Origin of the sequence: Neorhizobium tomejilense (genome assembly GCF_964254135.1) — a bacterium.
Lineage (GTDB): Bacteria > Pseudomonadota > Alphaproteobacteria > Rhizobiales > Rhizobiaceae > Neorhizobium > Neorhizobium tomejilense.
In genome coordinates this window covers 3607398-3662249 of record NZ_CAXUSO020000001.1, presented here as the reverse complement: position 1 = coordinate 3662249, position 54852 = coordinate 3607398, and the positions used below count along the sequence as shown (strand labels likewise).

Annotated in this window: 60 protein-coding genes (2 of these 60 running past the window's edge); 31 read left to right on the top strand and 29 right to left on the bottom strand. The window is 62.5% G+C overall.

Features of this window, described 5'->3' with window-relative positions; genetic code table 11:
* Together ACSQ3G_RS18260 and ACSQ3G_RS18255 are read left to right on the top strand one after the other, a co-directional pair.
* Positions 1-1230, top strand: partial view of an MFS transporter gene (locus ACSQ3G_RS18260; RefSeq protein WP_436111029.1) — the 3' portion only. It extends 51 nt beyond the left edge of the window; 1230 of the gene's 1281 nt are visible here — the last part of the coding sequence; its start codon lies beyond the left edge, outside the window; the stop codon is at positions 1228-1230.
* A gap of 124 nt (positions 1231-1354) precedes the next feature.
* Positions 1355-1867, top strand: a complete 513-nt coding sequence (locus ACSQ3G_RS18255) for a nuclear transport factor 2 family protein (RefSeq protein ID WP_436111028.1) — start codon at positions 1355-1357, stop codon at positions 1865-1867.
* Positions 1868-1932: 65 nt separating this feature from the next.
* Here ACSQ3G_RS18255 and rplS read toward each other — a convergent pair whose 3' ends face one another.
* Complete coding sequence (gene rplS / locus ACSQ3G_RS18250; protein ID WP_046605196.1) at positions 1933-2487, bottom strand: 50S ribosomal protein L19; 555 nt, start codon at positions 2485-2487, stop codon at positions 1933-1935.
* A gap of 263 nt (positions 2488-2750) precedes the next feature.
* Here rplS and ACSQ3G_RS18245 point away from each other — a divergent pair, with 263 nt between their 5' ends.
* Positions 2751-3497 (top strand): sulfite exporter TauE/SafE family protein, encoded by a 747-nt coding sequence (locus tag ACSQ3G_RS18245; RefSeq protein WP_046665137.1) that lies wholly within the window; start codon positions 2751-2753, stop codon positions 3495-3497.
* Here ACSQ3G_RS18245 and trmD read toward each other — a convergent pair.
* The 5 genes from trmD to ffh form a co-directional block, all read right to left on the bottom strand.
* On the bottom strand, positions 3479-4192 hold the full coding sequence (gene trmD, locus ACSQ3G_RS18240; protein WP_436111027.1) for a tRNA (guanosine(37)-N1)-methyltransferase TrmD: 714 nt from the start codon (positions 4190-4192) through the stop codon (positions 3479-3481). The two genes, ACSQ3G_RS18245 and trmD, sit on opposite strands and share 19 nt — an antisense overlap.
* Positions 4193-4197: 5 nt before the next feature.
* Positions 4198-4764, bottom strand: coding sequence for a ribosome maturation factor RimM (rimM, locus tag ACSQ3G_RS18235; RefSeq protein ID WP_105403859.1), 567 nt, complete (start codon positions 4762-4764; stop codon positions 4198-4200).
* 119 nt (positions 4765-4883) lie between these two features.
* Positions 4884-5249 carry a 30S ribosomal protein S16 gene (gene rpsP, locus ACSQ3G_RS18230; RefSeq protein WP_105403860.1) on the bottom strand — a complete coding sequence of 122 codons (366 nt, stop codon included), beginning with the start codon at positions 5247-5249 and terminating at the stop codon, positions 4884-4886.
* 78 nt (positions 5250-5327) lie between these two features.
* Positions 5328-5642, bottom strand: a complete 315-nt coding sequence (locus ACSQ3G_RS18225) for a chorismate mutase (RefSeq protein ID WP_046665132.1) — start codon at positions 5640-5642, stop codon at positions 5328-5330.
* 14 nt (positions 5643-5656) lie between these two features.
* Positions 5657-7237: a signal recognition particle protein gene (ffh, locus tag ACSQ3G_RS18220; protein ID WP_105403861.1), complete on the bottom strand. Its 1581-nt coding sequence runs from the start codon at positions 7235-7237 to the stop codon at positions 5657-5659.
* 295 nt (positions 7238-7532) lie between these two features.
* On the opposite strand from ffh, the gene ACSQ3G_RS18215 reads away from it, so the two are divergent.
* The 9 genes from ACSQ3G_RS18215 to ACSQ3G_RS18175 all read left to right on the top strand — a co-directional run bounded on the left by ACSQ3G_RS18215 (position 7533) and on the right by ACSQ3G_RS18175 (position 15303).
* A complete protein-coding gene (locus tag ACSQ3G_RS18215; protein WP_436111026.1) occupies positions 7533-7775 on the top strand; it encodes a type II toxin-antitoxin system VapB family antitoxin in 243 nt (80 codons plus the stop codon).
* Entirely contained in the window at positions 7775-8212 is a 438-nt protein-coding gene (locus ACSQ3G_RS18210) for a type II toxin-antitoxin system VapC family toxin (RefSeq protein ID WP_436111025.1), read from the top strand. Before ACSQ3G_RS18215 ends, ACSQ3G_RS18210 begins: the two co-directional genes overlap by 1 nt.
* 63 nt (positions 8213-8275) lie before the next feature.
* The gene (locus ACSQ3G_RS18205; RefSeq protein ID WP_436111024.1) at positions 8276-9370 is read left to right on the top strand and encodes an MBL fold metallo-hydrolase; all 1095 of its coding nucleotides are present in this window, start codon (positions 8276-8278) and stop codon (positions 9368-9370) included.
* Between the two features lie 71 nt (positions 9371-9441).
* The gene (locus ACSQ3G_RS18200) at positions 9442-10032 is read left to right on the top strand and encodes a biliverdin-producing heme oxygenase (protein WP_436111023.1); all 591 of its coding nucleotides are present in this window, start codon (positions 9442-9444) and stop codon (positions 10030-10032) included.
* Between the two features lie 106 nt (positions 10033-10138).
* Positions 10139-11089: a diaminopimelate epimerase gene (gene dapF / locus ACSQ3G_RS18195; protein ID WP_436111022.1), complete on the top strand. Its 951-nt coding sequence runs from the start codon at positions 10139-10141 to the stop codon at positions 11087-11089.
* On the top strand, positions 11086-12372 hold the full coding sequence (mtaB, locus tag ACSQ3G_RS18190) for a tRNA (N(6)-L-threonylcarbamoyladenosine(37)-C(2))-methylthiotransferase MtaB (protein WP_436111021.1): 1287 nt from the start codon (positions 11086-11088) through the stop codon (positions 12370-12372). The genes dapF and mtaB overlap by 4 nt, the downstream gene beginning before the upstream one ends.
* Positions 12373-12387: 15 nt before the next feature.
* Positions 12388-13971: a signal recognition particle-docking protein FtsY gene (gene ftsY, locus ACSQ3G_RS18185; protein ID WP_436111020.1), complete on the top strand. Its 1584-nt coding sequence runs from the start codon at positions 12388-12390 to the stop codon at positions 13969-13971.
* A 64-nt stretch (positions 13972-14035) separates the two neighbouring features.
* Positions 14036-14719, top strand: coding sequence for a septation protein A (locus ACSQ3G_RS18180; protein WP_105441371.1), 684 nt, complete (start codon positions 14036-14038; stop codon positions 14717-14719).
* Positions 14716-15303 (top strand): DUF2585 domain-containing protein, encoded by a 588-nt coding sequence (locus ACSQ3G_RS18175; RefSeq protein ID WP_105441370.1) that lies wholly within the window; start codon positions 14716-14718, stop codon positions 15301-15303. The genes ACSQ3G_RS18180 and ACSQ3G_RS18175 overlap by 4 nt, the downstream gene beginning before the upstream one ends.
* A 399-nt stretch (positions 15304-15702) precedes the next feature.
* Here the strand turns inward: ACSQ3G_RS18175 and ACSQ3G_RS18170 are convergent, their stop codons facing one another.
* The 5 genes from ACSQ3G_RS18170 to ccmA all read right to left on the bottom strand — a co-directional run bounded on the left by ACSQ3G_RS18170 (position 15703) and on the right by ccmA (position 18891).
* Positions 15703-16305, bottom strand: coding sequence for a DsbE family thiol:disulfide interchange protein (locus ACSQ3G_RS18170; protein WP_105404541.1), 603 nt, complete (start codon positions 16303-16305; stop codon positions 15703-15705).
* Positions 16302-16472 (bottom strand): heme exporter protein CcmD, encoded by a 171-nt coding sequence (gene ccmD, locus ACSQ3G_RS18165; RefSeq protein ID WP_105404542.1) that lies wholly within the window; start codon positions 16470-16472, stop codon positions 16302-16304. The genes ACSQ3G_RS18170 and ccmD overlap by 4 nt, the downstream gene beginning before the upstream one ends.
* A gap of 4 nt (positions 16473-16476) precedes the next feature.
* Positions 16477-17247, bottom strand: coding sequence for a heme ABC transporter permease (locus ACSQ3G_RS18160; protein WP_436111019.1), 771 nt, complete (start codon positions 17245-17247; stop codon positions 16477-16479).
* A gap of 89 nt (positions 17248-17336) precedes the next feature.
* A complete protein-coding gene (gene ccmB / locus ACSQ3G_RS18155; protein ID WP_037081467.1) occupies positions 17337-17996 on the bottom strand; it encodes a heme exporter protein CcmB in 660 nt (219 codons plus the stop codon).
* A gap of 250 nt (positions 17997-18246) precedes the next feature.
* Positions 18247-18891 (bottom strand): heme ABC exporter ATP-binding protein CcmA, encoded by a 645-nt coding sequence (gene ccmA / locus ACSQ3G_RS18150; RefSeq protein ID WP_436111018.1) that lies wholly within the window; start codon positions 18889-18891, stop codon positions 18247-18249.
* A 270-nt stretch (positions 18892-19161) separates the two neighbouring features.
* Between ccmA and acnA the strand changes: the two genes are divergently transcribed.
* The 4 genes from acnA (at position 19162) to ACSQ3G_RS18130 (ending at position 24441) form a co-directional block, all read left to right on the top strand.
* Positions 19162-21855: an aconitate hydratase AcnA gene (gene acnA / locus ACSQ3G_RS18145; protein ID WP_046665113.1), complete on the top strand. Its 2694-nt coding sequence runs from the start codon at positions 19162-19164 to the stop codon at positions 21853-21855.
* Positions 21856-22074: 219 nt separating this feature from the next.
* On the top strand, positions 22075-22812 hold the full coding sequence (locus tag ACSQ3G_RS18140) for a sulfite exporter TauE/SafE family protein (RefSeq protein ID WP_205837242.1): 738 nt from the start codon (positions 22075-22077) through the stop codon (positions 22810-22812).
* Positions 22813-23007: 195 nt separating this feature from the next.
* Positions 23008-23757, top strand: coding sequence for a DUF1223 domain-containing protein (locus tag ACSQ3G_RS18135; RefSeq protein ID WP_105423381.1), 750 nt, complete (start codon positions 23008-23010; stop codon positions 23755-23757).
* A gap of 294 nt (positions 23758-24051) precedes the next feature.
* Positions 24052-24441, top strand: coding sequence for a DUF2794 domain-containing protein (locus ACSQ3G_RS18130; RefSeq protein ID WP_046631850.1), 390 nt, complete (start codon positions 24052-24054; stop codon positions 24439-24441).
* A 9-nt stretch (positions 24442-24450) separates the two neighbouring features.
* Here ACSQ3G_RS18130 and ACSQ3G_RS18125 read toward each other — a convergent pair whose 3' ends face one another.
* The 4 genes from ACSQ3G_RS18125 to ACSQ3G_RS18110 form a co-directional block, all read right to left on the bottom strand.
* Positions 24451-25008 (bottom strand): GNAT family N-acetyltransferase, encoded by a 558-nt coding sequence (locus ACSQ3G_RS18125; RefSeq protein ID WP_436111017.1) that lies wholly within the window; start codon positions 25006-25008, stop codon positions 24451-24453.
* A 109-nt stretch (positions 25009-25117) separates the two neighbouring features.
* Entirely contained in the window at positions 25118-25900 is a 783-nt protein-coding gene (locus ACSQ3G_RS18120; protein WP_037081483.1) for a Bax inhibitor-1/YccA family protein, read from the bottom strand.
* Positions 25901-26134: 234 nt separating this feature from the next.
* Positions 26135-28678 (bottom strand): ABC transporter permease, encoded by a 2544-nt coding sequence (locus tag ACSQ3G_RS18115; RefSeq protein ID WP_436111016.1) that lies wholly within the window; start codon positions 28676-28678, stop codon positions 26135-26137.
* On the bottom strand, positions 28675-29388 hold the full coding sequence (locus tag ACSQ3G_RS18110) for an ABC transporter ATP-binding protein (protein ID WP_436111015.1): 714 nt from the start codon (positions 29386-29388) through the stop codon (positions 28675-28677). Before ACSQ3G_RS18110 ends, ACSQ3G_RS18115 begins: the two co-directional genes overlap by 4 nt.
* 77 nt (positions 29389-29465) lie before the next feature.
* Here ACSQ3G_RS18110 and ACSQ3G_RS18105 point away from each other — a divergent pair, with 77 nt between their 5' ends.
* The 4 genes from ACSQ3G_RS18105 (at position 29466) to ACSQ3G_RS18090 (ending at position 31569) form a co-directional block, all read left to right on the top strand.
* Positions 29466-30116: an arylesterase gene (locus tag ACSQ3G_RS18105; protein ID WP_436111014.1), complete on the top strand. Its 651-nt coding sequence runs from the start codon at positions 29466-29468 to the stop codon at positions 30114-30116.
* 66 nt (positions 30117-30182) lie between these two features.
* Positions 30183-30773: an RNA 2',3'-cyclic phosphodiesterase gene (gene thpR / locus ACSQ3G_RS18100; protein WP_105404554.1), complete on the top strand. Its 591-nt coding sequence runs from the start codon at positions 30183-30185 to the stop codon at positions 30771-30773.
* A 37-nt stretch (positions 30774-30810) separates the two neighbouring features.
* Positions 30811-31113, top strand: a complete 303-nt coding sequence (locus tag ACSQ3G_RS18095; protein ID WP_046631864.1) for a 4a-hydroxytetrahydrobiopterin dehydratase — start codon at positions 30811-30813, stop codon at positions 31111-31113.
* Positions 31114-31170: 57 nt separating this feature from the next.
* Positions 31171-31569 (top strand): YkvA family protein, encoded by a 399-nt coding sequence (locus ACSQ3G_RS18090; RefSeq protein ID WP_046665105.1) that lies wholly within the window; start codon positions 31171-31173, stop codon positions 31567-31569.
* A gap of 12 nt (positions 31570-31581) precedes the next feature.
* Here ACSQ3G_RS18090 and ACSQ3G_RS18085 read toward each other — a convergent pair whose 3' ends face one another.
* Positions 31582-32145, bottom strand: a complete 564-nt coding sequence (locus ACSQ3G_RS18085) for a sigma-70 family RNA polymerase sigma factor (protein ID WP_436111013.1) — start codon at positions 32143-32145, stop codon at positions 31582-31584.
* A gap of 328 nt (positions 32146-32473) precedes the next feature.
* Here ACSQ3G_RS18085 and ACSQ3G_RS18080 point away from each other — a divergent pair, with 328 nt between their 5' ends.
* From ACSQ3G_RS18080 to ACSQ3G_RS18065, 4 genes are all read left to right on the top strand, one after another.
* Positions 32474-33040 carry an invasion associated locus B family protein gene (locus ACSQ3G_RS18080; RefSeq protein ID WP_080955221.1) on the top strand — a complete coding sequence of 189 codons (567 nt, stop codon included), beginning with the start codon at positions 32474-32476 and terminating at the stop codon, positions 33038-33040.
* Between the two features lie 221 nt (positions 33041-33261).
* Positions 33262-34500: a dual-specificity RNA methyltransferase RlmN gene (gene rlmN, locus ACSQ3G_RS18075; protein ID WP_105404556.1), complete on the top strand. Its 1239-nt coding sequence runs from the start codon at positions 33262-33264 to the stop codon at positions 34498-34500.
* 102 nt (positions 34501-34602) lie between these two features.
* A complete protein-coding gene (locus tag ACSQ3G_RS18070) occupies positions 34603-34956 on the top strand; it encodes a YciI family protein (RefSeq protein WP_436111012.1) in 354 nt (117 codons plus the stop codon).
* Positions 34956-36215 carry an RNA polymerase sigma factor gene (locus ACSQ3G_RS18065; RefSeq protein ID WP_436111011.1) on the top strand — a complete coding sequence of 420 codons (1260 nt, stop codon included), beginning with the start codon at positions 34956-34958 and terminating at the stop codon, positions 36213-36215. The genes ACSQ3G_RS18070 and ACSQ3G_RS18065 overlap by 1 nt, the downstream gene beginning before the upstream one ends.
* On the opposite strand, the gene ACSQ3G_RS18060 is transcribed toward ACSQ3G_RS18065, so the two are convergent.
* From ACSQ3G_RS18060 to ACSQ3G_RS18050, 3 genes are all read right to left on the bottom strand, one after another.
* Positions 36199-36840 (bottom strand): LysE family translocator, encoded by a 642-nt coding sequence (locus tag ACSQ3G_RS18060; protein WP_046637422.1) that lies wholly within the window; start codon positions 36838-36840, stop codon positions 36199-36201. The two genes, ACSQ3G_RS18065 and ACSQ3G_RS18060, sit on opposite strands and share 17 nt — an antisense overlap.
* Before the next feature lie 70 nt (positions 36841-36910).
* Complete coding sequence (locus ACSQ3G_RS18055; RefSeq protein WP_436111010.1) at positions 36911-37771, bottom strand: SDR family NAD(P)-dependent oxidoreductase; 861 nt, start codon at positions 37769-37771, stop codon at positions 36911-36913.
* Positions 37768-38034 carry a hypothetical protein gene (locus ACSQ3G_RS18050; protein WP_436111009.1) on the bottom strand — a complete coding sequence of 89 codons (267 nt, stop codon included), beginning with the start codon at positions 38032-38034 and terminating at the stop codon, positions 37768-37770. Before ACSQ3G_RS18050 ends, ACSQ3G_RS18055 begins: the two co-directional genes overlap by 4 nt.
* On the opposite strand from ACSQ3G_RS18050, the gene ACSQ3G_RS18045 reads away from it, so the two are divergent.
* On the top strand, positions 38033-39256 hold the full coding sequence (locus ACSQ3G_RS18045) for an argininosuccinate synthase (RefSeq protein ID WP_038546590.1): 1224 nt from the start codon (positions 38033-38035) through the stop codon (positions 39254-39256). The genes ACSQ3G_RS18050 and ACSQ3G_RS18045 overlap by 2 nt on opposite strands.
* A 55-nt stretch (positions 39257-39311) precedes the next feature.
* Here the strand turns inward: ACSQ3G_RS18045 and ACSQ3G_RS18040 are convergent, their stop codons facing one another.
* On the bottom strand, positions 39312-40508 hold the full coding sequence (locus tag ACSQ3G_RS18040; protein WP_436111008.1) for a multidrug effflux MFS transporter: 1197 nt from the start codon (positions 40506-40508) through the stop codon (positions 39312-39314).
* A 1-nt stretch (position 40509) separates the two neighbouring features.
* A complete protein-coding gene (locus ACSQ3G_RS18035) occupies positions 40510-41013 on the bottom strand; it encodes a MarR family winged helix-turn-helix transcriptional regulator (RefSeq protein WP_436111007.1) in 504 nt (167 codons plus the stop codon).
* 114 nt (positions 41014-41127) lie between these two features.
* Here ACSQ3G_RS18035 and ACSQ3G_RS18030 point away from each other — a divergent pair, with 114 nt between their 5' ends.
* Positions 41128-41769, top strand: coding sequence for a LysE family translocator (locus ACSQ3G_RS18030; RefSeq protein WP_436111006.1), 642 nt, complete (start codon positions 41128-41130; stop codon positions 41767-41769).
* Positions 41770-41797: 28 nt separating this feature from the next.
* Here the strand turns inward: ACSQ3G_RS18030 and ACSQ3G_RS18025 are convergent, their stop codons facing one another.
* Positions 41798-42220 carry a hypothetical protein gene (locus ACSQ3G_RS18025; protein WP_105404564.1) on the bottom strand — a complete coding sequence of 141 codons (423 nt, stop codon included), beginning with the start codon at positions 42218-42220 and terminating at the stop codon, positions 41798-41800.
* Positions 42221-42409: 189 nt separating this feature from the next.
* On the opposite strand from ACSQ3G_RS18025, the gene ACSQ3G_RS18020 reads away from it, so the two are divergent.
* The 4 genes from ACSQ3G_RS18020 to ppa all read left to right on the top strand — a co-directional run bounded on the left by ACSQ3G_RS18020 (position 42410) and on the right by ppa (position 48069).
* Positions 42410-44500, top strand: a complete 2091-nt coding sequence (locus ACSQ3G_RS18020; RefSeq protein ID WP_436111005.1) for a M3 family metallopeptidase — start codon at positions 42410-42412, stop codon at positions 44498-44500.
* A 354-nt stretch (positions 44501-44854) separates the two neighbouring features.
* The gene (gene typA, locus ACSQ3G_RS18015; protein ID WP_436111004.1) at positions 44855-46678 is read left to right on the top strand and encodes a translational GTPase TypA; all 1824 of its coding nucleotides are present in this window, start codon (positions 44855-44857) and stop codon (positions 46676-46678) included.
* Positions 46679-46881: 203 nt separating this feature from the next.
* Positions 46882-47388 (top strand): GNAT family N-acetyltransferase, encoded by a 507-nt coding sequence (locus ACSQ3G_RS18010; RefSeq protein WP_037081530.1) that lies wholly within the window; start codon positions 46882-46884, stop codon positions 47386-47388.
* Positions 47389-47535: 147 nt separating this feature from the next.
* Positions 47536-48069: an inorganic diphosphatase gene (gene ppa, locus ACSQ3G_RS18005; protein WP_037081533.1), complete on the top strand. Its 534-nt coding sequence runs from the start codon at positions 47536-47538 to the stop codon at positions 48067-48069.
* A 4-nt stretch (positions 48070-48073) separates the two neighbouring features.
* On the opposite strand, the gene ACSQ3G_RS18000 is transcribed toward ppa, so the two are convergent.
* Positions 48074-48388: a DUF167 domain-containing protein gene (locus tag ACSQ3G_RS18000; RefSeq protein ID WP_105404566.1), complete on the bottom strand. Its 315-nt coding sequence runs from the start codon at positions 48386-48388 to the stop codon at positions 48074-48076.
* The gene (locus ACSQ3G_RS17995; protein WP_037081547.1) at positions 48385-48675 is read right to left on the bottom strand and encodes a YggT family protein; all 291 of its coding nucleotides are present in this window, start codon (positions 48673-48675) and stop codon (positions 48385-48387) included. Before ACSQ3G_RS17995 ends, ACSQ3G_RS18000 begins: the two co-directional genes overlap by 4 nt.
* Before the next feature lie 141 nt (positions 48676-48816).
* Here ACSQ3G_RS17995 and ACSQ3G_RS17990 point away from each other — a divergent pair, with 141 nt between their 5' ends.
* Positions 48817-50085 (top strand): MFS transporter, encoded by a 1269-nt coding sequence (locus ACSQ3G_RS17990; protein ID WP_436111003.1) that lies wholly within the window; start codon positions 48817-48819, stop codon positions 50083-50085.
* Here ACSQ3G_RS17990 and ACSQ3G_RS17985 read toward each other — a convergent pair.
* The 5 genes from ACSQ3G_RS17985 to ACSQ3G_RS17965 form a co-directional block, all read right to left on the bottom strand.
* Positions 50073-50855 (bottom strand): glutamine amidotransferase, encoded by a 783-nt coding sequence (locus ACSQ3G_RS17985; RefSeq protein WP_436111002.1) that lies wholly within the window; start codon positions 50853-50855, stop codon positions 50073-50075. The genes ACSQ3G_RS17990 and ACSQ3G_RS17985 overlap by 13 nt on opposite strands.
* A gap of 13 nt (positions 50856-50868) precedes the next feature.
* Complete coding sequence (locus ACSQ3G_RS17980; RefSeq protein ID WP_436111001.1) at positions 50869-51348, bottom strand: tellurite resistance TerB family protein; 480 nt, start codon at positions 51346-51348, stop codon at positions 50869-50871.
* 22 nt (positions 51349-51370) lie between these two features.
* Positions 51371-52996 carry a heme biosynthesis protein HemY gene (locus ACSQ3G_RS17975; RefSeq protein ID WP_436111000.1) on the bottom strand — a complete coding sequence of 542 codons (1626 nt, stop codon included), beginning with the start codon at positions 52994-52996 and terminating at the stop codon, positions 51371-51373.
* 15 nt (positions 52997-53011) lie between these two features.
* Positions 53012-54262, bottom strand: a complete 1251-nt coding sequence (locus ACSQ3G_RS17970; RefSeq protein WP_436110999.1) for a COG4223 family protein — start codon at positions 54260-54262, stop codon at positions 53012-53014.
* Positions 54263-54352: 90 nt separating this feature from the next.
* On the bottom strand, positions 54353-54852 hold the 3' portion of the coding sequence (locus ACSQ3G_RS17965; protein ID WP_436110998.1) for a uroporphyrinogen-III synthase. Its footprint extends 211 nt past the window's final position; the window shows 500 of its 711 coding nt (coding positions 212-711); the start codon falls outside the window, past its right edge; it ends in the stop codon at positions 54353-54355.

The following is a 54852-nucleotide window of genomic DNA, read 5'->3' as shown; positions in this document are numbered from 1 at the left end:
TTCCTCGGCGTCCTTTATCTGATTGCCTATATCGACCGTCAGAACGTCAGCTATGCCAAGCTGGAAATGGTCGGCGCGCTCGGCATGAGCGAATATGCCTATGGTCTCGGCGCCTCGCTTTTTTTCATCGGCTATTTTCTGTTCGAGGTCCCGAGCAACCTCTTCCTCAACCGGTTCGGCGCCAGCCGCTGGTTCGCCCGCATCATGATCACCTGGGGCATTGTGACCGTGGCGCTCGCCTATACGCAGAATGCGACGATGTTCTACATCCTCCGTTTCCTGCTCGGCGTTGCGGAAGCAGGCTTCTTCCCCGGCGTCCTCTACCTGCTGACGCTCTGGTTCCCGAAGGATTATCGCGGCCGCATGGTCGGCCTGTTCATGATCTTCAGCGCGCTCGCCAATGCGGTGGGCGCCCCGATTGGCGGCATGCTGCTCGATCTCAACGGGCTGCTTGGCCATGCCGGATGGCAGTGGGTCTTCCTGGCAACCGGCATTCCGGCGGTGCTCGCCGGGATCGTCACTTTCTTTTATCTCGACGACACGCCGGAAAAGGCGAAATTCCTGACGGAGGATGAAAAGCGTTGGCTGCACGATCGGCTGGCGCGTGAGAATTCCGGAATGGAGGAGCATGCAGACAACGGATTCAAGGCGCTCGTCAATCCGCGAGTGCTTCTGATGGCACTCTGCTATATCGGCTTTCCGCTCGCTGCCTACGGTCTCAGCTACTGGCTGCCGACCATCGTCAGGGGGTTCGGCGTCTCGAACACGACGAACGGCTTCATCAACATCATTCCGTGGGTGATCGTTGCGCTCGCGCTATGGGTGGTGCCGGCCGCCGCAGACCGGGCCGAGAGCAAAACTCCCTATATTGTCGGTCCCGCCTTCGTCGGCGCGATATGCCTGGCGCTTTCGGCGCTCGTCACCTCGCCGACCTTGCAGTTCACTTTCCTTTGCGTCGCCGCAGCCGGCATTTTCGCCGGCCAGCCGGTCTTCTGGAGCCTTCCCTCACGCTTCCTCAGGGGCGCGGGCGCTGCGGCCGGCATCGCGGCGATCAATTCGGTCGGCAATCTCGGCGGCTTTATCGCACAGAACGTTGTCCCATGGATCCGGGATTCGACCGGCAACGATATCCTGCCGATGGTCTTCCTGGCGGTCTGCCTTGCTGTAGCCGGTGTCCTCGTCATCATCGTCGGCCGAATGTTGGCGGCGAGACAGGCGATCTCCGTCTGACCGGACGTTACTGCCATTGGTTCCCTCTGCGGAACCAATGGCGGCAAAACTGCCTGCTTCCGCCTCATCGGCGTTTCTCCTATGTCTTTGGGCAAGCCAGATCAAAACGCTTGGGAGAACGTCGATGATACGAGTCTTGAAACCTGCCGCTCTGGGTTTGGTCCTGTTCGGGGCCGCGATGGGCACGCTTGCCACGCCGTCGCTGGCACAGGAGCCGGTGTTGGCCGCCGCGGACAAAGACGCGCTTTTCACCAGCACGGACCCCAAGCTGCATGCAAACAAGCAGGTTGCCTACGGTATCGTCCGCGACCTGCTGGAAGCCAATCAGTGGGACAAAGCCGATCAGTACCTCACTGACCGTTACATCCAGCACAACCCGAATGCCGCGTCAGGGCGCGAGGGGGTGGTGCGCTATTTCATCGACGTCCTGAAGCGGAAGCCGAGCCCCATTCCCAACAAGATAAAAACGCCGGTCGTCTTTGTCACAGCGGAGGGCGATCTGGTGACCGTGGGGACGGTGCGCGAAATGAAAGATCCTCGCGATCCTTCGAAGAGCTATACCAGCACCTGGTACGACACATGGCGTATCGTCAATGGCAAGGCGGACGAACACTGGGATTCGGCCGTCAGGAACTAAACCTGTATCGCGCAACAAAAAAGGCGGCTCGAAGGCCGCCTTTTTCCGTATTCGATATGAAAAGCTTATTCGGCAGAAGCTTCAGCGGCCTTGGCGGCTTCGGCTGCTTCAGCAGCTTCCGCTGCGGCCTTTGCTTCAGCGGCTTCCGCTGCTGCCTTTTCGGCGGCGAGAGCCTGGGCTGCTGCAACCTTCTCGGCTTCGATACGTGCCTTCTCTTCGGCAACTGCCTGACGCTCGGCGTCGTTCAGCTTGCGGGCGCGAACGCCGGTGTCTTCGACGATACGGGCCGACTTGCCGCGACGATCGCGCAGGTAATAGAGCTTGGCGCGACGGACCTTACCGCGGCGAACGATTTCGACGCTCTCGACCATCGGCGAGTAGACCGGGAATACGCGCTCGACGCCTTCGCCGTAGGAGATCTTCCGAACGGTGAAGCTTTCGTTGATGCCGCCGCCGGAACGGGCGATGCAGACGCCTTCATAAGCCTGTACCCGGGTACGGGTGCCTTCCGTGACCTTCACGTTGACGCGGACGGTGTCGCCAGCGGAAAATTCCGGAAGCGTGCGCTTGGCTGCAATCTTGGCTGCCTGTTCGGCTTCCAATTCCTGGATGATATTCATCGTCTCAAACCTTTGGTTCTTCTGAAACAGCCAGAGCGCTCGGATATATCCCTTTGGTCAAAGCCTCGGGATTTGCCTTTTCGGCAGAGCGAATTCACCATTCTTTGTTGCTGGTCGACGGGATATTTCCCATTTCCGGCTGGGCCAATACACCAAAGACATCGGTTTGTCATCCCGTTGATTGCGATTTTGTGACGAAAAAGCCCGCTATTGCCGCGTTTCGCCGAAGTCGCTATCTGATGACCAGGGATGAGGAAACATCAATGACAATCACAATGATAGCCCTGCTCGCCGCGGCGGGCTTCCTGTCCGGCGCGGTCAACGCGATCGCCGGCGGCGGGACTTTTCTGACCTTCGGGGCAATGACGCTTGCCGGCGTTCCGCCGATCCTGGCCAATGCGACGTCCTCGATCGTACAGTTTCCAGGCTATGTCACTTCGACGATCGCCTATTGGGACGAGATTTCCAGCCGCTGGCGCAGCGCGCTTGTCCTGGCGCTCGTTTCGGTCGTCGGTGCCTTCGCCGGCGCTTTCCTGCTGCTGTCGCTCGACAATCCGTCCTTTCGCGCGCTCGTGCCCTGGCTGCTGGCGGCCGCGACGGCGGTGTTTGCCGCAGGTCCCTGGCTGAAACCCAAGGCATCGGCGGAGCGCCCGGCCAATTCTCCCGGTTCCGTCATCGGGCAGTTCCTGACGGCGATCTATGGCGGGTTCTTCGGCGCAGGCATGGGGATCATGATGCTCGCCGTGCTGGGAGTTACCACCGGCGGGAGCTATCACCACCTCAATGCGCTGAAAAACATGCTGGCGATCCTGATCGCGGCCGTCGCCATCGTCGTCTTCGTCGGCGGCGGGGTGATTGCCTGGCCGGAAGCGCTGGTGATGATCCCGGCCGGTGCGCTTGGCGGTTATGCCGGCGTGTGGATGGCGCGGCGGGTGCCGCAGGCCGTGTTGCGCTGGTGCGTGGTGGCCGTCGGAGTGGGGCTGACGATCTATTATTTCGTGACTGGGTGAGTCTTGCCCGAGAGGAGATCCGGGCGCCGCTCCGCCGTCAGCTTCTTTGCTTCTTCCAGCCGCCATTTCTCGATCGCCGCATGATTGCCGGAGGTCAGCACGGCCGGGATCTCGCGGCCTTCGAACACCTGCGGCCTGGTATATTGCGGATGTTCGAGCAGCCCGTTCTCGAAGCTTTCATGGGTACCTGACAGCGCATTGCCCATGACGCCCGGCAGGATGCGCACGACCGCGTCGAGCAGCGTCAGCGCCGCCGGCTCGCCGCCGGACAGGACGTAGTCGCCGATCGATACTTCTTCGAGATTGCGGCCATCGATCACCCGCTGGTCGACGCCTTCGAACCGGCCGCAGATGATCACCACGCCGCCGCCGGCCGCCAGTTCGCGCACCTTTTCCTGGGTCAGCGGTTTTCCGCGTGGGCTCATCAGCAGGCGCGGGCGCCCCGGGGCCAAATCGTCATTTTCAGAGACGCTGTCGATCGCCTTGGCCAGGATATCCGGCTTCAGCACCATTCCGGCGCCGCCGCCGGCCGGCGTGTCGTCGACGGTGCGGTGCCGGTCCTGCGCAAAATCGCGGATCTGTACCGTATCGAGCGCCCATTGTCCGCGCTCCAGCGCCTTGCCGGCCAGGGACAAGGCCAGATGTCCCGGAAACATTTCCGGGTAGAGCGTCAGGATGGTGGCGCGGAAGGTCATCGTTGCTATTTGCCCTTTTTGGGCAGGCCCGGTGCTGGACCCTCGTCTTCCGGATTCTCGACAAGGCCGGCGGCCTGCGGATCGATGACGATCTTGCCGCCTTCGAGATCGATCTCCAGCACTGCCGCCTCGGAGAAGGGGATGAGGGCAGGGCGGCGGCCGGGGCCTTTCAGCTCCAGGAGATCGCCGGCGCCGAAATCATAGACGGCGCTCACCGTGCCGTAACTCTTGCCTTCCTCGTCGACTGCTTCGAGACCCTCGAGGTCGGCATAATAGAACTCGTCTTCCTCGAGTTCGTCGTCAGGCAGGTTGTCGCGCTCGATGAAAAGTTCGAGACCGGCCAGCGCTTCGGCCGCGTTGCGGTCGTTGATGCCGCGGAAACGGACGATTGCGATGTTCTTGGCTTCGCGGATTTCGAGAATCTCGAAGATCCGGCCGTCCTCGCTATGCAGGTGGCCGTAGTCGCCGAGCGCGGTCGGATCGGCCGTATACGTGCGCACCCGCACCTCGCCCCGGAGACCCTGGGCGGCGCCGATGGTCGCCATCAGAACGGGATTTTCGAGCTTGGTCATGAGGGTCGTGATCTCGGTTGTCGTGCGCTCATTTAAGCTTTGCGCGATCAAAAGCAAACAGCAAAACGGGCAGCGCGTTGCCGCGCCGCCCGTCGTTCAGGAAAGAATGGTCGCGAAGCTTATGCTTCGGCGGCAGCGGCTGCTGCTTCTTCGGCCTTCTGGGCGCGTTCCTTAATGCGTTCCTGGGCCTTCTTGCCCGGCTGGCCCTTGCCAGGGTTGTTCTTGGCTTCGCGCTGGGCAATGCCGGCCTCAGCGAGGAAGCGCAGAACGCGGTCGGTCGGCTGGGCGCCGTTGTCGATCCAATGCTGGATGCGTTCGGCGTTCAGTTCGACGCGCTTGGCATCGTCCTTGGCGAGCATCGGGTTCCAGGAACCGAGCTTTTCGAGGAAGCGACCATCGCGGGGCGAACGGGCGTCAGCAACGACGACGGTGTAGTACGGACGCTTCTTGGAGCCGCCGCGGGCGAGACGAATTTTCAGGGACATTGCAATTACTCCTAGGTTTTTCTTGGCCGCCTTCGGCGGACCAGGGGTCTTGTTGTACCCGCCGTCAGGCGGGCTGATTCATGCTGTCTTCGTGCCGACGTGTTCGGCGGCAATGGCTTCATGGTGCCGGATGACTTCCTTGATGACGAAGTTCAGGAACTTCTCGGCGAAATCCGGGTCCAGATGCGCTTCCTTCGCCAGGCGGCGAAGTCGCTCGATCTGGAATTCTTCGCGCGCCGGGTCGGCCGGCGGCAAATCGTACTGGGCTTTGAGGACGCCCACTTCCTTGGTGCAGCGGAAACGTTCCGCCAGCATGTGCACGAGCGCCGCGTCGATATTGTCGATCGACTGGCGGTAGCTTGAAAGCTTGGCCTTGACCTCAGGGTCAATCATCGGCGTGTCCTCCCTCACTTCTTCTTCGGCAGGCCCGGAAGGCCCGGGAAACCGCCGCCGAGACCGGGCAGCTTGGGCGCACCAAGTCCCGGCATGCCACCGCCCGGCATGCCCGGCATCGAGCCCGGCTTGAAGCCTGCGGCCTCCGCCTGCTTCTGCAACGCTTCGAGCTGTTTCGGATCGAGCTTGGAAAGATCGGGCATGCCGCCCATTCCACCCATACCGCCCCCCATACCACCAAGGCCCATCTTCGAGGCAAGGCCGCCCATCATTTGCTTCATCATGCCGCCCTTGCCCTTGCCGCCCATCATTTTCATCATGTCGGCCATCTGGCGGTGCATTTTCAGAAGCTTGTTGATCTCGGCCGCATCCGTGCCGGAGCCGGCTGCGATGCGCTTCTTGCGGCTGTGCTTCAGCATGTCAGGATTGGCGCGCTCGGCCCTGGTCATCGACTGGATGATGGCGATATGGCGGGCAAACGTCTTGTCGCTCATGCCGGCGGCCGAAAGCTTGTCCTTCATGCCGCTCATGCCGGGCATCAGCCCCATGATGCCGCCCATGCCGCCGAGCGACTGCATCTGCTTCAGTTGTTCGGCCAGATCGTTGAGGTCGAACTTGCCCTTGGCCATCTTTTCGGCCATGGCGCGCGCCTTGTCGGCGTCGATATTCTCCGCGGCCTTCTCGACCAGCGAAACGATGTCGCCCATGCCGAGAATGCGGTCGGCGATGCGGCGGGGATGGAATTCCTCCATCTCCGTCATCTTTTCGCCGGTACCGATCAGCTTGATCGGCTTGCCTGTGACCGCACGCATGGAGAGGGCGGCACCGCCGCGGCCGTCGCCGTCCATGCGTGTCAGCACGAGGCCGGTAATGCCGACGCGTTCGTCGAAATTGCGGGCGAGGTTGACGGCGTCCTGGCCGGTGAGACTATCGGCGACCAGCAGGATTTCATGCGGGTTGGAGCGCCGCTTGATCTCGGCCATCTCCGCCATCAGCGGCTCGTCGATATGGGTGCGGCCGGCGGTGTCGAGGATGACGACGTCATGGCCGCCGAGCTTGGCGGCCTGCACGGCGCGGGCGGCGATCTCGGTCGGCGACTGGCCGGCAATGATCGGCAGCGTATCGACGCCGGTCTGGACGCCGAGTTGGCGCAACTGTTCCTGGGCGGCCGGGCGGCGCGTGTCGAGCGATGCCATCAGCACCTTCTTGCGCTCGCGATCGGTCAGCCGCTTGGCGATCTTGCCGGTCGTGGTCGTCTTGCCGGAGCCCTGCAGGCCGACCATCATGATCACCACCGGAGCGACCGCATGCAGGTCGATGCCGACCCCTTCGGAGCCGAGCATCTCGATCAGCTCGTCATGGACGATCTTGACGACCATCTGGCCCGGCTTGATCGACTTCAGGACTTCGGCGCCGACGGCCTTTTCGCGCACCTTGTCGGTAAAGGAGCGCACGACTTCCAGCGCCACGTCCGCTTCGAGCAGGGCGCGGCGAACCTCGCGCAGAGCGGCGGACACATCCGCTTCGCTCAATGCGCCACGGCCGGTCAGTCCACTCAAGATGGAACCAAGACGGTCCTGGAGGCTTTCGAACATCGTTTCTTCCTTCTCGCGTTTCGGATGACCGAAACGTCGGGTTCTCATCCGCCAAAAACAAGAGACAAAGCCAAAAAGCACCCGAGGGCGCAACGCGCTGTCGGGTGTTGACCTCCGGGCTCGGTCTATCGGCCCCGGTCGGCGGCTCCAAGTCGTAACTTGTCAGCAGATGGGCGGGCTTAAACAGCAAGCGGGCGGGAAAGTCAAGTCTGCCGGCCGGTGGGCGGTCGGTGCCTCGCCTTGCGGGAATATTCAATTGCTCTATATTGAATATTCAAACCTGTGGATGGTAGCCATGTCCCTCTATATACGCGACGCCAAAGTGAATGCACTCGCTGATGAAGTCATGCGCCGGCTCGGTACGAAAACCAAGACGGAAGCCGTGCGGGTGGCGCTGGAGAACGAGCTGAAGCGGGCCGATAAAGATATTCCGCTCGCGGAGCGGGTCAAAAAATACCAGCGCCAGATTGCCGAACTTGGTCCGCGCGATCCGAACTTCGATGAAAAGGCCTTTATGGATGAGATGTGGGAGTATTGATGTTTCTTGATGCTTCCGCAATCGTTGCAATCCTGCAGGAAGAAGATGCGGGAGCGTCTTTGCTCGATCGTATAGAGGCTGCGGAAGGTCCGGTTTACTATTCCTCGTTTGCCGTCTTTGAGGCGGTCGTCGCTTTGTCGCGCCAAAGGAAGATAGCGATGCTGGGCGAGCATGCATCAACGCCGCCCGATCTCATTGCGAAGACGGAAATTTCTGTCGAGGGCTTTTTGAAGGAAATAGGCGCCATTGAAGTAGCTCTTCCTGCGGGGTTGCATGCTGTCGCCCTCGAAGCCGCGCGTACTTATGGCAGGTTCGTTGGCCATCCGGCCAAACTGAACTTCGGCGACTGCTTTTCCTACGCCACCGCGAAAACACTCCGGTCGCCGCTGCTCTTCGTGGGCAACGATTTCTCCAAAACGGATGTCGAAGTCGCGTAAATGTGTACTTCGCCCACGCAACGTCTCTTCCCAGGTGTAAGAGCACGCTGATAGACATTTCCCATGAACCGACGAAAATTCCTGAAATGGTCCGGCATCGGCGCGATCGCCGCCCTCGTGGGCGGGTTCGCGGCAAGGGGAGCCATGGCTGCCAATAAGTACTACTCCGGTCCGGCCTCCGATCATTTCGACGGAACCTATTTCTTCAATCCGGGTGGCGAGCAGCCGCGCGGCGGGCTTGACCTGCTGCGCTGGAAGCTCGGGGGCAACAACATTGCCTGGCCGGACAGCTTTCCGAGCCCGTTTCCTCAGGCCGTGCCGGAAACGCGGGTCTCGGGTGACCGGCTGACCGTCACCATGGTCGGGCATGCGGCGATGCTGATCCAGGTCGCCGGCCTCAACATCCTGACCGACCCGGTCTGGGACGATCGCGCCAGCCCCGTGCGTTTCGCCGGCCCGAAGCGGGTCAATCCGCCCGGCATCCGCATCGGCGACCTGCCGCCGATCGATGTCGTGCTCGTCACCCATAACCATTACGACCACATGGACCTCGAGACCCTCTGGGTGCTGCAGGGCCGCGACAAGCCGCATTTCGTCACGCCGCTCGGCAATGACGCGCTCATCCGCTCGCGTATCGCGGATGCGAAGATCACGGTGATGGATTGGGGCGGCCGCGAGGAGATCGCCGCAGATATCGGTCCTGGCATCGTCCTGCATTGCGAGCCCTGCCATCACTGGTCGGCGCGCGGCGTAGGCGACCGGCGCATGGCGCTCTGGGCCGCCTTCGTTTTCGAAACCCCGGCCGGCAAGATCTACCATATCGGCGATACGGGCTTCCACCAGGGCGTCAACTACCGCGCCGCGCGGGAAAAGCATGGGGCTTTCCGGCTCGCCAACCTGCCGTTCGGGGCCTACGAGCCGCGCTGGTTCATGCAGGCGCAGCACCAGAACCCGGAAGAGGCGGTGGAGGGCATGCTCCTTTGCGATGCGGCTTTCGTCGCCGGCCATCATTGGGGCACGTTCAAGCTGACCGATGAAGGGATCGAAGAGCCGCTGGCGGCGCTTCATGCCGCTCTCGATACACGTCGCGTTTCCCGGAACCGCTTCCGGCCCATGCGCCCCGGCGAAGTCTTCGAAGTGCCGACAATTTCCGTATGAGCACGCCCGGGTTGCTGCGGGATTCGACAATTCAGCTGGGCCGGGCTAGGAATACCCGGAACGGAAGACCTATGCAGATCGAACTTGAAACAACCGCCGCACCGACCCGGATCCAGCGTCTGAAGGCTCTCACCGATGCCACCCATGAGCGGCTCGACAAGCGCATCATGGCGGCCGATCCCTTCGGCAGCCGCGAGCGTTATGCGCTCTTCCTCGCCGTGCAGCATCATTTCCATGCGGATGTCGATCCGCTCTATCTCGATCCGCGGCTCAACCGCATTGTCCCCGATCTTCCGAGCCGGGTCCGGCTTGAAGCACTGCGCCAGGATATCGCCGATGTGACCGGAAATGCGCCGGCCGTCCTCACCGCTGGGACGGGCCGGCTCGGCATCCCGGCCGCACTCGGATGGCTGTACGTTGCCGAAGGCTCGAACCTCGGCGCCGCTTTCCTCCTGAAGCAGGCGGCAAGGCTCGGCCTGTCGGAAGAATTCGGCGCCCGCCACCTCGCCGGCCACCCCGCCGGCCGCGGCCTGCACTGGCGCACTTTCGTCGCGTCTTTCAACGGGTTCGAGATGTCCGAGGCGGAGGAAACGGAAATGGCTGAAGGCGCCAAGTCGGCATTTCGGCGGGTGCATGCGCTGGTGGACGAATTTTTCCTGTGATGCGTGACTACCGCCGCACACAGGGAAGCGCCCACTGGTAATTCCCTGCCTTTTCCGCCATATACAGCCCAATAGGCGGGCATTCGGCCCGGAATGGATTGGCGTCATGACGGAACTGGTGGAATTCGCGCGGATGAACGGGCTTGGCAACAAGATCCTGGTCGTCGACATGCGCGGACGCACCGACAAGGTAACGCCGCAGGCTGCGATCGCGCTCAATGCCGATGCGGCCACGCAGTTCGACCAGATCATGGCCATCCACGATCCGAAGGCTCAGGGCACCGATGCCTGGATCGACATCCTCAATTCCGACGGTACGATGGCGCAGGCCTGCGGCAACGGCACGCGTTGCGTGGTGCAGGCGCTGAGCGCCGAGACAGGCCGCAAGACCTTTACCTTCCAGACAGTCGCCGGCATCCTCAATGCCGTCGAGCATGAGGACGGTACCATTTCGGTCGACATGGGCAAGCCGGTCTTCGAGTGGGACCGCATTCCGCTTGCCGAGGAGTTTTTCGATACGAGCCGGATCGAGCTGCAGATCGGCCCGATCGACGCGCCGATCCTGCATTCGCCGTCTGCCATGTCGATGGGCAATCCGCATGCGATCTTCTGGGTCGATCGCGATCCGATAAGTTTTGACCTCGAACGGTTCGGTCCGCTGCTCGAAAACCATCCGATGTTTCCGGAAAAGGCCAATATCACGTTGGCGCAAGTCACGTCGAAGTCGTCGCTGCGCACCCGCACCTGGGAACGTGGCGCCGGCCTGACGCTCGCCTGCGGCTCGGCCGCCTGTGCTGCCGCCGTTTCCGCCGCCCGCACCGGGCGCACCGGACGCACGGTGACGATCGACGTTGCCTCCAGCCCGATCCGCCAGCCGCTCGTCATCGAATGGCGCGGGGACGACCACGTCGTCATGACAGGTCCGGCCGAATGGGAATGGTCCGGCAAGGTCGATCCGCAGAACGGCACCTTTACCCGGGACGCCGGTGCTGATCAAAGGGGCGAGCCGGAGGCCCAATCTTCTCATAGGAACGAGCCGGAGGCTCGGGTCAATTGAGCGGGGTCGAGGTCATCACCTTCGGCTGTCGGCTCAATACCTATGAATCGGAAGTGATGCGGGCGGAGGCCGAAAAGGCCGGGCTCAACAACGCGATCCTCGTCAATACCTGCGCTGTGACCGGCGAGGCCGTGCGCCAGGCCCGCCAGGCGATCCGCCGGGCTCGGCGGGAAAATCCGCATGCGCGCATCATCGTTACCGGCTGCGCCGCCCAGACCGAGAAAGAGACTTTTGCGGGCATGGCGGAAGTCGATGCCGTGCTCGGCAACGAGGAGAAGCTGACGAGCGCCTCCTACCGGGCGCTGCCGGATTTCGGCGTCTCTGCGGAAGAGAAGCTGCGCGTCAACGACATCATGAGCGTGCGCGCCACCGCGCCGCAGATGGTGAAGCATATCGACGGCCACGTGCGCGCCTTCATCCAGGTGCAGAACGGCTGCGACCATCGCTGCACGTTCTGCATCATTCCCTATGGCCGCGGCAATTCCCGCTCGGTGCCGATGGGTGCGGTGGTCGAGCAGGCCCGGCGGCTGACGGAAGGCGGTTATCGCGAAATCGTGCTGACCGGCGTCGATGCCACCAGCTATGGCGCCGATCTTCCCGGCCAGCCGTCGCTCGGATACCTCGCCAAGACGCTGCTCCGCCAAGTGCCGGAAATCCTGCGCCTGCGCCTGTCCTCGATCGACAGCATCGAGGCGGACAAACATCTCTGGGACCTGATCGCCGGCGAGCCGCGTTTCATGCCGCATCTGCACCTGTCGCTGCAGCACGGCGACGACATGATCCTGAAGCGGATGAAGCGCCGCCATTCGCGCGCCGAAGCGCTCGCCTTCACCGAGCAGGCGCGGCGCCTGCGCCCGGAGATCGCCTTCGGGGCTGATGTGATCGCCGGTTTCCCGACCGAAACGGAAGAAATGTTCGAGAACGCCGCGACGCTGGCGGAAGAGGCCGGCATCTCGTTCCTGCACGTCTTTCCCTACAGCCCGCGTCCTGGAACGCCGGCTGCGCGGATGCCGCAGGTGGACCGGGCGGTCGTCAAGGACCGGGCCGCACGGCTGCGGGCGCGGGGCGACGTGCTGCATCGTGCCCATCTCGACCGCATGGTCGGCACCGAGCAGGCCATCATCGTCGAGAACAACGGCATGGCGCATACGGAAAACTTTTCGCTGGTGGCGGCGCCTCGCCTTGTTCCCCGCGAACTCAAGCGCGTTATGATTACCGGCCATAACGGCAAACATCTGGAAATGCAGGTCGCGTCCGCCCTTGCCCCGTCTCGGGCGGCGTAACCGGAACAGGTTCTCATGGCATTGAGCTTCATCAAACGCGTCTTCACCTTCGGCAAGCCCGCCGAGGAACCGGCACCCGATGCGGTAAAGCCGGAGGACGTCGTCGCCATCCAGGCGGAACTGGAGCCGAAATCGCGCGACGAAGACCTGCCGATCTCCCCCGTCGACCCGGTCGCACCGGCCGAGATCGAGACGGCCGGCGGGCCTGTCGCGGATGTGGCGGCGGAGAATGTCGGGCCGGCCGAGCCGGAGACTGCCGAAGAGGATGAGCCGGCGCTGCTTTCGGGTGTCGAAGCCGCATCCGAGATCGGCATGGTGCCGTTGTCGTTATTGCAGGCGGAGGCAGAAGCAGAAGAAGAGGGCGTTGCAGCCGCGGAAGCACCCCCCTCTGTCCTGCCGGACATCTCCCCCTCAAGGGGGGAGATCACGGATGAGCCGCTGGCTCAGGCGTCTGATGACAGTACAACAGGCTCGGATGCTGTTTTGGGGCAAGGTGCGGGCCACGATTCGATCTCCCCCCTTGAGGGGGAGATGTCCGGCAGGACAGAGGGGGGTGCCTCCGTGGACGAAGTGGTCCCCGTCGCTCCCAGCGAAACGCTCCGCCCAGAACCCACTCTCCCCAAAGGCTTCTCCACCGCCCGCCCCGAACCCACGCTCGAACCTGTGGCGCCGGCTGCGAAGCTCACCTGGTTCCAGCGCCTGCGCGCCGGCCTTGCGCGCACGTCGTCGCAGCTCTCGGGCCAGATCAGCGCGCTCTTTACCAAGCGCAAGTTGGACGAGGAAACGCTGGAACAGCTCGAAGACCTGCTGATCCAGGCCGATCTCGGGGTCGAGACCGCCATGCGCGTCACCGGGGCGCTGTCCTCCGAGCGTTATGGCAAGGACGTGACTGGCGAGGACGTGTCGCGGATCATGGCCGAGGAGATCACCAGGGTTTTAGGCCCGGTTGCCAAACCGCTGGCGCTCGATCTCAATCACAAGCCGCATGTCATCCTCGTCGTCGGCGTCAACGGCACCGGCAAGACCACGACGATCGGCAAGCTCGCGGCAAAACTCTCCGGCTCCGGCCTCAAGGTCATGCTCGCTGCCGGCGACACGTTCCGCGCCGCCGCGATCGAGCAGCTGAAGATCTGGGCGGACCGCACCGGTTCGACCTTCATCGGCACCAAGCTCGGCGCCGATGCGGCCGGCCTTGCCTATGACGCCTACGAGCAGGCGCGCGCCAACAAATCGGACGTGCTGATCATCGATACCGCAGGCCGGCTGCAGAACCGCACCGAGCTGATGGCCGAACTCGAAAAGATCGTCCGCGTGCTCGGCAAGCTCGATCCCGACGCCCCGCACACCGTGCTGCAGACGCTCGACGCCACGACCGGCCAGAACGCCATGAACCAGGTCGAGATTTTCCGGAACGTTGCGGGGGTCAGCGGGCTTATCATGACGAAGCTCGACGGTACGGCGCGCGGCGGCATCCTGGTGGCGATCGCCGCCAAGCACAAGCTGCCGGTCTATTTCATCGGTGTCGGCGAGGGTGTCGACGATCTCGAACCCTTCGAGGCGCAGGATTTTGCCCGCGCCATTGCCGGGATTGCCCATTGATGCCACAAATCTGCCTTGGCGCTCGCGCAGGGCCAAGGCAGGATTAAGCAGGTTTGACCAATATATGAAATTCGAAAGCGACACGACGCCCACCGCCGCCGACCGGCACCATCCGATGCTGAAGCTCTCGCTCGAGCTGGGGCCGCTGCTCGTCTTCTTCTTCGCCAATCTGCGCGGGGAATGGCTTGCCGCGACCTTCCCATGGCTTTCGGTGCTCGGTGGTCCGCTGTTCATCGCCAGCGGCCTGTTCATGGTCGCGACGGTCATTTCGCTCGTCGTCTCGAAGGTCGTTCTCGGGCATCTGCCCATGATGCCCTTCATTTCCGGCATCGTTGTCCTCGTTTTCGGCGGGCTCGGCATCTGGCTGCAGGACGAGCTGTTCTTCAAGATGAAGCCGACCATCATCAACACGCTGTTCGGCGTCGTGCTGCTCGGCGGCCTGCTGTTCGGCAAATCGCTTCTCGGCTATGTGTTCAATGCGGCCTTCCAGCTCGATGATGCCGGCTGGCGCAAGCTGACCATCCGCTGGGGCGTGTTCTTCCTGTTCCTCGCCGTCCTCAACGAAATCGTCTGGCGCGGCGCGAACGCCTATTACCTGCCCGACGCCAAGGCGGCGGATAACTTCTGGGTAGCCTTCAAAGTCTGGGGTACAATGCCGATCACGCTGATCTTCACGATGACGCAGATGCCGCTGATCATGCGCCACACAGTCCAGGACACCGCAGGCAACGCCGAGGCCGAAAAGTGACGGCGGCGGAATTCTCTCCATCGAGTTCGTCCTCCAAGCGCTGGTTTCTCGCCGCGCTCATCCTCTTTCTGCTCCAGATCGCGATCCTCTACGCGATCGGCCGCATTCCGATCTGCGAATGCGGTTATGTGAAGTTTTGGGAAGGCGGGGTGAATACCAGCGGCAATTCTCAGCACCTCTCCGACTGGTACACGCCGTCGCATATCATCCACGGCTTCCTGTTCTATGGTCTCGGCTGGCTGATCCTGCGCCGCGCTCCGCTGGCGGCCCGGCTTTCGCTGGCGATCCTGATCGAGGCTGCCTGGGAGATTGCCGAAAATTCCCCGCTGATCATCGACCGCTACCGCACGGCGACCATGGCGCTCGGTTATACCGGCGACAGCATTCTCAATTCGGCGATGGATACGGTGTTCATGGCGCTCGGCTTCTTCGCCGCCTCGCGTCTGCCGGTTTGGCTGACGGTCGCCATCGCCATTTTCTTCGAGCTGGCGACCGGCTACATCATCCGCGACAACCTGACGCTCAACGTGCTGATGCTCGTCTGGCCGGTCGATGCGGTGCGGGTGTGGCAGGGTGGGCTGTAGCACGGGACGGGTTTTGACTGGGGAGGATTTCCTCGCCCCAAGAAAAACCCGCCCAACCTCATCAACGCTTTAGCCATATTCGCTTTCCCATTCATCCCCGCCTCTCGAGCCCATCCGATAATCGCCCCGTCATCGGATGGGAAATCGGGTTCGCGAACCGGCCTCCTCGTCCAAGGGTTCTCGGACCTCGGTTCCGGTGATGGCTGCAAAGGTAGTTGGCGAGGCCTTACAATCCTCGAAAGTCCATCGAAACAGTCGGGGCAGGCACAAATACCTACCTCCCACATACCCGATACCGCCTGCCCCATTCCCAAACCAGAACCGCGCCGGACAAGAGGTCCCGCGCGGCCAAAGGTGCTTCTTCCAAATTCGTAATCGGCCCACAAGGCTGCGGGATCGCTAACGTCCCGCGGACGCCTTTTCGATCGCCGGCATGAGGTCCTGCGTAAGGCTGCGCTCGTCGAAGGGGCCGACCTTTTTGTAGAGGATCGTGCCGTCAGGGGCGACCAGATAACTTTCCGGAATGCCGTAGACGCCCCAGTCGATCGCCGCCTTGCCGTTCGGATCGACGCCGATCGCCTTGTAAGGGTTGCCGAGTTCGCCGAGGAAACGCAGCGCGTTGTCGTTGCGGTCCTTGTAGTTGATCCCGACGATGGTGAGCCGGCTGTCGTTCGCCAGTTCCTTCAGGATTGGGTGTTCCTGCCGGCAGGGCACGCACCAGGAGGCGAAGACGTTGACCAGCGTCAGCTTGCCGGCGATCGCCGCGGTCGTCAGCGCCGCGGTGTTCGAGCCTTCCAGCGGCGGCAGCGCCAGCGATGGCGCCTTTTTGCCGATCAGGGCGGAGGGGATGGCCGAGACGTCGCGGCCGTTGACGTCCTGGTCGTAGAGCATCTTGCCGGCGACGGCTGCAAAGCCGAGAAAAATCGCCAGCGGGATCAGCGGCAGCGCATAACGCGCTAGGCTTTTGCGCGCGGCGGGCTGATTTTCGGTCTCGATGCTCATGCCGCGTCGTCCTTTGCCTGAGCGGAGCGGCGGCGGATGCCGGAAGCTTCGAGCTCGGCCAGTTCCTGTCTGCGGGCGCGGCCGTCGAGCCAGGTCCAGGCGATCAGACAGAGGATGACGGCAGCCGAGACGGCATAGGACATGGCGATGTAGAAGGTGTGGCTCATGGTCTCACGCTTCCGAGCCGGTTACATGGCCGGCCATCCGCGCGGCCATCCGCCGCTGGGCGGCGACGCGGCGGCGCCAGATCTCGTTGCGCATCGCCGCTGTGTGCAGGGTGAAGAACAGCATGGTGAAGGCGATCGCCATGACCAGCAGCGGCCAAAGGAATTCCTGGTCGATGGTCGGGCCGCCCATGCGGATGACACTGGCCGGCTGGTGCAGCGTGTTCCACCAGTCGACAGAGAACTTGATGATCGGGATGTTGACGAAGCCGACAAGGATCAGCACAGCGGAGACGCGGGCCGCGCGCGACGGATCGTCCATTGCGCGGTTGAGCGCGATCAGGCCGAGATACATGAGGAACAGCACGAAGACCGAGGTCAGCCGCGCATCCCACACCCACCATGTGCCCCACATCGGCCTGCCCCAGAGCGAGCCGGTGGCGAGCGCGATCAGCGTGAAGGCGGCGCCGAGCGGGGCTGCCGCCTTGTGGCTGACGTCGGCGAGCGGGTGGCGCCAGACCAGCGTGCCGATCGCCGAAACGGCCATCACCGTGTAGCACATCATCGACAGCCAGGCGGCCGGCACATGCACGTACATGATACGCACCGTCGCGCCCTGCTGGTAATCGCCTTCCGTCGTGAAGCTCAGATAGAGCCCGATGGCAAAGAGGATCATCGTCGCCGCCACCATCCACGGCAGGATGCGGGCCGCCAGCGCCAGAAACCGCGTCGGGTTGGCCAGCTCGGAAAATTTGCTGATGACAAGGCTGTCGGTCATGGGCACTTTCTAATATACGCGCGGAAAAATCAGCTTGATCCTGGTCAATTCGCCGGTCGTCGATCCGATCCCGTTCAATCCGATTCTAGTCAATCGCCGGCATTGCGCAACGCCAGTGCCGCGCCGAGCGGACCGAGGACGGCAAAAAACATCGTGATCGCCACCAATATCAGGAAAGGCGGCATAAACGGGGCAGGATCCTCGACCGCCGCATAGGAAGCGCTGACGCCGAAGATCAGCACGGGGATCGCAAGCGGCAGGACGAGGATCGACACCAGCAGCCCGCCGCGCGGCAGGGCCACCGCGACCGCCGCGCCGACCGCGCCGATGAAAGTCAGCGCCGGCGTGCCGACCAAGAGCGTCAGCATGGTGGCGCCGATCGCCACCTCGTCCATGTTCATGAACAGGCCGAGCAGCGGCGATGCGATCACCAGCGGCAGACCGTTGCCGAGCCAGTGGGCGAGGCATTTGACGAGCACGGTCAGCACCAGCGGGTGTTCCTGCATCAGCAGCAGGTCGAGCGAGCCGTCCTCGCGTTCGGTCTGGAACAGGCGGTCGAGGCCGAGCAGCGCCGACAGCAGCGCCCCGATCCAGACGATCGCCGGACCGATGCGGGAGAGAAGGTTGAGATCCGGGCCGACGCCGAAGGGAATGACGGCAACGACGGTCATGAAGAAGAGCACGCCGATCAGGGCGCCGCCGCCGGCGCGGACCGAAAGTTTGAGGTCGCGGAGGAGGAGGGCGGTCATGATCGGACGCTCCGTGTCCGGGGCGCACCCCCCTCTGCCCTGCCGGGCATCTCCCCCACAAGGGGGGAGATCGGCAAGACGCCGGGCCTCCGCCAAGCGTTGATCGTTCGGGGAGCGGAGAGAGCAGATTTCAGGTTGGTGACGGCGGATTGATGCCTGGATCTGAGGCAGGGCATTGGCCCCATCCAATCTCCCCCCTTGTGGGGGAGATGCCCGGCAGGGCAGAGGGGGGTAACGCGGGACAGGGCGTTCACCATCTCCCCTCCGCCACGCCTGCAAACCCTGCCATCTTCAGCTCCCTCGCGCGCTCCAGCCCCAGCGGCTGGTGAGTCGCCGCCAGCACAATGCCACCGGCCGCCAGATGCGCGTTGATCAATCCGGTAAATGCCCCCTCTGCATTCACATCCAGCGCCGCAGTCGGCTCGTCCAATATCCAGACCGGGCGGTAAGCGACGAGCAGTTTTGCAAACGCCATGCGGCGCTGCTGGCCGGCGGAGAGGTAACCGAAGGGCAGATGAATGATGCCGCCAAGGCCGACGGTTTCGGCGGCCTTGGCCGGAGAGATACCTTTGCCGCCATCCACGTCGCCAAAGAAGCTCTTCCAGAAGGCAAGGTTCTCGGCAACCGTCAACTCCGCCTTCATCGCATTGCGGTGGCCGAGATAGTGGCAGGCCTCGGCGGCGCGCATTCCCGATTCGGCACTCTCCGAAATCCAGATGACGCGACCGGTCTCCGGGCGCAGCAATCCGGCGACGACCCGCAGCAGCGTCGATTTCCCCGATCCGTTGCGGCCGGTCAGGACGAGGCTTTCACCGGCTCCGAGGTCAAAGGAGATATCCGTGAAAATCAGGTCTTCGCCGCGTCTTGCGCTCAGGTTTTCGGCCAAAAGCCGCATGCTGGAGACCTTCATTAAGATTTTAATCATCGCGATCCGAAAATTTATTCGGAATGAGCGCCAAGCGTCTGGAACCCTTCTTAGAAATTATCTATAAGCACTGCAACCACGCCAGCGGCCGGCGTGATTTCAATCTTCCGCCGGACCTGAAGATCCCAAAAAATCTTCTCGTGCGGACAGCGGAAATGGTCGTACCCGCATCCTGATGTGCATGAAGTGCATAGGCGTCCGCACGCGCGTGTTGGCTCTTTAATCAGCGGGGTTTATTCCGTGGCTAAGTCTCTCGACAGCTTCAATTGTCGCTCCATCCTTACCGTAGGCGGTAAGGATTACGTTTACTACAGCCTTCCCAAGGCCGAACAGAACGGCCTGGCCGGTGTTTCGAAGCTGCCCTTCTCCATGAAGGTGCTGCTCGAAAACCTGCTCCGCTTCGAAGACGGCCAGTCCGTCACCAAGGAACAGATCCTTACCGTTGCCGAATGGCTGAACAACAAGGGTCTCACGGAAGCGGAAATCGCTTACCGTCCGGCCCGTGTGCTGATGCAGGACTTCACCGGCGTTCCCGCCGTCGTCGACCTTGCGGCGATGCGCGACGCAATGGTGTCGCTCGGCGGCGATCCGGAAAAGATCAACCCGCTGGTTCCCGTCGACCTCGTCATCGACCATTCGGTCATCGTCGACGAATTCGGCACGCCGACCGCGTTCGCCAAGAACGTCGAGCTCGAATACGAGCGCAACGGCGAGCGTTACCGCTTCCTGAAGTGGGGCCAGCAGGCATTCAAGAATTTCCGCGTGGTTCCCCCGGGGACCGGCATCTGTCACCAGGTAAACCTGGAATATCTCGGCCAGACCGTCTGGACCAAGGAAGAGGATGGCGAGACGATCGCCTATCCGGATACCTGCGTCGGCACGGACAGCCACACCACGATGATCAACGGCCTCGGCGTTCTCGGCTGGGGCGTGGGTGGCATCGAAGCGGAAGCTTCCATGCTCGGCCAGCCGGTCTCGATGCTGCTGCCTGAAGTCATCGGCTTCAAGCTCACCGGCAAGCTCAAGGAAGGCGTCACCGCGACCGACCTGGTGCTGACCGTCGTGCAGATGCTGCGCAAGAAGGGCGTGGTTTCCAAGTTCGTCGAATTCTTCGGCCCGGGTATGGACAACATGCCGCTCGCCGACCGTGCGACGATCGGCAACATGGGCCCGGAATACGGCGCGACCTGCGGCTTCTTCCCCGTAGACGGCGAAACCATCAACTACCTGACGATGTCCGGCCGCACGCTCGAGCGGATCGCGCTGGTCGAGGCCTATTCCAAGGTCCAGGGCATGTGGCGCGAAGGCGACGGTTCCGACCTGGTCTTCACCGACACGCTGGAACTCGACCTCAACGACGTCGTGCCGTCGATGGCCGGCCCGAAGCGTCCGGAAGGCCGCATCTCGCTCGACAAGATCGCCTCCGGTTTCGCCGGTTCGCTCGATACCGAATACAAGAAGCCCGGCCAGCTCGACAATCGTTACCCTGTCGAAGGCACGGATTTCGATCTCGGCCATGGCGACGTGGCGATTGCCGCGATCACGTCGTGCACCAACACCTCCAACCCGTCGGTCCTGATCGCTGCCGGCCTTCTTGCCCGCAACGCGGTTGCCAAGGGCCTGAAGTCCAAGCCGTGGGTCAAGACCTCGCTTGCACCGGGATCCCAGGTCGTCGGCGAATACCTTGCCAAGTCCGGCCTGCAGGCCGATCTCGACAAGCTCGGCTTCAACCTGGTCGGTTTCGGCTGCACCACCTGCATCGGCAATTCCGGCCCGCTGCCGGCGCCGATCTCGAAGACGATCAACGACAAAGGTCTGATCGCCGCCGGCGTGCTCTCGGGCAACCGTAACTTTGAAGGCCGTATTTCTCCGGACGTCCAGGCGAACTACCTCGCCTCGCCGCCGCTCGTCGTTGCCTATGCGCTCGCCGGTTCGGTCCAGAAGGACCTGACCTCCGAACCGCTCGGCGAAGACCAGAACGGCAATCCGGTCTTCCTCAAGGACATCTGGCCGACCTCGAAGGAAGTCCAGGAATTCATCCTGAAATACGTCACCCGCGAACTCTACGAAACCAAGTATGCGGACGTGTTCAAGGGCGACGAGAACTGGCAGGCGGTCAAGATTCCTCCGGGCCAGACCTATGCCTGGGACGACGATTCGACCTATGTGCAGAACCCGCCTTACTTCGTCGGCATGGGCAAGACCGGATCGGGCCTCAAAAACATCAAGGGCGCCCGCGTCCTCGGTCTCTTCGGCGACAAGATCACCACCGACCACATCTCTCCGGCTGGTTCGATCAAGGCTGCTTCGCCGGCCGGTGCCTACCTGACGGGTCACGGCGTCGGCGTTGCGGACTTCAACCAGTACGGCACGCGCCGCGGCAATCATGAAGTGATGATGCGCGGCACGTTCGCCAACATCCGCATCCGCAACTACATGCTCGGCCCGAACGGCAAGGAAGGTGGCTACACCTTCCACTACCCATCCAAGGAAGAGATGTCGATCTACGACGCGGCCATGAAGTACAGGGAAGAGGGCGTACCGCTGGTCATCTTCGCCGGTGTCGAATACGGCAACGGTTCGTCGCGCGACTGGGCCGCGAAGGGCACCAATCTTCTCGGCGTCAAGGCGGTCATCGCCCAGTCCTTCGAGCGTATCCACCGCTCGAACCTGGTCGGCATGGGCGTCGTTCCCTTCGTCTTCGAAGAGGGCACGACCTGGGCCAGCCTCGACCTCAAGGGCGACGAGACCGTCGAGATCCTCGGTCTCGAAGGCGACATCAAGCCGCGCGAATGGAAGACCGCCAAGATCACCTACGGCGACGGCACGGTGAAGGAAATCAACATCCTCTGCCGCATCGATACGCTCGACGAGGTCATCTACATGAACAATGGCGGCATCCTGCAGACCGTTCTGCGCGACCTCGCCGCTTAAGCGATAAAGGCCACCCGCAGGCTTAGCCTGCGGGTGGTTTTTTGCACAATTCCATCGGTCCTCATTCCTGTGCTCGTCACAGGAATCCAGCCAGCCCAAGTCCTTGGGCTGAAAGAGTCTCCCGACCCGATAGACATCGGGTCACTGGATTCCTGTGACAAGCACAGGAATGAGGGAGGTGGAGGCCCTCGATCCCAGCTGTCCCAAGGTCCCGTGCCCTTGACCGTCGTCATCCTCATCGGAATGGCCGTCACCGTTTTCCTGACATCGCTGCTTTCGGGAATTTTCGGCATGGCGGGCGGGCTGATCCTGCTCTGGGTGCTGCTTTTCCTCTTTCCCGTCAGTACCGCGATCGCCATTCATGGCGTCATCCAGATGGTCTCGAACGGGTCGCGTGCCTGGTTCTCGCGCGCCTATATCGACTACCGCATTCTCGGCATCCTGGGCCTGGGTCTGGTCATCTCAAGCATCATCCTGCTGATCGTCGACTATCAGCCGGACCTGATCGTCGTGTCGATCGCCATCGGGCTGATGCCGATCCTGGTCTGGATGCCGGTATCGAAGCTGCGGCTCGACGCCTCGAAGCCGCTGCATGCACTGGCCTGCGGACTGATCGCCGGCGCGTTGACGGTCGGCGTCGGCGTATCGGGGCCGACGATCGATATCTTCTTCATCCGCACGACGATGGACCGTCGCAAGGTGATCGCCACCAAGGCGGCCGTACAGGTGGCCTCGCATGCCACGAAGGTGGTGTTCTACTGGAATGCGGCCTCGGAACTGCCGACCACCGAATGGATTGCGGTGCTGGTCGCGGCGCCGATCGCGATCCTCGGGGCGCGGGCCGGCAACGACATATTGCAGAAGATGACCGACCAGAATTTCCGCGCCTGGACGCGCTGGATCGTCACCGGCGTGGGTGCCGTTTATTTTACTCAAGGCCTGCTCAAACTGATTTGACCTCGGCGCGTTTTTCGCCAAGTTTGGCACCCGACGAAACGCATTCGGAAACCGATCAAATATCCGGTCTTCACCCCTTCGTGACTTTCTCTTGAGGGCGCCCGGTGGTTACTTTCCGCCATCCCGTGCGTTAGGCCCTTGATCGCCGCGAGCAATCGTGGATAACAGTTACCCTGATAAAAAGGTCTGCCACCCATGCCCTTTCGTTTTCGCTCCGTACTCCTTGTTGCGGGCCTGTTTTATGCGGGCACTGCATTTGCAGGAGAGGTCAGGGCGCCGAAGGGCGTGATCGAACTTTTTACCTCCCAAGGCTGCTCCTCCTGCCCGCCGGCCGACGCCGCTTTGGGTGAGTTGGTGGCGCAGGGAGACATGGTCGTACTTTCCTACCACGTCGATTACTGGAACTATCTCGGCTGGACCGATACGCTGAGCTCCAGGGAAAATACCGAGCGGCAATACGGCTATGCCAAGACGCTGGGGCGGAGCGGCGTCTACACGCCGCAGGCCGTCATCAACGGCCGCGATCACGTCAAGGGCACCGACCTCACGATCATCAACGACAAGGTGAAGGCACTCGGCCAAGCCGGCAAGGGGCTCGACGTCCCGGTCACCGCGGCGATGCGTGGCGACGAAATCGAGATCGAAATCGGCGATGGCAAGGGGCAGGCGGACGTCGTCGTCGCCTATTTCACGAAACGCCAGCTGGTGGATGTCACCAAGGGTGAAAACAGCGGCAAGACGATGGAATATTGGCACGCCGTCTACGACGTGCAGTCGGTCGGCACCTGGAACGGCCAGAGCATGAAGCTGACCCTGCCGGGCAAGCTGATGGGCAAGTCGAAGAAGGATGGTTGCGCGATCCTGCTGCAGACATCCGGCCAGGGCGGCGAGCCTGCGGCAATTCTCGGCGCGACCGTGCTGATGGCAGGCCGCAAAAAATACTGACCGCGGTCGCGGTTCCTGGCTTGCCGTATTGTGCGTGAAACTGTTGTTGGCGGCCCGATCCAATAACATTGGGGGGCTGGGGGTAAGGGTCAATGCACCAGACCGGGCCATATGGCGCTGAAAACGGCGCCAACCAACGATGCCAATCTCGCTTCGAAATCGGGCACTCTTTTGTTCGAAATGGGGCAAGAATAAAATCGTGACGGTTCGTTCCCGGCGAATTGCCGGGGTTGATTTTTACGGCCTCTCGGGCACACTGTCACATCTCTGACATTTGACGATTTGGGAGTCTTGATGACAGATCAGCCGGATTTGCCGGGGAGCCAGAGACCCCGGGACGCAGCCGTCGTCGTCGATCTCAGTGAATATCGGCAGAACCGCGATCCCGCACCGGTCACCTTCCACCGGCGTGAACTCGATGCGATCTTGAGGATCTACGGCCGAATGGTCGGCGAGGGAGAGTGGAAGGACTACGCGATCGACCACCTCAAGGACCGGGCCGTGTTCTCCGTCTTCAAACGCTCTGGCGAAAGCCCGCTCTTCCGAATCGAGAAGAACCCGAAGCTCGCCGGCAAGCAGGGCGCCTACTCCGTGATGAACACCCATGGCATGATCATGAAGCGCGGCCATGAGCTGCCGCAGGTGCTCAAGGTGTTCGACAAGGTGCTGAAACTGATCGACTGAGGCGGCGCCCTATTCGGTAAACAGCGAGCCGGGATAGACGCCTGGATCCGGATCGGTTTCATTGCCTTCGCCGAGCGAGACCTGCATCAGCACCGTATCCTGCCACTTTCCATGCTTGAAGCCGGTGCCCTTCAGAGTGCCCGTCAGTTCGAAGCCGAGGCCGCGATGGAGCGCCACGGAGGCGGGGCTTGCACCGCCGATGACGGCGACCATCTGGCGGAAACCCAGCGCCTCGCAACGCACCAGCAGTTCCTTGAGTAACGCCTTTCCGACGCCCTTGCCGCGCGCTTCCGGCGCCAGGTAGATCGAATCCTCGACCAGCCAGCGATAGGCCGGACGGGTCCGGAAGGCGGATGCATAGGCATAACCGAGCAGGGTGCCGTCTTCCTGTTCCGCTGCGATATAGGGATAACCCTTGACCCGGATCGCCTCGAAACGGGCAGTCATCTCCGCCTGGTCGGGGGCCAGGATCTCATAGCTCGCGGTGCCGTTCAGCACGCTGTCGCGATAGATCTCGGTGATGGCGGGAAGATCGGCGGGGGAGGCGTCGCGGAGATGGAATGTCATTGAGATTTCAGGCCGTTGAAAGGGACTGCCAAGCCTATGCCGTGGCGCGAGGCCGGGCAATAAAAAAGGCGGCCCGGAGGCCGCCTTTTCCTATTCGAATTCCTCGAGATCAGTTGTTCCGGTTGCCCAGGAACTGGAGGAGGAACGTGAAGAGGTTGATGAAGTCGAGGTAGAGGGTCAGAGCGCCCATGATGGCCTTGCGGCCAGCAACCGCGACGTCGTCGCCGTCAAAGTACATTTCCTTGATCTTCTGCGTATCGTAGGCGGTAAGGCCTGCGAAGATCAGCACGCCGATCGCGGAGATCGCGAAGCCGAGTGCGGAAGACGCCAGGAAGATGTTGACGATCGAGGCGATGATCAGGCCGAACAGGCCCATGATCAGGAACGAGCCCATGCCGGACAGGCTTCTCTTCGTCGTGTAGCCGTAAAGCGACAGGGCGCCGAAGGAGGCAGCCGTGATGAAGAACGTCTGCACGATGCTCTGCGAGGTGTAGATCAGGAAGATCGACGACAGCGAAAGACCCATCAGGGCCGCGTAGCCCCAGAAAGTGGCCTGTGCCGCGCCGACGCTCATCTTATGAACGCGGAAGCTCAGGAAGAACACCACCGCGAGCGGTGCGAGCATGACGACCCAGCGAAGCGGCGAACCGTAGATCGCAGCGCCGAGGCTGGTCAGCAGGATGCCGTTCGGAAGCCGGGCGACTGCTGCAGCTGCATCCGTCGTCGTTGCGAGGGCCGAGATACCATAGGCGGCGATACCGGTGATAGCCAAGCCGACAGCCATCAGGTTGTAGACCTTGAGCATGTAGGCGCGCAGGCCTTCATCGATCATCGCGCCGGACTGGGCGCGACCCTGCGCCGCCCGGGTCTGGTAGTTGTTAAAGTCAGCCATTGTTTCCTCTTTAAGCTCCGGAATTATTCACGGTGTCGGGCCCCCTTTTTTACGGACCCAGGCGCCGCTGCGGAGCTCCAGCAAGCCTGCGCATAAATATGATGCGAGATCGTTTCACATACAAGAGGTGTGACAAGCGAAAAACGCAAGCTATCGGGGCTCTTTAGCAACCTATGGGACGCTCTGACGGGAATTTGATCAGAGAGTTAACGGGAAATACTACCTGTGGTCGAATTAGAGCTCGCGCAGCACCGGCGCGGCCTTCTGCCCTAATATGCGCCATGTGCCGGCGAGGCCTATTCCGACGGTCAAAACCAGAGAAACGGCGAGCGTCAGCACTGCAATGTCGGGCAGGAAGACCGACTGGAGCCGCATGATCCGGCTGACCACGAACCATGCGGAGAGGCCGCCGGCGAGAAGCGCGAAGAGCGCCGTCGCCGTTCCGAGGATCATGTATTCGTAGCTGAAGGCGCGCATCAGCATGCTGCGCGTGCCGCCGAGCGTCTTCAGGATGACGGCGTCATGGGTGCGTGCGCGGTTGCCGGCCGCAAGCGCACCGGCAAGCACCAGCACGGAGGCGATCAGCGCAACGGCCGCTGCGGCCCTGATGGCGGCCGCGAGCTGCCCGACGAGCTGGTCGACGATATCGATCGCGTCCTTGACCCGGACGCTGGTGATGGTCGGATAGGCGTTGGTGACGGCGCGCAGGATCGAGGCTTCTTGCTGGGCGGTGGCCTTGGGATCGCTGAGCGTCGCGAGCCAGGCATGCGGCGCACCGCGGAAGGTATTGGGCGAAAAGACCATTACGAAGTTGATCGAGAGAGATTCCCACTGAACCTTGCGGAAATTGGCGATGCGGGCGGTGATATTGCGGCCGAGCACGTTGACGGTGACGGTGTCGCCGATCTTCAGGCCGAGTTCGCCGGCCTCTTCCGCCGAGAAGGAGACCAGCGGTTCGCCGGTATGGTCGGCGGCCCACCATTGTCCCGCCGTCAGCGCAGAGTTGGAAGGAAGTTTCTCCTCGTAGGTGATGCCGCGGTCGCCGCGCAACACCCAGCGGCCGGCGGGCGGCACGTTCATCTGCGTCACGTCCTGGCCGTTGAAGGCGAGAATTCTTCCGCGCAGCATCGGCACCTGGGTGATCGCGCCCTCCGGCGCCTGTTGTTTCAGGATGTTGACGAAACCGTCGCGCTCCGGTCCCTGGATGTCGACGAAGAAGAAATTCGGCGCCTGCTGGGCGATGCTGCCGGTCAGCTGGCGGCGCATGTTGCCGTCGATCAGGGCGAGCGTCACGAGGAGCGCAAGGCCGAGGCCGAGCGACAGCACGACGGACGGCGTCAGCGCGCCCGGACGGTGGATATTGCCGATCGCCAGCCGCAGCGCCGGCGAATTGACCCGCGGGCTTCTTTTGGCAAGCGCGGCAATCAGGGCCGCAACAAGGCGCAGCAGCACGAAGGCGCCGGCGACGGCGGCGAGGAAAACGGAGGCGATGAAACGCTCTTCCGCAGAGACGATCGCAAGCGCCGCCAGGGCCGCAAGCGCCAGACCGGCCGCCAGAAGATAGGGCCAGGAGGGAAGGCGGGTATTGTCGAAACTCTGTTCCCGGAAAAGCGCGGTCGCCGGCACTTCGCGGGCATGGCCGAGCGGCAGAACGGCGAACGCGAAGGTGATCAGGATGCCGAACAGGGCGGCCAGCGCCAGCGCGGAAGGGTAGAAGGTGACTTCCTTCGGAACCGGAAGCACGCCTTCGAGGAACTGCAGCGCCACGAAGGGCGAGACGGCGCCGATGACGAGACCGATCAGGATGCCGATCACTGCCAGCAGCATGATCTGGATGAGATAGATCATCGTCACGACGGAAGCCGGCGCGCCGAGGCACTTGAAGGTGGCGATCGTGGTGCGCTTGGCATCGAGGAAGGCGCGCACCGCATTGGCGACGCCGACGCCGCCGACGATCAGTGCCGTCAGGCCGACGAGCGTCAGGAATTGCGAGAAGCGATCGACGTTTTCGGTGAGCGAAGGGGCGGCACGGTCGCTGGTGCGGACCGACCAGCCGGCGCTCGGGAATTCGCGATTGGCGCGGGCGGCGAGCGTCGAGCGGATCGCCGGGTTGTCGAGCCGCACCTTGTAGGCATGTTCGACGAGGCTGCCGGTGGTGATCAGGCCGGAGGCGGCGAGTGCCTCACGACTGACGATCAGCCGCGGCGCAAAGCCGAAACCGTCGGAAAGCGCGTCGGGCTCGGCGGTGATCGTGCCGCGCAATGTCAGCCGGGCATTGCCGAGCAGAAGCTGGTCGCCGTCCTTGAGGCCGAGGCGTTCCAGCAGAAGCGGGGCTGCCAGTGCGCCAAACGTCTCTCCCTGCTTGCCAAGCAGGTCGGGCAGCGGCGCGGAAGGTTCAGCGCCGAAACTGCCGTAGAGCGGATAGGCGTCGTCCACCGCCTTGACCTCGACCAGCGCCTGCTCGGAACCGTCAGGCTTGCGGGCCATGGAGCGCAGGCTGGTGGACAGGGAGACCTTGCCGAGGCTGGTGAGGAACGCCCGTTCCTGGTCGGTGGCTTCGCGGTTGTTCAGTTCGAAGCGGATGTCGCCGGCAAGGATTTCCTGGCCCTGGGAGGCGATGGCGCCGGTGATCGCCCGCGATACCGAATTGACGGCTGCGATCGCCCCGGTGCCGAGCGCGATACAGGCGAGGAAGATGTAGAAGCCGGCCAGGCCGCCGCGCATTTCGCGCAGCGCCAGGCGGAAGGAAATCGAGAGGCGCGGAAAGGCCGGCCTCATGCGGAGACCGCCTGGACAGACACGTGGGCGCTGTCGCTGGCGCCGACGATCTCGCCGGAGCGGACGCGGATCTGGCGCGAGCAGCGGGCGGCAAGCGCATTGTCATGGGTGACGAGCAGCATGGTCATGCCGCGCTCCGCCTGTTTCGAAAATAAGAGGTCGGCGATCTGCCGACCGGTCTCGGTGTCGAGATTGCCGGTCGGTTCGTCGGCGATCAGCACGGAGGGCGAGGGGGCGAGGGCGCGGGCAATCGCCACGCGCTGCTGCTCGCCGCCGGAAAGCTGGCCCGGATAGTGGCTCAGCCGCTCGCCGAGGCCGACGGCGGTCAGTTCCCGCCCGGCGATCTCGAAGGCGTCCCTCACATTGGCGAGTTCGAGCGGGACGGCGACGTTTTCGAGCGCCGTCATGTTGGCGATCAGGTGGAAGGACTGGAAGACGATGCCGATATTGCGGCCGCGGAAATCAGCGAGCCTGTCTTCGGAAAGTGCATGAAGGGGAGCGCCGTTGATGACGATCTCGCCGCTGTCGAGGCGCTCGAGGCCTGCAAGCACCATCAGCAGCGTCGACTTGCCGGAGCCCGAAGGCCCGACGATGCCAACGGCCTCGCCCGCGCGGATTTCGAGGTCGATCTGCTTCAGCACATGCACCGATGCCGCCGCGCTGCCCAGGGTCAGATCGGCTTTCTTCAGTGTGATGATGGTTTTAGTCAAATCGAACCGTCCTATATTAGGCGTGAAGCGTAACCCGAGTACCGCATTGCGGTCGCGCTCAATCTAGGAGACGGATCGTGAGTTTTAAAGCAAGCCTGCTTCACTTCATCGTCATGTCCGTGCTGGGGCTGGCCGCATTGCCGGCCGTCGCGCAGGATAGAACGATCCAGATCGTCGGTTTCGGCGACAGCCTGATGGCAGGCTACCAGCTTGCGCCTTCCGAGTCCTATACGGCCCAGCTCGAGGCGGCGTTGAAAGCCGCGGGGCAGAATGTCGTGGTCGCCAATGCCGGCGTTTCCGGGGATACGACGGCCGGCGGGCTTTCGCGCATCGACTGGTCGGTGCCCGACGGCACGGACGGCGTGATCCTCGAACTCGGCGCCAACGACGCGCTGCGTGGCATCTCCCCGGACCAGTCGGAAAAAAATCTCGACGCGATCCTGGCGCGGCTGAAGGAACGGAAGATCCCGGTCTTCCTGATCGGCATCCTGGCGCCGCCCAACATGGGCGGCAATTACGCCGAGAAGTTCAACCCGATCTACAAGCGGCTGGCCGACAAATACGCGGTGCCGCTCTATCCGTTCTTCCTGGATGGGGTCACGACCATTTCCAGCCTGCAGCTCTCGGACGGCATGCATCCGAACGCCAAAGGGGTGGCCGTGATGGTCGAAAAGACCGTTGGACCTGTCAAAAGCTTCCTGGGGGCTATTAAGGATAAGGGAAAATAACACCTTGCGCGGAACTCCGTTGCATGATTCGCTGTTAGCATCTGCAAAAGATTCGAGGAGGTCCCTATGCCGAGACTTTTCACCGCCCTCGAAGTTCCGCGCAATGTAGCGATGAGCCTGTCTCTCCTGCGCGGCGGGATCCCCGGTGCCCGGTGGATCGACGTGGAGAACTACCACATCACGCTGCGCTTCATCGGCGATGTCGATGGCCGAACCGCCGACGAGATCGTCGACCGGCTGGACCGCATCGACCGGCCGGAATTCCAGGCGACGCTGACCGGGATCGGCTCCTTCGGTTCGAAAAAGCCGCATTCCATCTGGGCCGGCGTTTCGCCCTCCCCGGAAATATATGCGCTGCAGGCGGAGATCGAACGGATCTGCCAGCGCATCGGCCTGCCGCCGGATCCCCGCAAGTTCACCCCGCATGTGACGCTGGCGCGGCTCAAGAATTGCCGGCTGGACGATGTGGTCCACTACCTTTCCGGCCGCGGCAACTTCTATACGGCGCCCTTCACGGTGCCGCGTTTCGTGCTGCTGTCGTCGAAGGAATCGGTCGGCGGCGGGCCCTATCTGACGGAGGAAATCTTCCCGCTGCAGGAGACGAGCTACGGCACTGCCTATGCTGGCGACATGGAGCCGGCTAAAAGCCTCCTTTGACCCGAAGCAGCCCCTTTTTCCGAAGGAGCGTTGGACGATGAACTACGAAAAGCTGGATACGGCGGGCGTCGAGCGCGAGTTCGCGACGCTTGACGGCTGGGACCTGAAGCCGGAAGGCGATGCGATCTTCAAGAGCTTCAAGTTCAAGACCTTCATCGAGGCCTTCGGTTTCATGGCCGAGTGCGCGCTGTCCGCCGAGAAGCTCAACCACCACCCGGAATGGTCGAACGTCTATTCGCGGGTCGACGTGTTGCTGACCACCCACGCGACCAAAGGGCTGACCGACATCGACTTCAAGCTTGCCCGGGCAATGGACAAGGCATCCTCGCGCCGCAATTGAACTTCATGGTCGAGAGCCCAATATTGGATGGGCACACGTTGAGCGAACGGAGCGACCATGGACGACGTGAAGATCGGCGAAATTCTGCTGCCGGGTGACGAGGATACGCAGGGCCGCCGCGAGCGGCAGGTCCGGACCAAGTTCTGGCCGACCCTGAAGCGGGCCGTGCGGCAGGTGCCGTTCAGCCGCGACCTGATCGCCGCCTATTATTGCGCCATCGACCGCCGCACGCCGACCCGTGTGCGGGGCGTGCTGCTTGCGGCGCTTGCCTATTTCGTGATGCCGATCGATTTCCTGCCGGACATGTTCGTTCTTGTCGGCTTCACCGACGATGTCGCGGTGCTCGCGGCAGCCTTCCGGATGATCCAGGGCCACATTGCCGACCGCCATTACGAGGCTGCCGATCTGGCGCTCGCGGACAATCCGGACATCGCCGACGGCGTCCGCGGCAAATAGTCTCAAGGGACGCTATCCCTCCGAAGGATCGTCGAGAACTCGTCGCAAGCGCTCGAAAGCGAGCCGGATTCGCGACTTCACCGTACCGAGCGGAAGACCCGTGGACGAGGCGATTTCCGAATGGGACTGGCCGAGGAAGAAGGCCGCTCGCACCAGTTCCATCTGTTCGCCGGGAATATCGGCAAGTGCTGCGCGCACCTGGGCATCGCGTTCCTCACCTTCGAAGATCGTATCGGCGCCCGGCGCCTCGGTCACGAAGAACAGGGGTTCGTAGACGTCCAGCGGCCTGTGCCTCGTCCGGCGTTCCGCGTCGATGCGGCGGTTGCGGGCGATACGGAAAAGCCAGGTAGACAAGGAGGATCGGGTGGGATCGTAGAGGCCGGCGCGGTGCCAGAGAACGGCCATCACCTCCTGGACGAGTTCCTCCGCGTCGTCCGGTCGCATCGACCGTTTCACCAGCCAGGATTTCAAACGCGGCGCATAATAATCGAACAGCACGGTAAAGGCTGCCTGATCGCGCTCATCGGCCACTGCCCTTACCAAGCCGGCGAAGTGGTCTCTTTCGTCTACATTCATTTACGCTGCGCAAAGTTTCCGATGAGATTCGCATCATATTCGACCATTCTAATGTCATTGTGAGAGTTAGGAAAAGGACAAACTCTTGCCCCAATCCTTGTGTCACTGATTGACGAAACGCATGGAAATTCTGCTGGTTGGGTCTTTGGAGGCATGGCGGCGAGTGCTATTCCTACCATCCAAGGGCCAGGGCAGGAGATTCAGCAAATTCTAATGGTCTGGTTGACGGTTTGGTAACCAGGATCAAGTCAAAATGCGCCGAATCAGGATCATGCCTGGCAAGGCTTGCCCGCTCGGGCCGTTGAACGAACAAAACCGGCAGGAGACCATGTCTGTAAGAACAATCGCAACCGCATTGGCAATTTTGGCTGCAAGCGCCGGCCTGGCATCGGCTCAGGCGCCGAAGGCCACTGGTCCGGCCAAGCCGCAGCAGGCCCAGGCACCAGCAGCAGCGGCCGCAGGTCCGACCCGCATCCAGCAGTTCAAGGCATGGGGCGCCTATTCCTACAAGTCGGGCGCCAGCAATGTCTGCTACGTGCTTTCGGTGCCGACCACCAAGGAACCGGCCAGCGTCGATCACGGCGATATCTTCTTCATCGTCTCGCAGCGGCCCGGACAGAACATTTCCTACGAGCCGCAGGCGATGGTCGGATACGTGCTGCAGCCGAATTCCAAGGTGACCGTGACGATCGACAAGAAGAACTTCACGATGTTCACCAAGGACAAGGCGGCCTGGGTCGAGAACGCCGCCGAGGAGCCGGCGCTCGTCGCAGCGATGAAGACCGGTCAAAACATGAGCGTCAGCGCCGTTTCCGGCCGTGGCACCAAGACCTCCTATGCCTATTCGCTGCAGGGCATTGCGGCGGCGCTGAAGCAGATCGAAACCTGCAAGTAAGCGCCCGCGCGCAGCAAGAGCTCGAAGGCCGGTCCCGTGACCGGCCTTTTGCATTTCCTGAAGAATAGTGACGCGGCGGCTATTTGATGATAAAGCCCGCCTCAACGAAGGTCCGGCACATGTGCCCAATGGGCCGATACAGGTTTCACGCATTCAACATGCCCTGACTTTCCCGCTGATCGAATGTGGGAAAGCTGCATGTGTTCGAACGGGATAAAAGAATGTCAGTCTCAGAGGCTCTGGCGCCGGTCGCCATCAAGAAGCCGCTCGTCGCCAATCCGGATCTCTTCGGCACCAAGCCGTCGCTGATCGGGTTGACGCGCGAGGACATGGCGCAAGCGCTAAAGGAAAAAGGCGTTTCGGAAAAGCAGGTACGCATGCGCGTCAGCCAGCTCTGGCACTGGCTCTATATCCGCGGCGTCTCCGATTTCGACGCGATGACCAATGTCGCCAAGGACATGCGCGAGATGCTGAAGGCGCATTTCACCATCGCGCGTCCGGAGATCGTCGAGGAACAGGTTTCCAATGACGGTACCCGCAAATGGCTGTTGCGCTTTCCGCCGCGCGGCGCCGGCCGTCCGGTCGAAGTCGAGACCGTCTACATTCCCGAAGAGGGTCGCGGCACGCTCTGCATCTCGAGCCAGGTCGGCTGCACGCTGACCTGTTCCTTCTGTCACACCGGCACCCAGAAGCTGGTGCGCAACCTGACCGCCGAGGAAATCCTGTCGCAGTTGCTGCTGGCCCGTGACCGGTTGGGTGACTTTCCGGGCACCGACACGCCGCCCGGCGCCTATGTGCCGACCGGCGACCGTAAGGTCACCAACGTGGTGATGATGGGCATGGGCGAACCGCTCTACAATTTCGAAAGCGTCAAGACCGCGCTGTTGATCGCGACCGACGGCGACGGGCTGTCATTGTCGAAGCGCCGCGTCACGTTGTCGACCTCGGGCGTGGTGCCGGAAATCTACCGGACCGGCGACGAGATCGGCGTGATGCTGGCGATCTCGCTGCATGCGGTGCGCGACGAACTGCGCGACATGCTGGTGCCGATCAACAAGAAATATCCGCTGAAGGAGCTGATCGAGGCCTGCCGCAACTATCCGGGCCTTTCGAACGCCCGCCGCATCACCTTCGAATATGTGATGCTGAAGGACGTCAACGACAGCCTGGAAGACGCCAAGGCGCTCATCCAGCTCTTGAAGGGCGTTCCGGCGAAGATCAACCTCATCCCGTTCAATCCCTGGCCGGGCACGAACTACCAGTGTTCGGAATGGGCGCAGATCGAGAAGTTCGCCGACTTCATCAACCAGGCGGGTTACGCCTCGCCGATCCGCACCCCACGCGGCCGCGACATCCTCGCCGCCTGCGGCCAGCTGAAGTCGGAGTCGGAGCGGATGCGCAAGACCGACCGCCTCGCCTTCGAGGCGATGATGATCGCAGGCCACGGCGAGGACGACTGAGGCTGCCGGAAATATTTCACGGGGCGCATGTCGATCGGCTTGCATCCCGTTCGTTATCGGTCACCATCGCAATTGAGCGGTGGCTGAACCGAGGGTACGGACATGAAATATATGGCGCTGATCTACACGAGCCCGGCAACGATGACGCCTCCCGATTCTCCGAATTTCGGCCGAATGATGGAGGGCTACAAGCTCGCCAACGAGACCTACCAACGCGACGGCGTCTATGTTTCCGGCGATGCGCTGCAGCCCGCGACGACCGCCACGACCGTGCGCGTGCGGGACGGCAGGACCGAAACGATGGATGGTCCTTTCGCTGAAACCAAGGAGCAGCTTGCCGGCTTCTACATCCTTGATTGCTCTTCGCTCGACGATGCGATCCGCTATGCCGCGATGATCCCCGGTGCGGCTCACGGTGCGGTGGAAGTGCGGCCGATCATGGTTTTCGACCGCTGATGAACGGCCCTGCGGCGAGGGCTCCGATTGCCGAGGCGATCGACAGGATCGCCCGGCAGGACGGCGGCCGCCTTCTTTCCAGCCTCGTCGGATCGCTCCGGGATTTCCAGCTGGCTGAAGATGGCCTGCAGGATGCGCTCGAATCCGCATTGATCCACTGGAACCGGAACGGTTTGCCCGCCTCGCCGAATGCCTGGTTGATGCAGGTGGCTCGACGCAAGGCCATCGACCGGCTGCGGCGTTCGGCCAATTTCCACGCAAAATCGGCGGAGATCGCGCATCTCATCGAACTGGAGAACAGATCTGCCGCAGCAGACGAGCCCGATCCGATCGGCGACGAGCGGCTGAAGCTGATCTTCGCCTGCTGCCACCCGGCGCTCGACAAAAAGACCTGCGTGGCTTTGACCCTGCGTTCGGTCTGCGGGTTGAAGACCGAAGAGATCGCGAATGCCTATCTGGACGGACACGAGGCCATGGCCCAGCGGCTGGTGCGTGCCCGCCACAAGATTGCCAAGGCCGGCATTGCCTATGAGGTTCCGGGACCAGACGGCTGGGCCGCAAGGCTCGAAAGCGTGCTCGCGGTCGTCTATCTCATCTTCAACGAAGGTTATGCCTCTGGAAGCGGCCATCATATCCGCGCCGATCTCTGCGAGGAGGCGATCCGCCTCGGTCGGCTGCTGACCAGGCTCAAGCCCGACGAACCCGAGATCGAGGGACTGCTGGCGCTGATGCTGCTGCATCATGCCCGGCGGGCGGCGCGGATCGGCGCCAGCGGCGAGATTTTGACGCTGGAGGCTCAGGATCGACGTTTATGGGACCGGGCCGAGATTTCGGAAGGCCTTGCTCTCATCGAACAGGCGCTGTGCCGTCGGCGACCCGGGCCCTATCAGATACAGGCGGCGATCATCGCCGTGCATGCCGAAGCGCCGAGTTTTTCCAAGACGGACTGGCAGCAGATCGCCTCGCTCTATGCAGAACTTACCCGCACCGCCGACAATCCCGTCTATGAACTCAACCGGATCGTTGCTGTGTCCTATGTGGAGGGGGCGGGCGCGGCTCTGGCCTGCCTCAAGCCGATCGCCATGGCGCTGGTGGCGTACCAGCCTTTTTATGCCGTTCAAGCCGACCTCCTGGCCCGGGATGGACAGATAGATGAAGCAAGGCTCGCCTATAGCCGGGCGATCGAACTTTCCCAATCCGATGCGGAAAGGCTATTTCTTTCCCAGCGGCTGAATGGTCTTCCTACCGGGCCTGCGTGAAGAAGATCTTCGCCGCGAAGATCGAGAAGACGCCGGCGAAAGTGTAGTCGATGCCCCGCAGGACCTTCGGGTTGGCCTGCAACCAGCCCGAAAGCCAATCGGCGGCAAGAACGACGATCAGGTTTACCGGCATGCCGATGACGATGAAATAGAAGCCGAAAAAGATCAGCTTGCCGGTGACATGCGGATCGCCGGCCGTCACGAACTGCGGCAGGAAGGTCATGAAGAAGATGATGACCTTCGGATTGAGGATATTGACCCAGAAGCCAGTCGAGATGTTGGCAAGTGGACTGCTCGCGGTCTTTTCAACCTGCTCGACGGAAAAGTTCGAGCCGAAGCGGATCGCCTGGATCGCCAGCCACAGGAGATAGGCTGCCCCGCCGGTCTTCAGGATGAAGAAGGCGGTCGGCGATGCGGTGATCAGCGCAGAGATGCCGAAGGCGACGAGCAGCGTATGGCAGACGACGCCGAGGCTGGTGCCGAGCACCACGAACAGCGCCGGGCGGCGGCCCTGGCCGAGCGCGCGGCTGATCGACAGCGTCATGTCAGGCCCGGGCGTCAGGGCCAGAAGCAGGCCGGCGGCGGTGAAGGCAAGCAGGGCGGCAAGGCTCGGCAGGAATTCCATGGGTCACGCTCGAATAGCCGGATAAAGGAATGCTCCATTTACCCGGCTTTCGAAGCCTTGCCAAATCAATCTATCGACGTCCGTTGATGAATTCCTTTGATGCATCCGCGAAATCCGGATGCCAGCGCGACAGCGGCGGACGGTTCTCGATGATGTCGCCGATCGCCCAGGCCATACGACGTTCGTCGGTTGCCCGGTCCACGTCATTGTCGGGGCACAGGATGTAGAAGTCGCCGCGCTCGAGGCTGGCGAGCATGAATTCGACCGTCTGTTCCGGCGTCCAGGCGTCGGCAGGCTTTTCGTCGCGGTCGCCTTTCGTCAGGCCGGTAAACACGAAGCCGGGGATGAGCAGATGGGCCGACACTTGGCAGTCGGGCGTGCTGCGCAGCTCGTGCTGGAGCGCTTCGGTGAACGCCTTCACACCGGCCTTGGCGACATTGTAGGCGGGATTGCCCGGCGGGGTCGTGATCCCCTGTTTCGAGCCTGTGTTGACGATCAGCGACGGTTCGCCATGGGCGATCATGGCCGGGCCGAACGTCCGCGTGCCGTTGATGACGCCGAGGAGATTGACGGCGAAAATGCTGTCCCAGTTGACCTGCGGCCCGAATATCGAGCTCCCCGGGCCGATGCCGGCATTGTTCATCAGCACATGCACCCGGCCGAAACGCTGGAGGACGGCGCGTTCCAGCGCCTCGATCTCGTCCGGCTTCGAGACGTCGGTGCCGATGGCGGCGACATCCGCCTCGCCGTCTTCGGCAAGAGCCGCGACCTCGCGGGCTGCTTCCGCGAGCTTGTCGCCCTCCAGATCGGCAAGGACGACCGAAAGGCCCATCCTGGCAAACTCCTTCGCGGCGGCAAGGCCGATGCCCGATGCGGCGCCGGTAATCACGGCGACGTTGTCCTTTTTCAGAGCGGGATGAGTGATGGTCATGGCAGATCTCCTCTGGGGCGCTGCTGTTCAAAGGTCGGGCGGGATATGGTACCCTCATCAAAACCTGTCAACATGACAAGGGCGTCACAAGTAAGGGCGTCGTCATCCGCGTCCTTCACCAGCGCATGAATATCGACCGTCATCTCTGATCGGCTTTGCCGGGTTTTTCTTGCGCGCCTCAGGAAACTCGCTAAAAGTGCCGCAAATCCCGACTTGGCAGTTTCAACAACCGCTTCCACCCGCAGACGGACGTAAATCGACATGGCACTCCCGAAAGACGTAAAGAAGGTCGTTCTCGCCTATTCCGGCGGTCTCGACACCTCGATCATCCTGAAATGGCTGCAGACCGAACTTAACGCCGAGGTGGTGACCTTCACCGCCGATCTCGGTCAGGGCGAGGAGCTGGAGCCGGCCCGCAAGAAGGCCGAGATGCTCGGCATCAAGGAGATCTATATCGAGGACGTGCGCGAGGAATTCGTGCGCGATTTCGTCTTCCCGATGTTCCGCGCCAATGCCGTCTATGAAGGCGTCTACCTGCTCGGCACCTCGATCGCCCGCCCGCTGATCTCCAAGCACCTGATCGAGATCGCCAAAAAGACCGGTGCCGACGCGATCGCCCACGGCGCCACCGGCAAGGGCAACGACCAGGTCCGTTTCGAGCTTTCGGCCTATGCGCTGAACCCGGATATCAAGGTCATCGCGCCGTGGCGCGACTGGGCGTTCAAGAGCCGCACCGATCTTTTGAAGTTCGCCGAGGAAAACCAGATCCCGGTTGCCAAGGACAAGATGGGCGAGGCGCCGTTCTCCGTCGACGCCAACCTTCTGCATTCGTCGTCCGAAGGCAAGGTTCTCGAAGACCCGGCCATCGAGGCTCCCGAATACGTGCATATGCGCACGATCTCGCCGGAAGCTGCTCCGGACAAGGCGACCGTCATCAAGGTCGGCTTTAAGAAGGGTGATGCGGTTTCCATCAACGGCGTCGCCATGTCGCCGGCGACCCTGCTCGCCGCTCTCAACAATTACGGCCGCGACAACGGCATCGGCCGTCTCGACCTCGTCGAGAACCGTTATGTCGGCATGAAGTCGCGCGGCGTCTACGAAACCCCCGGCGGCACGATCCTGCTCGCCGCCCACCGTGCGATCGAGTCGATCACGCTGGACCGTGGTGCCGCGCATCTCAAGGATGACATCATGCCGCGTTACGCGGAGCTCATCTATTACGGCTTCTGGTTCTCGCCGGAGCGCGAAATGCTGCAGGCGCTGATCGATAAGAGCCAGGAGCATGTCGAAGGCGAAGTGACGCTTAAGCTCTACAAGGGCAATGTCATGGTCATCGGCCGCGAGAGCGAAAAGTCGCTTTATTCCGACAAGCTGGTCACCTTCGAGGACGACCAGGGTGCCTACGACCAGAAGGATGCGGCGGGCTTCATCAAGCTCAATGCGCTGCGCCTGCGCACCCTCGCCAAGCGCAATCTGGGCAAGTAATTCCCCAAAACCCGATCAGCGAAGCCCGCCTGCCCGAAAGGGGAGGCGGGTTTTTTCATGCCCTGTGGCTGGCGGTCCGAAAACCAATGTAACCGAGCACGGCGATCAGGTGCATGGCGGGAATGACGATGCCGAAGGCCGGCAGCGGCGAGCCGATCGAGGCGGCGGCGACGCCGCCCACGAAGCCGGCGCCCATCTGGATGAAGCCCATCATTGCCGATGCGGACCCGGCAATATGCGGGAAGGGGATGAGGCCCGCCGCGGTCATGTAGGGCGACACGAAGGCGATCCCGAAGGCGCACATGGCAACCGGCGCCATGACCGACAGAAACGACGGCGGCAGGTAGTGGACCGAAAGGGCCATGACGAGGCCGCCGCTGCCGCTGAAGATCAGCCCGACCAGGGGAGCGCGTTCGGCAGGCAACCATCTCGATATGACCCTCAGGCAGACCGAACCCATCAGGAAGAAGCCGGATTGCATCAGCATGCTCAGGCCGAACTGGGTCGGCGTCAGCCCGACCTTCTCGATCAGGATGAACGGCAGCACCGCCGCCTGGGCATACATGGAGCCGACGGCGCCGGCGAGAACGACCGCGGTGAACAGGAAGCGCGGCAAGGCGACGATTTCGACATAGGCCTGGACGAGCCGCAGCGGCTTCAGCCGGCTGCGATCCGGCACGGTCGTCTCCTTCAGGCAGACGGTGGAGAGAAAAACGAGCAGGGCGCCGAAACCGACCATCAGCAGGAATACCGATCGCCATCCGAAGGCGGCGAGTGCCAGGCCGCCGATCGTCGGACCGAGGGACGGCCCGATCGCCAGGATGATGCCCATCGTGTTGATGATCCGTGCCGCGTCGCCGCCGTTGAACTGGTCCCGTACGATGGCGCGCGACACGGTGATGCCGACCGAAGCGCCGATACCCTGGATCAGGCGGCCGGCGAGCACCCATTCGACTGTCGGAGCAAAGGCCGCAAGCAGCGAACCGGCAAGATAGATAAGGAGGAAGCTCAGCGAGGCGGTCTTGCGGCCGAAGGCATCGGAGACGGGACCGGCGACCAGCTGCGCCAGCGCAAAGCCCGCGAAATAGAGCGACAGCGACATCTTGATCGCCGCTTCCGTGGTGTCGAAGGCACGCACCAGTTCCGGCATCGCCGGCGTGTAGATCGCCATGGAAATCGGCCCGATCGCCGTCAGGAGGGCGCCGATGATCGTGGTTCGGCGCTCGCTCATCCGAGCGGGGATAGGCGGCATGTTATCGGCTTTCATCAGGTGCAGTCTGCAGTGCAGCGGAGGGGACGGCGGCTTGCAGGTTGGCGTTGAACAGGGCCAGCGCCTCGCGCAGGATCCGGTTGTCTTCCTCGCTGAGGCCTTCGGTCGCCTGGCCAAGGATGGCGTTCAATTCGTTGCGGATCGAACCGATCATCTCGCCGGAAGTCTCGGTGAGATTGATCCGCTTGGCGCGCCGGTCAGCGGAGCATTGCTGCCTTTCGACCAGTCCGAGCGCCTCCAGCTTGTCGAGATAGGCGCAGAGCGTCATCGGCTCGACGCCCATGCGGGCGGCGATGTCGAGCTGGCGGCTGCCGTCGAGAGCCGCAATGTTGATCAGGGCGCGGGCTTCCCCGGGTGTCAACCCCAGGCCTGCCTGGGCGATGCGGCGCTCGAAGGCGGCACGCAGCAGTCGGGCACTGTCGACGATCAGGAACCCCAGAATGTCCATATGCTTTTCGGCACCCTTTGCCTCGTCGTCGAATTTCATAAGGCACGCTTACTATCTTTCGGGTGCGAGGCAAACGGAAAAGGGGGCCACTGGTTGCATTGACACCGATAAAACCGGAGGCGAGATTGTCGCAGCCTTCCGACGGAGACCATCATGTCATCATCGCTGCTTGCCGGCGCCTTTTTCGCGGCGCTTGCCTACACGCTCATTCCCGGGCCGGCATTCCTGGCGCTGCTCGGCATCGGTGCCGGGCAGGGAAGGCAGGCCGGCGCCTTCTTCATGGGCGGCCATCTGGCGGGGGACATCCTGTGGTCCGGTCTGGCGCTGGTTGCGATCATCGGCGCCAAGACGGTCGGCACCACCCTCTTCGACATACTCGGGGTTTTCTGCGGGCTCTATCTCGGCTGGATCGGCTGGAGCGCATTGCGGGCGAAGCCGAAGAAGGATGGCGGCGCGCTGGTGACGGTTGAAAAACCGCTGCGGCGCGGGCTGATCTTCGGCCTGACGAACCCCAAGGGATATCCGGTGGCGCTGGCGACGTTCACCGCGCTGCTCGCAAGTTCTGCCGATGCACTGGATTTCAGCGCGCTGCCGGTGCTTCTCGCCGTGTCGCTGATCGGGTTCCTGACGGCCGATCTGGTGTTGATCGGGATTATCGGCGCCGGCGTGGTGCGGCGGTTCTATCGGAAACATGAGAGGGTGATCGTCCGGCTTTCCGGACTGCTGTTCATCGGTTTTGCGGTGCAGGCGCTCTGGCACTCGGCACCGGGCCTGTTCGGCGACCGGCGGGCCTGAAGGTGAGACGCGGCTAAAGCTTGGCCGATCAGACTTCGATGAAAGCCATGACCGCGCGAAGGACGTTGGCGCGGGACGTGTCGCCGAGCGACATGGCGATTTCAAGCTGGTTGCGGTAATAGTCGTGGAAGTTGAAGCCGGTTTCGTCGGTGACCTGCGACAGGTCCATCAACTGTCCCTGAGCATCGACGGCGTGTGTTGGAAGTTCTTCGGACAGCGTTATGTATGTGTCCTGGTCGATCTTGCCGGCCTGATAGTTTTCAAGCGCGAGCGCGCGCAGATCGCGCGGGGTGATCGCCGAAAAATCAATCGGCGATTCATCCGCGTCGGGCACCTGAAAGGTGATCTGGCTCTGCCGACTTCCATGCTCGGAAGATTTCTCGACCTTGTTGTTTCGAGAATGGTCTCTTTGCAGTAAGTTGGTAGACCAGCGCAAGGAACTGATTTCCATGGCTATATCCTGTTTCATCGGATACTGGGCCAAAAGTACCTTTGATTACTGCACTGCGTCAAATGGTTAATAACCGTTAATTGTTGTGTATGATTTCTTGCTGAAAAACGAAAATGGACGGGCGCATACCCATTCCCGCCGCCTTCTCCTATATGAATGGCGAAGCATCGTTATGAAGGATATATATTCATGTCTTCTAATCTTCTGGTGAACCCCGCCCTGGTGGACTGGAATGGCCATCACGGCCTGCCGCGCTTCGATCAGGTGAAGGACGAGGACTTCGCCCCCGGCTTCGACGCGGCGCTTGCCGCCCACGAAGCGGAGATCGATGCGATCGCCAACAATCCGGAAGAGCCGACCTTTACCAACACGGTCGTTGCCCTGGAGACTGCAGGCGATGGCCTGTCGCGCGTTTCGGGGCTGTTCTGGGGCAAGGCTGGCGCCCATACCAACGAGAATATTCAGGCACTTGAGCGCGAGATCGCGCCAAAAATGTCCCGCCATTATTCGAAGATCGGCATGAATGCGGCGCTGTTTGCCCGCATCGATACGCTCTGGGACAATCGCAAGGAACTGGGCCTGACGCTCGAGGAAGAGCGGGTGCTGGAACGGCACTGGAAGGGCTTCGTCAAGGCCGGCGCCAAGCTTGCCAAGGCCGAGCAGGAGCGGCTTGCCGATATCAACGAAAAGCTTGCCGGGCTCGGCGCCAAGTTCGGCCAGAACGTTCTGGGCGACGAGAAGAGCTGGTCGCTGAAATTGTCCGACGAGGCCGAGCTCGACGGCCTGCCGGCGTTCCTGCGTGATGCCATGGCATCCGCGGCCCGCGAACGCGGCGAGGCGGCCGGGTATATGGTGACGCTGTCGCGCTCGATCATCGAGCCGTTCCTCACCTTCTCGACCCGCCGGGACCTGCGCGAACAGGCTTTCAGGGCCTGGGCGGCGCGCGGACAAAACGGCGGCGAGACCGACAATCTCGGCATCGTGCGCGAGACGCTGGCGCTGCGGGCGGAAAAAGCAAAACTGCTCGGATACGAAAATTTCGCGGCCTACAAGCTCGACAACACGATGGCGAAGACGTCCGATGCGGTGAATACGCTGCTCCGCCAGGTATGGGACAAGGCGCGTTCCAAGGCGCTGGAGGAAGAGGCGAGCCTTGGCGGCCTGATCGCCGAGGAGGGCAAGAACCACGAGGTCATGCCCTGGGACTGGCGTTATTATGCCGAGAAGCTGCGGCAGCGGACCTTCGATTTCTCCGAAACCGAGCTGAAGCCCTATCTGCAGCTCGAAAAGATCATCGAGGCCTGTTTCGATGTCGCCGATCGCCTGTTCGGCATCAAGGCGGTCGAGGTGAAGGGTGTTTCGGCCTATCACCCGGATGTGCGGGTGTTCGAGATCCGCGACAGGGACGGTTCGCTGAAGGCGCTGTTCCTCGGCGACTATTTTGCCCGGTCCTCGAAGCGCTCCGGCGCCTGGATGAATTCCCTCCAGTCGCAGCATAAGCTGCCGCTGAAGAACGGCGCGACAGGCGAGCTGCCGATCATCTACAACGTCTGCAATTTCGCCAAGCCCGCCGAAGGCAAGCCGGCCTTGTTGTCGATCGACGACGCCCGCACCCTGTTCCACGAATTCGGCCACGCGCTGCACGGCATGCTGTCGGACGTCACCTATCCGTCGGTCTCCGGCACCGGCGTGTCGCGCGATTTCGTCGAACTGCCGTCGCAGCTTTACGAGCACTGGCTGACCGTGCCGGAAATCCTGGAAAAATATGCCGTGCACTACGAAACCGGCAAACCGATGCCGAAGGCGCTGCTCGACAAGGTGCTGGCGGCCCGCACCTTCAACGCCGGCTTCGCGACGGTGGAATTCACCTCCTCGGCGCTGGTGGACATGGCGTTTCATACCCGCGGAGCGATCGAAGATCCGATGGCGGTGCAGAAGGAAGTGCTCGACGAGATCGGCATGCCGGCCTCCATCGTCATGCGCCACGCGACGCCGCATTTCCAGCACGTGTTTTCGGGCGACGGTTATTCGGCGGGCTACTATTCCTACATGTGGTCGGAAGTGCTCGATGCGGATGCCTTCTCCGCCTTCGAGGAAACCGGCAATGCCTTCGATCCGGTCATGGCGCGCAAGCTCAAGAACAACATCTACTCCGTCGGGGGCTCGATCGATCCGGAAGAGACCTACAAGGCATTCCGCGGAAAGTTGCCGGATCCGAAGGCGATGCTGAAGAAAAAGGGCCTGGCGATGGTCGAGGAGCTTTCCGGCAGCGACGCCTGAGCGCATTGCGATCCCGGTCTTACGGGAGTAAAACAGGGCCGAAGATTTGCCGATCATCGGCCTGTCATGCGGCCGCCGTAATACCGAAGCGCCGGATCGCAACATCGATCTGGCGGCAGTCGCGCGAGGGGTCGATCTGGCTCGGCGTGGCCATGGCCTTCATTGCAATCGTGGCGACCGCCTTCCTGCCGCTCCTCTTGGCCACCTCTTGAGGCGCAGCGGGCTGGTGGCGAAACAGCCATCAACCATCATCGCGCTCACCCCTTTCGCAAATGCGAAAAACAGGGTATGAGGCCGCAAAACGAATTGGGTGCCGCCTCCCGTTGCCGCGCCAAGAGCTCAGAGATTCAAAACATGAAAATGCGAAATATCGCGATCATCGCACACGTCGACCATGGGAAGACCACTCTTGTCGACGAACTTCTGAAGCAGTCCGGCTCGTTCCGTGACAACCAGCGCACCACCGAGCGCATGATGGACAGCAACGATCTCGAAAAAGAACGTGGCATCACCATCCTTGCCAAGGCGACCTCGATCGAGTGGAAGGGCGTTCGCGTCAACATTGTCGACACCCCCGGCCACGCCGACTTCGGCGGCGAAGTCGAGCGCATCCTGTCGATGGTGGACGGCGCGATCGTTCTCGTCGACTCGTCCGAAGGCCCGATGCCGCAGACCAAATTCGTGGTCGGCAAGGCGCTGAAGGTCGGCCTTCGCCCGATCGTCGCGATCAACAAGATCGACCGTCCGGACGGCCGCCACGAGGAAGTCATCAACGAAGTCTTCGACCTCTTCGCCAATCTCGACGCCACCGACGAACAGCTCGATTTCCCGATCCTCTACGGGTCCGGTCGCGATGGCTGGATGAACGTCAATCCGGAAGGCCCGAAGGATGAGGGTCTCGCCCCGCTTCTCGACCTGGTGCTGAAGCACGTTCCCGAGCCGAGCGTCGGCGAAGAAGACGGCGCGTTCCGCATGATCGGCACGCTGCTCGAAGCCAACCCCTTCCTCGGCCGCATCATCACCGGCCGTATTCATTCCGGCTCGATCAAGCCGAACCAGCCCGTCAAGGTGCTGTCCCAGGACGGCAAGACGGTCGAAACCGGCCGTATCTCCAAGATCCTCGCCTTCCGCGGCATCGAGCGTACGCCGATCGACGAAGCGCATGCGGGCGACATCGTCGCCATCGCCGGCCTCTCAAAGGGCACCGTCGCCGACACGTTCTGCGATCCCTCGGTCACCGAGGCGCTGCATGCACAGCCGATCGACCCGCCGACCGTTACCATGTCCTTCCTCGTCAACGACTCACCCCTTGCCGGCACCGAAGGCGACAAGGTGACGAGCCGCGTTATCCGCGACCGCCTGTTCAAGGAAGCCGAAGGCAATGTCGCGCTGAAGATCGAGGAAGCCGAGGGCAAGGATTCGTTCTACGTTTCCGGCCGTGGCGAATTGCAGCTCGCCGTGCTGATCGAAACCATGCGCCGCGAAGGCTTCGAGCTTGCCGTGTCGCGTCCGCGCGTCGTGATGCACAAGGCCGAGGACGGCACGCTGATGGAGCCGATCGAGGAAGTCGTCATCGACGTCGATGAGGAGCATTCCGGCGTCGTCGTGCAGAAGATGTCCGAGCGCAAGGCCGAAATGGCCGAGCTGCGTCCGTCGGGCGGCAGCCGCGTTCGCCTGGTATTCTTCGCGCCGACCCGCGGCCTGATCGGCTACCAGTCGGAACTTCTGACCGATACCCGCGGCACTGCGATCATGAACCGCCTGTTCCACGACTATCAGCCCTACAAGGGCGAGATCGGCGGCCGCACCAACGGCGTGCTGTTGTCCAACCAGGCCGGCGAAGCCGTTGCCTATGCGATGTTCAACCTGGAAGACCGTGGCCCGATGATCATCGAGCCGGGCGAAAAGGTCTATATGGGCATGATCATCGGCATTCACAGCAGAGACAACGACCTTGAGGTCAATGTCCTCAAGGGCAAGCAGCTGACCAACATCCGTTCTGCCGGCAAGGACGAAGCCGTCAGGCTGACCCCGCCGATCCGCATGACGCTCGACCGCGCGCTGTCCTGGATCCAGGACGACGAGCTGATGGAAGTGACGCCGAAGAACATCCGGCTGCGCAAGACCTATCTCGACGCCAACGACCGCAAGCGCTTCGGCAAGGCGAAAATCGCCTGATTTCGACAGCATGCTCTGAGCCTTTCAAAACCCGGCAGAAATGCCGGGTTTTTTTCTGTGCCTGAGACCCGGCCGGCCTTGTCGCAAAGGTTAAAAACACGTTAACGTTGCCGCGTCGTCCACATGAGAAGTCTGTGGGCAATCCGCTCTACACACATTGGTGGAATGGCGGATTGCCAGCATCAGGGCCTAGAGTAAACGTTATGAAAACGTTATCGATCGATGTCCGGCGGGCCGAACCGCAAGACGCTCGCGCTATTTCCGAGGCGCACCGCCAGGCATGGACCCAGGCCTATGCAGGCCTCATTCCCCACAAGCCGCTCACCCAGATGCTGGAGCGCCGGGGCGAGGCATGGTGGCGCAAGGCGACCCGCGGACCCGCGACCCTGCTGGTGCTCGATGTCGCAGACCAGGTCGCCGGTTACGCCACGATCGGCCTCAACCGGGCGCGTGCCCTGCCTTACGACGGCGAGGTCTACGAGATCTATCTGCGTCCGGAATTTCAGGGCATCGGCCTTGGCCGCCGCCTGTTCGGCGAAAGCCGCCGGCTCCTGAAGTCGCTCGGCTGCGAAGGCCTCGTCGTCTGGTGCCTGGAGGACAGCGAGCATGCGGCGCGTTTCTTCCGCCGGCACGGCGGCGTGGACCTTGCCGAAGGCATGGAAGATTTTGGCGGCACTCAGCTTCGCAAGATCGGTTTCGTCTGGTCCTGAACGGTCAGCCTTCAACCCCCTGAATTTGAACGCTTTCTAGTGTTGCGGCGCCTAGCGCGGTTCAACATTGGCGTCAAAGCCTTGTTGCCTTGCAGCATGATTCCCGCTATCGACGCTTAACTTTGTTGAACCTCATCGGGGACCAGAATGCGTATCGATGCAATTTCCGTTGGCAAGAATCCGCCTGAAGACGTCAACGTCATCGTTGAAGTGCCGGTCGGCGGCCAGCCGATCAAGTACGAAATGGACAAGGAAGCCGGCGCTCTCGTCGTCGATCGCTTCCTCTACACGCCGATGACCTATCCGGGCAATTACGGCTTCGTACCGCACACGCTTTCGGAAGACGGCGACCCGATCGACGTCCTCATCTGCAACACCCGTCCGCTGGTTCCGGGCTGCGTCATCAACGTGCGCCCGATCGGCGTGATGATCATGGAAGACGACGGCGGCAAGGACGAGAAGATCATCGCCGTCCCGGTTCCGAAGCTGACCCAGCGCTACGACAAGATCAAGAACTACACCGACATGCCCGAGATCACGCTGAAGCAGATCGAGCACTTCTTCGAGCACTACAAGGATCTGGAGCCCGGCAAGTGGGTGAAGATCGGCGGCTGGCAGAATGTCGACGTGGCAAAGACGCTGATCATCGAAGCCATCGAGCGCTACAAGGCCCAGAAGTAAGCCGTCAGGCCTTCAGGACCTTTTTGAATTTCTCCTCCAAATCCTCCGGGTCGCCATCGATCCGGAGGATTTTTTTGCGCGCGGTTTCGCCCGAGAGGATCGAAATGGAGGATTTGGGAAGGCGGAACGTATCGGCCAAGAGCAGGATCAGCGCCTTGTTGGCCTTGCCGTCCTCCGGCACGGCGGTGACGCGTGCCTTCAGGAACACCTCGCCATCGGCGGCGGTCTCAATGCCCTCGACGGCATTGCGGCCCGAATTCGGCGTAAGCCGGATTGCGAGCCGCAGATGGTCGGAATGCTTGCTGTAAGCGCCGCTCACGCAACCAGCGGATAGATCGACGTCCACATCAGCGAGCGAATGAAGAAGATGATCAGGAGCAGGATGACGGGCGAGATATCGATGCCGCCGAGGTCCGGCATGATGCGACGGATGGGACGCAGCGCCGGTTCGGTGACGGCGAAGAGGAAACGGCCGATCGCATCGACGAACTGGTTTCTCGAATTGATGACGTTGAAGGCATAGAGCCACGAGAAGATGGCGCTGGCAATCAGCACCCAGGTATAGAGGTTCAAGGCCAAATCGATGGTCTGAAACAGGGCGAGCATTAACGTCTCCATTTCTTTGTTGACAGACATGTAGACATTGGCGAACTAACGGGCAAGTGCCGCGCCCGCGCCTCATCCGATTCATGTTTAACGGGCGACGGGCACGCTGCCGGCCTCCGGCTCCGCTGAAAGTGTTGCCTCATGTCCATTTCTGCCTCGGGCGATCGTTTCGCCGCCTTCCGGCACTCATCTTATACTCGCTTCTTCTTTTCCCGACTTTTCTCGGCTTTTGCGATCCAGATCATCAGCGTCGCGGTCGGCTGGCAGATGTACGACGAGACCAGCAATCCGCTTTATCTCGGCCTGATCGGCCTTTTCCAGTTCCTGCCGTCGCTGCTCCTGATCCTCGTCACCGGTTCGGTCGCCGACCGCTATAACCGACGCGCGATCATGGCGATCTGCATGGTGGTCGGGGCGCTCTGCGCCGGCGCCCTTCTGGCTCTCACCGTCACCCATTCGTTTTCGCCCTGGCCGGTGTTCGGCATCCTGATCGTGTTCGGGATCGAACGGGCCTTCATGGGGCCGGCGGTCCAGTCGCTCGGTCCGAACCTGGTCCCGGAACAGGACCTGCCGAACGCAGTCGCCTGGAATTCCTCGTCCTGGCAGACGGCGGCGATCCTCGGCCCGGTTGCCGGCGGCCTGCTTTACGGCATCAGCGCGGTTTCCGCCTATTCGGTCGCACTGGTCTTCCTCATCCTCGCCGCCGCCCTGGTGTTCATGATCCCGAAGCCTCCGCAGCGCAACGCTGCGGAAAAGGTGAGCTGGGGCCAGATCCTGGCCGGCTTCCACTTCATCTCGCGGGAGAAGATCGTGCTCGGAGCGATCTCGCTCGACCTCTTCGCGGTCCTGCTTGGCGGCGCGGTGGCGCTGATGCCGATCTTTGCGCGTGACATTCTCGAACTCGGCCCCTGGGGCCTCGGCATGCTGCGGGCAGCACCGGGCGTCGGGGCGATCGTCGTCGCGATCTACCTTGCTTTCTACCCGATCCGCCACCATGCCGGTCTGGCGATGTTCATCGGCGTCGGGCTGTTCGGCATCGGCACGCTGGTCTTCGGCCTTTCAGCGACACCCTGGCTGTCGATCTCGGCACTGATGCTGATGGGAGCGTCCGACATGATCTCGGTCTATGTGCGCGAGACGCTGATCGCGCTCTGGACGCCGGACGAGGTGCGCGGCCGGGTCAACGCGGTCAACATGGTGTTCGTCGGTGCGTCCAACGAGCTCGGGGAGTTCCGGGCGGGTACGATGGCCTCGATCTTCGGCGCCGTACCGGCCGTGGTGATCGGCGGTGTCGGCACGCTGGGCGTCGCGATCATCTGGGCCATGGGCTTCCCGAAGCTGCGCAGGATCGACAGTCTCGATGCGCCGGACCGGGAGGACCGGGAAGAGAGATCGGTTCAGCCGGCCTGAAGCGCCGGCTGTCGACCGTGTCCGATCTGTTCGCCGTCGGCCTGCGTGCCGTGGGCCTGCGGGTCGAAGACGAGATCGAGGAAATTCCAGAGCCATTCCTTGAGCGGCGCGTCGAAGATCATCCGGCCCTCCAGGTGGTCGCGGCCCGCCTGTGCATTCGGCATGGTGAAACGCTCGGCGCCATGCACGACCCAGCGCTGCATCATGGCCCGTGTCAGTTCCGCGTGGAACTGCAGGCCCCAGGCGTTGTCGCCGTAGCGGATCGCCTGGTTGGGATAGGCGTCGCCTTCGGCAAGCAGCTGCACGCCGCGCGGGATGTCGAAGCCTTCGCGGTGGAAGTGATAGACCATTTTCGGCCATTTCATCAGCAGCCGGCCGTGTTCTGTAGCGCGTAGCGGGTACCAGCCGATTTCGGTGAGGCCGTTTTTCTCCGCGGCGACCGTGCCGCCGAGATGGCGCACCATCATCTGCGCGCCGAGGCAGATGCCGAGATAGGGCTTGTTCTCCCTGAGTGGAACGCCGATCCAGTCGATCTCCGTCTTGACGAACGGATCCGGATCGTTGGCGCTCATCGGCCCGCCGAAGATCACCGCGCCGGAATGATCGGCCATGGTGTCCGGCAGGGGATCGCCGAGCACGGGGCGGCGGATATCGAGAGGGAAACCCTTGTCGGAAAGCATCTGGCCGACGCGCCCGGGCGACGAGCGCTCCTGGTGCAGCACGATGAGCACGGGAAGTTTTCGGGTATGACGGGAGGGAAACATCAGCATTTCAACAACGTCCTCAGTCTCCTCCCTCATCTCCTCCGGTTGCACGGGCGGCGGCCTGCTGGCGCTCCAGAACCCTGTCGCGCGCCGAGACGCCCAGAAGATCGGCGATCCTCCAGATCACGTGATCTTCGATCTCGCTGCGCTGGCCGTCGGCATAAACGATATCCCAGAGGATGCCGAGAAGCTCGACGCGGTCCTCTTCGTCGACGAGATGTTTTCTAAGATCGGAAGTGAAGCGGTAATAGTCAACCGCCTCGCTGCCGGCCTGATGGCCGACCTCGATCAAAGCCTTCAGGCGATCCTCGCTCAAGTCGTAACGTTCGCGCAGCAGGTCGCGAAACTTCTGCTGTTCCCGGGGCGAGACGTTGCCATCCGCCTCCATTACCTGGAAACAGAGCGCGACAAACGCCACCCGCGGATCATCGGGGGCGAATTCTTGCGTATGGTGAGACCCTGTCAGAGTTTGGAGGAAGGCCTGAATGCGATCTAACATCTATCTCCAGGCCCTCGCCATTCTAGAACAGCCGGAGCCTCGTTGTGGGCTGCGCGGCATCGGGATCTTTCACACCCGGATCATCCGGCGGGCGGCCGAAAAAGGGAACGGGTTCCTCCTCATTTTCAGGGGATTTTCCGTCCTTCGGCGTCACATTCGCCGGGGCTGGTGTTTTTGCTGCAACAGCTAACTCCTTCTGAGGGGGCTTTGCCTCCTGCGGGGCCGGCTTGACCTCGACCAGAATAGGCTTGGGGGGCTCTTCTGTCGCCGTGTCGGTCTTCGCCTCGCTGATCGTGACAGGCGGCAGGCTGGCGATCGCGGTATCGGCCGCGAGCGAACCTTCCTCGACCGGGCCTTCGAGCTGGTCGAACGGCGCCTTCCACTCGAAAGCATCGAGCCGGCCGGTCACCGGAGAGAGCGGCAGCCATTTTTCCGAGACGAAACCATCGGCGACCCAGGCGGGGTTCCGCGGTGCGCGCAACGCTTGCGCCATCCAGTGGCGAACGCGGCCCTGGTCGCCGGTTTCGGCTTCCTCGATATCGGCGAGCAACAGGTAGACGGCCTCCCGCGGCTGCATGCGGGCGGCGGCTTCCGCCTTGGCACGCGCCTTCTTGAATTGCTGGGCATCGAGCGCGGCCTGGGCCACGGCCAGCAGCGATTCGACATTGTTGGGGCGCATCGCCTCGAGCTTTTCGGCGCGTTTCAGCCGGTCGACGGTGCTGTCGCCGCTGCGGGCGCGGATATAGGCGCCGGCGATTTCCGGATGCGGGCCGAGCTTCCAGACACCTTCGAGGGTGGACGCGGCCTTGCGGACGTTGTCCTCGCGCAGCCAGGCCTTGGCGGCGATGACGGCGGCGGGCACGAGATCCTTGGCGAGCTTCAGGGCTGCCATCGCATCGTCGCGGGCGCCCTTCGGATCGCCTTCCAGCCGGTCGTTTGCCTTGGCGGTCAGGAGCACGGCCTTCCAGCGTTCGGCCTGCGGCTTTTCGAGTATATTGGCCATGCGCTGCTGGTCGAGCAGGCGGATCGCATCGTCCCAGCGGCCGGCCTGGCTGCGGGATTCGAGCGTCGCCTGGGCAGCCCAGGGCAGGTAGGGCGCGTGTTCGACGGCCTTTTCGGCATATTGGCGGGCGGCCTCGTTGGCGCCGAGCCGGCGGGCTTCCATGTAGAGGCCGCGCAGGCCCAGTTCGCGGGTTTCCGGATCCTCGGCCATCTGCTCGAACTTCTTGCGCGCTTCGTCGTGCTTGCCTTCGATCAGGGCTGCCTGGGCTTCGAGGAGATGGATCAGGGGTTCCTGATCGGCGCTGATCAGGCCGCGGGTGCGAAGGCTCATCTTGCGGGCGAGCAACGCATTGCCGGCGCCGGCGGCGATCAGACCGGTCGACAGCGCCTGGTAACCACGGTCGCGCTTGCGGGCGCGAAAATAACGGCGGACGGAATAGGGCGAGGTCCAGACCACGCCGACGATCCACCAGAGGAGCATTGCGGCGCCGACCAGCGCGACCATGGCGGTCGTGGCCACCATCAGGCTCATTTCGATCAGCTTGCCCTGCCAGGTGATGGAAATCAGGCCGGGGCGATCCGCAAGCCAGGAGAAACCCCAGCCGAGAGCCAGCACCACAACGAGAAAAATGAAAAGTCTGACCATCCGGTTCTTCCGTCCTCAGCCTTGGGTGCCGGCGACGGCGCGCGTCAGCGTTCCGCCCACGAGATTTTCCACCTGAATGCGGGCATCGAGCTTCTGCTTGAAATCGCGCGAAACCGCCTTTGCCGGTTCCGGCAGCGCATCCCACTCACGGGCGGAGGCCTGGAGATCGCCGTTGCGCAGCGCATTTTCCATGCGGGCGACGACCGCATCCGGTGTTTCGCCCTGGACGTCGCCGACCCGGCGAACCTTGACCACCGACATGGCGGAGGAAAGCAGCCGGCTGGCAATGCCCTCGTTCGGGTCCGACTGGACGGTCGCCTCCAGCATGGCATCGGCAATGCGGGGGAAATCGCGCTGCAGTTCGGCGCGCGCGGGCACGCCGGCTGACGCGAACTTTTGCAGGTCGGCGACGGCGGGATCGTCACCGGCGACGGTCACGAAGGTCTGCAGTTCGGTTTCGAACGGGCCGCCGCGATCGATGCCGGCCTTGAGGGCGGCGGCTGCGACGGCGCGTGCGACCTGCTGTTCCGGGCCGCGGTCGTTCAGCTTGGCCTCGGCCTGGTCCAGGCGCTGGGCGAGACCGGAATTAGCGCTCGCCGCCGACTGGACGGTGGCGCGGAGCCGGTCGAGATCGGCCTTCAGGGCGCCAAGCGCCTGTTCGCTGGCACCGTTCGACGCCCGGGGCGCTGATTCAAGAGCCGCAACCCGGCTGGCGAGCGCGGCATCGGGGGCCGCTGCTGCGGCAGGCCGGTTTTTGAGCGCTGCGATTTCCTGGCGCAGTGCGGCGATCTCGGAGGAGAGGCCGGCCGTGTTTGAGGCCGCCGGGGCGGGCGTGGCGCCGGGCAGGTAACCGGCATATTGCATGCTGCCGGCCAGCAGCAACGCGACGATGCCGCCGAAAATGCCGGCCGCGATCAACGTCGACGTGGCAGGGCTCGGGCGATGGTGCGGGGCGGGTGTCGATTCTGGTTCGGGCGCCACGGTTGCGGGTTGCGGTTCGCTCTGGGCGGCGGCAGACCAGGGATCGTCATAACGCGGCTCGTCTGCGGCCGAGGAGCCGGATTCCGGTTCTTCCGTCGGCTCGGGCTTGGCCGGCTCTTCGCCCATTGCGGAAATGTCTTCGGCGGGTTCCGTGGCGCTCACCGCGTCGTCGGTGTCGTTGCTGCGGACGGGCTCGGCGACGACATCAGACTGCTCGGCGGTCAAGTCGATCGTGACCGGCTCCTTGTCCGTCTTGGATCGGCGGGGTGGTTGTTCCGGTACCATCTCGACCTCTTTTTGCATGCGCTCACAGGAAACTAGTGGGTGGGTCTTAGGAAAGAAAGGGGCGGGCGGGATTTTGGCGCCACACCTCGACTAAAGGAGTGCCAATACCCCATCCTCGTCAGGGTGGCTGGCGATCTTGATATTTCTATGGAATTCCCGCGGAATGATTTCGGCGACATTGTCGCTGAGGCAGAGGAACCGTAGGGACGCGAGTTCCTGAAGGTGCAGCGCAGCGAAATCGCAGAAAAGCCGGGTATTTTCCCGCGAATAGAGAAGCACGGCATCCGCCGGCGGATCGAGGAGCGTGCCGCGAACATAAGCTTCATCGTAGGCGATGGGTGTCATTTCGTAGATTTCTGCGGTTAGGAACGGTACCGCCGCCGCGTGCAGGCCATCTTCGAATTTTGTCGAGCGCGGCCTGCCGGCAAGATAGAGCAGCGGAGCGTCGAACGAAGGTGCATCGCTTGCGATGATTTTCGCGAGTTCGGCGCCTGTGCCGGGCCCGCGGCGAATATTCCGGAAGCCGGCATCTTCGGCAGCCTTTGCCGTCGTTTCGCCAACGGCAAAGAGGGTTTGGCCGAGAAATGGGA

Coding starts and splice junctions, on each gene's coding strand:
- ACSQ3G_RS18170 (WP_105404541.1), bottom strand. CDS start 16,305: ATGAGCATCGAGACCGAAAATCAGCCCGCCGCGCGCAAAAGCCTAGCG.
- ACSQ3G_RS18115 (WP_436111016.1), bottom strand. CDS start 28,678: ATGAGGCCGGCCTTTCCGCGCCTCTCGATTTCCTTCCGCCTGGCGCTG.
- ACSQ3G_RS18085 (WP_436111013.1), bottom strand. CDS start 32,145: ATGAATGTAGACGAAAGAGACCACTTCGCCGGCTTGGTAAGGGCAGTG.
- ACSQ3G_RS18255 (WP_436111028.1), top strand. CDS start 1,355: ATGATACGAGTCTTGAAACCTGCCGCTCTGGGTTTGGTCCTGTTCGGG.
- ACSQ3G_RS18040 (WP_436111008.1), bottom strand. CDS start 40,508: ATGCCGCCTATCCCCGCTCGGATGAGCGAGCGCCGAACCACGATCATC.
- ACSQ3G_RS18125 (WP_436111017.1), bottom strand. CDS start 25,008: ATGACATTCCATCTCCGCGACGCCTCCCCCGCCGATCTTCCCGCCATC.
- ACSQ3G_RS18120 (WP_037081483.1), bottom strand. CDS start 25,900: ATGGCTGACTTTAACAACTACCAGACCCGGGCGGCGCAGGGTCGCGCC.
- ACSQ3G_RS18160 (WP_436111019.1), bottom strand. CDS start 17,247: ATGACCGACAGCCTTGTCATCAGCAAATTTTCCGAGCTGGCCAACCCG.
- ACSQ3G_RS18205 (WP_436111024.1), top strand. CDS start 8,276: ATGAACCGACGAAAATTCCTGAAATGGTCCGGCATCGGCGCGATCGCC.
- ACSQ3G_RS18010 (WP_037081530.1), top strand. CDS start 46,882: ATGAAAACGTTATCGATCGATGTCCGGCGGGCCGAACCGCAAGACGCT.
- ACSQ3G_RS18050 (WP_436111009.1), bottom strand. CDS start 38,034: ATGTCGATTTACGTCCGTCTGCGGGTGGAAGCGGTTGTTGAAACTGCC.
- ACSQ3G_RS18020 (WP_436111005.1), top strand. CDS start 42,410: ATGTCTTCTAATCTTCTGGTGAACCCCGCCCTGGTGGACTGGAATGGC.
- ACSQ3G_RS17990 (WP_436111003.1), top strand. CDS start 48,817: ATGTCCATTTCTGCCTCGGGCGATCGTTTCGCCGCCTTCCGGCACTCA.
- ACSQ3G_RS17995 (WP_037081547.1), bottom strand. CDS start 48,675: ATGCTCGCCCTGTTTCAGACCATCGATTTGGCCTTGAACCTCTATACC.
- ACSQ3G_RS18090 (WP_046665105.1), top strand. CDS start 31,171: ATGGACGACGTGAAGATCGGCGAAATTCTGCTGCCGGGTGACGAGGAT.
- rpsP (WP_105403860.1), bottom strand. CDS start 5,249: ATGTCCCTGAAAATTCGTCTCGCCCGCGGCGGCTCCAAGAAGCGTCCG.
- ffh (WP_105403861.1), bottom strand. CDS start 7,237: ATGTTCGAAAGCCTCCAGGACCGTCTTGGTTCCATCTTGAGTGGACTG.
- ACSQ3G_RS18095 (WP_046631864.1), top strand. CDS start 30,811: ATGAACTACGAAAAGCTGGATACGGCGGGCGTCGAGCGCGAGTTCGCG.
- ACSQ3G_RS18130 (WP_046631850.1), top strand. CDS start 24,052: ATGACAGATCAGCCGGATTTGCCGGGGAGCCAGAGACCCCGGGACGCA.
- ACSQ3G_RS18025 (WP_105404564.1), bottom strand. CDS start 42,220: ATGGAAATCAGTTCCTTGCGCTGGTCTACCAACTTACTGCAAAGAGAC.
- rlmN (WP_105404556.1), top strand. CDS start 33,262: ATGTCAGTCTCAGAGGCTCTGGCGCCGGTCGCCATCAAGAAGCCGCTC.
- ACSQ3G_RS18045 (WP_038546590.1), top strand. CDS start 38,033: ATGGCACTCCCGAAAGACGTAAAGAAGGTCGTTCTCGCCTATTCCGGC.
- ACSQ3G_RS18035 (WP_436111007.1), bottom strand. CDS start 41,013: ATGAAATTCGACGACGAGGCAAAGGGTGCCGAAAAGCATATGGACATT.
- ACSQ3G_RS18055 (WP_436111010.1), bottom strand. CDS start 37,771: ATGACCATCACTCATCCCGCTCTGAAAAAGGACAACGTCGCCGTGATT.
- ccmB (WP_037081467.1), bottom strand. CDS start 17,996: ATGACCGCCCTCCTCCTCCGCGACCTCAAACTTTCGGTCCGCGCCGGC.
- ACSQ3G_RS18200 (WP_436111023.1), top strand. CDS start 9,442: ATGCAGATCGAACTTGAAACAACCGCCGCACCGACCCGGATCCAGCGT.
- ACSQ3G_RS18070 (WP_436111012.1), top strand. CDS start 34,603: ATGAAATATATGGCGCTGATCTACACGAGCCCGGCAACGATGACGCCT.
- ACSQ3G_RS17975 (WP_436111000.1), bottom strand. CDS start 52,996: ATGGTCAGACTTTTCATTTTTCTCGTTGTGGTGCTGGCTCTCGGCTGG.
- ccmD (WP_105404542.1), bottom strand. CDS start 16,472: ATGAGCCACACCTTCTACATCGCCATGTCCTATGCCGTCTCGGCTGCC.
- ACSQ3G_RS17980 (WP_436111001.1), bottom strand. CDS start 51,348: ATGTTAGATCGCATTCAGGCCTTCCTCCAAACTCTGACAGGGTCTCAC.
- ppa (WP_037081533.1), top strand. CDS start 47,536: ATGCGTATCGATGCAATTTCCGTTGGCAAGAATCCGCCTGAAGACGTC.
- thpR (WP_105404554.1), top strand. CDS start 30,183: ATGCCGAGACTTTTCACCGCCCTCGAAGTTCCGCGCAATGTAGCGATG.
- ACSQ3G_RS18180 (WP_105441371.1), top strand. CDS start 14,036: ATGAAATTCGAAAGCGACACGACGCCCACCGCCGCCGACCGGCACCAT.
- ACSQ3G_RS17985 (WP_436111002.1), bottom strand. CDS start 50,855: ATGCTGATGTTTCCCTCCCGTCATACCCGAAAACTTCCCGTGCTCATC.
- dapF (WP_436111022.1), top strand. CDS start 10,139: ATGACGGAACTGGTGGAATTCGCGCGGATGAACGGGCTTGGCAACAAG.
- ACSQ3G_RS18245 (WP_046665137.1), top strand. CDS start 2,751: ATGACAATCACAATGATAGCCCTGCTCGCCGCGGCGGGCTTCCTGTCC.
- ccmA (WP_436111018.1), bottom strand. CDS start 18,891: ATGCGGCTTTTGGCCGAAAACCTGAGCGCAAGACGCGGCGAAGACCTG.
- ACSQ3G_RS18215 (WP_436111026.1), top strand. CDS start 7,533: ATGTCCCTCTATATACGCGACGCCAAAGTGAATGCACTCGCTGATGAA.
- ftsY (WP_436111020.1), top strand. CDS start 12,388: ATGGCATTGAGCTTCATCAAACGCGTCTTCACCTTCGGCAAGCCCGCC.
- typA (WP_436111004.1), top strand. CDS start 44,855: ATGAAAATGCGAAATATCGCGATCATCGCACACGTCGACCATGGGAAG.
- trmD (WP_436111027.1), bottom strand. CDS start 4,192: ATGACCTTCCGCGCCACCATCCTGACGCTCTACCCGGAAATGTTTCCG.
- ACSQ3G_RS18210 (WP_436111025.1), top strand. CDS start 7,775: ATGTTTCTTGATGCTTCCGCAATCGTTGCAATCCTGCAGGAAGAAGAT.
- ACSQ3G_RS18135 (WP_105423381.1), top strand. CDS start 23,008: ATGCCCTTTCGTTTTCGCTCCGTACTCCTTGTTGCGGGCCTGTTTTAT.
- ACSQ3G_RS18080 (WP_080955221.1), top strand. CDS start 32,474: ATGTCTGTAAGAACAATCGCAACCGCATTGGCAATTTTGGCTGCAAGC.
- rimM (WP_105403859.1), bottom strand. CDS start 4,764: ATGACCAAGCTCGAAAATCCCGTTCTGATGGCGACCATCGGCGCCGCC.
- ACSQ3G_RS18030 (WP_436111006.1), top strand. CDS start 41,128: ATGTCATCATCGCTGCTTGCCGGCGCCTTTTTCGCGGCGCTTGCCTAC.
- ACSQ3G_RS18225 (WP_046665132.1), bottom strand. CDS start 5,642: ATGATTGACCCTGAGGTCAAGGCCAAGCTTTCAAGCTACCGCCAGTCG.
- ACSQ3G_RS17970 (WP_436110999.1), bottom strand. CDS start 54,262: ATGGTACCGGAACAACCACCCCGCCGATCCAAGACGGACAAGGAGCCG.
- rplS (WP_046605196.1), bottom strand. CDS start 2,487: ATGAATATCATCCAGGAATTGGAAGCCGAACAGGCAGCCAAGATTGCA.
- ACSQ3G_RS18060 (WP_046637422.1), bottom strand. CDS start 36,840: ATGGAATTCCTGCCGAGCCTTGCCGCCCTGCTTGCCTTCACCGCCGCC.
- ACSQ3G_RS18065 (WP_436111011.1), top strand. CDS start 34,956: ATGAACGGCCCTGCGGCGAGGGCTCCGATTGCCGAGGCGATCGACAGG.